At 73.1% G+C, this 56565-nt stretch carries 52 protein-coding genes and 1 pseudogene (1 of these 53 only partly in view); 30 read left to right on the top strand and 23 right to left on the bottom strand.

Going from position 1 to position 56565, the window contains the following annotated elements; all coding sequences use genetic code 11:
• The 3 genes in view from VM95_RS08085 to deoC are tightly spaced (at most 5 nt apart) and all read right to left on the bottom strand, a layout consistent with a single transcriptional unit that may run on beyond the window.
• On the bottom strand, positions 1-741 hold the 5' portion of the coding sequence (locus tag VM95_RS08085) for an aldehyde dehydrogenase family protein (protein ID WP_045693462.1). The gene continues 165 nt to the left of window position 1, outside the view; the window shows 741 of its 906 coding nt (coding positions 1-741); its start codon is at positions 739-741; its stop codon lies off the left edge, out of view.
• The gene (locus tag VM95_RS08080; RefSeq protein WP_045693461.1) at positions 734-2209 is read right to left on the bottom strand and encodes an aldehyde dehydrogenase family protein; all 1476 of its coding nucleotides are present in this window, start codon (positions 2207-2209) and stop codon (positions 734-736) included. The genes VM95_RS08085 and VM95_RS08080 overlap by 8 nt, the downstream gene beginning before the upstream one ends.
• Before the next feature lie 5 nt (positions 2210-2214).
• Positions 2215-3201, bottom strand: a complete 987-nt coding sequence (gene deoC / locus VM95_RS08075) for a deoxyribose-phosphate aldolase (protein ID WP_078859691.1) — start codon at positions 3199-3201, stop codon at positions 2215-2217.
• A 108-nt stretch (positions 3202-3309) separates the two neighbouring features.
• Between deoC and VM95_RS08070 the strand changes: the two genes are divergently transcribed.
• Positions 3310-3984 (top strand): PH domain-containing protein, encoded by a 675-nt coding sequence (locus tag VM95_RS08070; protein WP_045693457.1) that lies wholly within the window; start codon positions 3310-3312, stop codon positions 3982-3984.
• 73 nt (positions 3985-4057) lie between these two features.
• On the opposite strand, the gene VM95_RS08065 is transcribed toward VM95_RS08070, so the two are convergent.
• From VM95_RS08065 to VM95_RS08055, 3 genes are all read right to left on the bottom strand, one after another.
• Positions 4058-5776: a phospho-sugar mutase gene (locus VM95_RS08065; RefSeq protein WP_045693455.1), complete on the bottom strand. Its 1719-nt coding sequence runs from the start codon at positions 5774-5776 to the stop codon at positions 4058-4060.
• Between the two features lie 163 nt (positions 5777-5939).
• Positions 5940-6761, bottom strand: a complete 822-nt coding sequence (locus VM95_RS08060) for a purine-nucleoside phosphorylase (RefSeq protein WP_045693453.1) — start codon at positions 6759-6761, stop codon at positions 5940-5942.
• Between the two features lie 174 nt (positions 6762-6935).
• Positions 6936-7373, bottom strand: a complete 438-nt coding sequence (locus VM95_RS08055; RefSeq protein ID WP_045693451.1) for a gamma-glutamylcyclotransferase family protein — start codon at positions 7371-7373, stop codon at positions 6936-6938.
• Between the two features lie 106 nt (positions 7374-7479).
• Between VM95_RS08055 and VM95_RS08050 the strand changes: the two genes are divergently transcribed.
• Positions 7480-8925 carry an NAD(P)H-quinone dehydrogenase gene (locus tag VM95_RS08050; RefSeq protein WP_045693449.1) on the top strand — a complete coding sequence of 482 codons (1446 nt, stop codon included), beginning with the start codon at positions 7480-7482 and terminating at the stop codon, positions 8923-8925.
• Positions 8926-9162: 237 nt separating this feature from the next.
• The gene (locus VM95_RS08045; RefSeq protein ID WP_045693447.1) at positions 9163-10122 is read left to right on the top strand and encodes a DeoR/GlpR family DNA-binding transcription regulator; all 960 of its coding nucleotides are present in this window, start codon (positions 9163-9165) and stop codon (positions 10120-10122) included.
• A 121-nt stretch (positions 10123-10243) separates the two neighbouring features.
• On the opposite strand, the gene VM95_RS08040 is transcribed toward VM95_RS08045, so the two are convergent.
• From VM95_RS08040 to VM95_RS08020, 6 genes are all read right to left on the bottom strand, one after another.
• Positions 10244-12016, bottom strand: a complete 1773-nt coding sequence (locus VM95_RS08040; RefSeq protein WP_045693445.1) for an acetyl/propionyl/methylcrotonyl-CoA carboxylase subunit alpha — start codon at positions 12014-12016, stop codon at positions 10244-10246.
• Positions 12017-12250: 234 nt separating this feature from the next.
• Positions 12251-12985, bottom strand: a complete 735-nt coding sequence (locus VM95_RS08035; RefSeq protein WP_045693443.1) for a hypothetical protein — start codon at positions 12983-12985, stop codon at positions 12251-12253.
• A gap of 66 nt (positions 12986-13051) precedes the next feature.
• Complete coding sequence (locus VM95_RS08030) at positions 13052-13654, bottom strand: nucleoside triphosphate pyrophosphatase (protein ID WP_045693441.1); 603 nt, start codon at positions 13652-13654, stop codon at positions 13052-13054.
• Between the two features lie 34 nt (positions 13655-13688).
• Entirely contained in the window at positions 13689-13829 is a 141-nt protein-coding gene (mmpB, locus tag VM95_RS43165; protein ID WP_167352903.1) for a morphogenic membrane protein MmpB, read from the bottom strand.
• 176 nt (positions 13830-14005) lie between these two features.
• Complete coding sequence (locus VM95_RS08025) at positions 14006-14227, bottom strand: acyl-CoA carboxylase epsilon subunit (RefSeq protein WP_045693440.1); 222 nt, start codon at positions 14225-14227, stop codon at positions 14006-14008.
• 24 nt (positions 14228-14251) lie between these two features.
• Entirely contained in the window at positions 14252-15841 is a 1590-nt protein-coding gene (locus VM95_RS08020; RefSeq protein ID WP_045693438.1) for an acyl-CoA carboxylase subunit beta, read from the bottom strand.
• A 250-nt stretch (positions 15842-16091) separates the two neighbouring features.
• Here VM95_RS08020 and VM95_RS08015 point away from each other — a divergent pair, with 250 nt between their 5' ends.
• The 9 genes and pseudogenes from VM95_RS08015 (at position 16092) to VM95_RS38625 (ending at position 29081) form a co-directional block, all read left to right on the top strand.
• Complete coding sequence (locus tag VM95_RS08015) at positions 16092-16988, top strand: biotin--[acetyl-CoA-carboxylase] ligase (RefSeq protein WP_078859688.1); 897 nt, start codon at positions 16092-16094, stop codon at positions 16986-16988.
• 291 nt (positions 16989-17279) lie between these two features.
• Positions 17280-18404, top strand: coding sequence for an adenylate/guanylate cyclase domain-containing protein (locus VM95_RS08010; RefSeq protein ID WP_052706424.1), 1125 nt, complete (start codon positions 17280-17282; stop codon positions 18402-18404).
• A 308-nt stretch (positions 18405-18712) separates the two neighbouring features.
• A pseudogene (locus tag VM95_RS08005) lies at positions 18713-19846 on the top strand (GGDEF domain-containing protein); the annotation flags it as partial.
• 919 nt (positions 19847-20765) lie between these two features.
• Positions 20766-21524, top strand: coding sequence for a hypothetical protein (locus VM95_RS08000; protein ID WP_052707202.1), 759 nt, complete (start codon positions 20766-20768; stop codon positions 21522-21524).
• Positions 21525-21787: 263 nt separating this feature from the next.
• The gene (locus tag VM95_RS07995; RefSeq protein WP_045709529.1) at positions 21788-23830 is read left to right on the top strand and encodes a hypothetical protein; all 2043 of its coding nucleotides are present in this window, start codon (positions 21788-21790) and stop codon (positions 23828-23830) included.
• Positions 23827-25659, top strand: coding sequence for a vWA domain-containing protein (locus VM95_RS07990; protein WP_045693431.1), 1833 nt, complete (start codon positions 23827-23829; stop codon positions 25657-25659). Before VM95_RS07995 ends, VM95_RS07990 begins: the two co-directional genes overlap by 4 nt.
• Positions 25660-25738: 79 nt before the next feature.
• Entirely contained in the window at positions 25739-26419 is a 681-nt protein-coding gene (locus VM95_RS07985; protein ID WP_045693429.1) for a vWA domain-containing protein, read from the top strand.
• A gap of 2 nt (positions 26420-26421) precedes the next feature.
• Positions 26422-27483, top strand: coding sequence for a protein phosphatase 2C domain-containing protein (locus VM95_RS07980; RefSeq protein ID WP_157882009.1), 1062 nt, complete (start codon positions 26422-26424; stop codon positions 27481-27483).
• Positions 27480-29081, top strand: coding sequence for a hypothetical protein (locus tag VM95_RS38625; protein ID WP_157882008.1), 1602 nt, complete (start codon positions 27480-27482; stop codon positions 29079-29081). Before VM95_RS07980 ends, VM95_RS38625 begins: the two co-directional genes overlap by 4 nt.
• Before the next feature lie 10 nt (positions 29082-29091).
• On the opposite strand, the gene VM95_RS07970 is transcribed toward VM95_RS38625, so the two are convergent.
• The 3 genes from VM95_RS07970 to VM95_RS07960 all read right to left on the bottom strand — a co-directional run bounded on the left by VM95_RS07970 (position 29092) and on the right by VM95_RS07960 (position 31060).
• Positions 29092-29796: a Crp/Fnr family transcriptional regulator gene (locus VM95_RS07970; RefSeq protein ID WP_045693425.1), complete on the bottom strand. Its 705-nt coding sequence runs from the start codon at positions 29794-29796 to the stop codon at positions 29092-29094.
• Positions 29793-30284, bottom strand: a complete 492-nt coding sequence (locus tag VM95_RS07965) for a Pycsar system effector family protein (RefSeq protein ID WP_052707200.1) — start codon at positions 30282-30284, stop codon at positions 29793-29795. Before VM95_RS07965 ends, VM95_RS07970 begins: the two co-directional genes overlap by 4 nt.
• Positions 30285-30439: 155 nt before the next feature.
• Positions 30440-31060, bottom strand: coding sequence for a TetR/AcrR family transcriptional regulator (locus tag VM95_RS07960; protein ID WP_045693422.1), 621 nt, complete (start codon positions 31058-31060; stop codon positions 30440-30442).
• Positions 31061-31183: 123 nt separating this feature from the next.
• On the opposite strand from VM95_RS07960, the gene VM95_RS07955 reads away from it, so the two are divergent.
• Positions 31184-32350, top strand: a complete 1167-nt coding sequence (locus VM95_RS07955) for a macrolide family glycosyltransferase (protein ID WP_045693559.1) — start codon at positions 31184-31186, stop codon at positions 32348-32350.
• A gap of 114 nt (positions 32351-32464) precedes the next feature.
• Positions 32465-34042, top strand: a complete 1578-nt coding sequence (gene hutH, locus VM95_RS07950) for a histidine ammonia-lyase (RefSeq protein ID WP_107072879.1) — start codon at positions 32465-32467, stop codon at positions 34040-34042.
• A 27-nt stretch (positions 34043-34069) separates the two neighbouring features.
• Here the strand turns inward: hutH and VM95_RS07945 are convergent, their stop codons facing one another.
• A complete protein-coding gene (locus tag VM95_RS07945; RefSeq protein WP_045693418.1) occupies positions 34070-34492 on the bottom strand; it encodes a hypothetical protein in 423 nt (140 codons plus the stop codon).
• Between the two features lie 234 nt (positions 34493-34726).
• Here VM95_RS07945 and VM95_RS07940 point away from each other — a divergent pair, with 234 nt between their 5' ends.
• From VM95_RS07940 to hutI, 6 genes are all read left to right on the top strand, one after another.
• Positions 34727-35596 carry a MurR/RpiR family transcriptional regulator gene (locus tag VM95_RS07940; RefSeq protein WP_045693416.1) on the top strand — a complete coding sequence of 290 codons (870 nt, stop codon included), beginning with the start codon at positions 34727-34729 and terminating at the stop codon, positions 35594-35596.
• A gap of 91 nt (positions 35597-35687) precedes the next feature.
• Positions 35688-36008 carry a hypothetical protein gene (locus tag VM95_RS07935; RefSeq protein WP_045693414.1) on the top strand — a complete coding sequence of 107 codons (321 nt, stop codon included), beginning with the start codon at positions 35688-35690 and terminating at the stop codon, positions 36006-36008.
• A 193-nt stretch (positions 36009-36201) separates the two neighbouring features.
• Positions 36202-37872, top strand: coding sequence for a urocanate hydratase (gene hutU / locus VM95_RS07930; RefSeq protein ID WP_045693413.1), 1671 nt, complete (start codon positions 36202-36204; stop codon positions 37870-37872).
• Between the two features lie 17 nt (positions 37873-37889).
• Positions 37890-39071: an allantoate amidohydrolase gene (locus VM95_RS07925; protein ID WP_078859702.1), complete on the top strand. Its 1182-nt coding sequence runs from the start codon at positions 37890-37892 to the stop codon at positions 39069-39071.
• Between the two features lie 5 nt (positions 39072-39076).
• On the top strand, positions 39077-40441 hold the full coding sequence (locus VM95_RS07920; protein ID WP_045693410.1) for a formimidoylglutamate deiminase: 1365 nt from the start codon (positions 39077-39079) through the stop codon (positions 40439-40441).
• 32 nt (positions 40442-40473) lie between these two features.
• The gene (hutI, locus tag VM95_RS07915) at positions 40474-41649 is read left to right on the top strand and encodes an imidazolonepropionase (protein ID WP_045693408.1); all 1176 of its coding nucleotides are present in this window, start codon (positions 40474-40476) and stop codon (positions 41647-41649) included.
• A gap of 54 nt (positions 41650-41703) precedes the next feature.
• Here hutI and VM95_RS07910 read toward each other — a convergent pair whose 3' ends face one another.
• A complete protein-coding gene (locus VM95_RS07910; RefSeq protein ID WP_045693406.1) occupies positions 41704-41904 on the bottom strand; it encodes a DUF397 domain-containing protein in 201 nt (66 codons plus the stop codon).
• Positions 41897-42763, bottom strand: coding sequence for a helix-turn-helix domain-containing protein (locus tag VM95_RS07905; protein WP_045693404.1), 867 nt, complete (start codon positions 42761-42763; stop codon positions 41897-41899). The genes VM95_RS07910 and VM95_RS07905 overlap by 8 nt, the downstream gene beginning before the upstream one ends.
• Positions 42764-43023: 260 nt before the next feature.
• On the opposite strand from VM95_RS07905, the gene VM95_RS07900 reads away from it, so the two are divergent.
• From VM95_RS07900 to VM95_RS45105, 3 genes are read left to right on the top strand one after another with little or no spacing between them, the layout of a single operon-like run.
• Complete coding sequence (locus tag VM95_RS07900) at positions 43024-43386, top strand: ATP-binding protein (protein ID WP_052707198.1); 363 nt, start codon at positions 43024-43026, stop codon at positions 43384-43386.
• A complete protein-coding gene (locus VM95_RS07895) occupies positions 43383-43634 on the top strand; it encodes a hypothetical protein (RefSeq protein ID WP_045693402.1) in 252 nt (83 codons plus the stop codon). The genes VM95_RS07900 and VM95_RS07895 overlap by 4 nt, the downstream gene beginning before the upstream one ends.
• Positions 43622-43753 carry a hypothetical protein gene (locus tag VM95_RS45105; RefSeq protein ID WP_279616818.1) on the top strand — a complete coding sequence of 44 codons (132 nt, stop codon included), beginning with the start codon at positions 43622-43624 and terminating at the stop codon, positions 43751-43753. Before VM95_RS07895 ends, VM95_RS45105 begins: the two co-directional genes overlap by 13 nt.
• Before the next feature lie 66 nt (positions 43754-43819).
• Here the strand turns inward: VM95_RS45105 and VM95_RS07890 are convergent, their stop codons facing one another.
• Positions 43820-45127, bottom strand: coding sequence for a helix-turn-helix transcriptional regulator (locus VM95_RS07890; protein WP_045693400.1), 1308 nt, complete (start codon positions 45125-45127; stop codon positions 43820-43822).
• 205 nt (positions 45128-45332) lie between these two features.
• Between VM95_RS07890 and VM95_RS07885 the strand changes: the two genes are divergently transcribed.
• Entirely contained in the window at positions 45333-46463 is a 1131-nt protein-coding gene (locus VM95_RS07885) for a methyltransferase domain-containing protein (protein ID WP_045693398.1), read from the top strand.
• Between the two features lie 312 nt (positions 46464-46775).
• Here VM95_RS07885 and VM95_RS07875 read toward each other — a convergent pair whose 3' ends face one another.
• Complete coding sequence (locus VM95_RS07875) at positions 46776-48284, bottom strand: peptide MFS transporter (protein WP_045693393.1); 1509 nt, start codon at positions 48282-48284, stop codon at positions 46776-46778.
• A 327-nt stretch (positions 48285-48611) separates the two neighbouring features.
• On the opposite strand from VM95_RS07875, the gene VM95_RS07870 reads away from it, so the two are divergent.
• Complete coding sequence (locus VM95_RS07870) at positions 48612-49286, top strand: response regulator transcription factor (RefSeq protein ID WP_030290974.1); 675 nt, start codon at positions 48612-48614, stop codon at positions 49284-49286.
• A gap of 64 nt (positions 49287-49350) precedes the next feature.
• Entirely contained in the window at positions 49351-50598 is a 1248-nt protein-coding gene (locus tag VM95_RS07865; RefSeq protein WP_045693385.1) for an ATP-binding protein, read from the top strand.
• 97 nt (positions 50599-50695) lie between these two features.
• On the opposite strand, the gene VM95_RS07860 is transcribed toward VM95_RS07865, so the two are convergent.
• A complete protein-coding gene (locus tag VM95_RS07860) occupies positions 50696-51247 on the bottom strand; it encodes a GtrA family protein (RefSeq protein ID WP_052706420.1) in 552 nt (183 codons plus the stop codon).
• A gap of 259 nt (positions 51248-51506) precedes the next feature.
• Here VM95_RS07860 and VM95_RS07855 point away from each other — a divergent pair, with 259 nt between their 5' ends.
• From VM95_RS07855 to VM95_RS07845, 3 genes are read left to right on the top strand one after another with little or no spacing between them, the layout of a single operon-like run.
• Positions 51507-52646, top strand: a complete 1140-nt coding sequence (locus tag VM95_RS07855) for a 5-(carboxyamino)imidazole ribonucleotide synthase (RefSeq protein WP_045693383.1) — start codon at positions 51507-51509, stop codon at positions 52644-52646.
• Positions 52643-53167, top strand: coding sequence for a 5-(carboxyamino)imidazole ribonucleotide mutase (gene purE, locus VM95_RS07850; protein ID WP_045693380.1), 525 nt, complete (start codon positions 52643-52645; stop codon positions 53165-53167). The genes VM95_RS07855 and purE overlap by 4 nt, the downstream gene beginning before the upstream one ends.
• A gap of 33 nt (positions 53168-53200) precedes the next feature.
• The gene (locus VM95_RS07845) at positions 53201-54418 is read left to right on the top strand and encodes a dipeptidase (protein ID WP_045693379.1); all 1218 of its coding nucleotides are present in this window, start codon (positions 53201-53203) and stop codon (positions 54416-54418) included.
• On the opposite strand, the gene VM95_RS07840 is transcribed toward VM95_RS07845, so the two are convergent.
• Positions 54415-54828, bottom strand: coding sequence for a CoA-binding protein (locus tag VM95_RS07840; protein WP_045693377.1), 414 nt, complete (start codon positions 54826-54828; stop codon positions 54415-54417). The genes VM95_RS07845 and VM95_RS07840 overlap by 4 nt on opposite strands.
• Before the next feature lie 58 nt (positions 54829-54886).
• Entirely contained in the window at positions 54887-56224 is a 1338-nt protein-coding gene (locus VM95_RS07835) for a UDP-glucose dehydrogenase family protein (RefSeq protein ID WP_045693374.1), read from the bottom strand.
• A 209-nt stretch (positions 56225-56433) separates the two neighbouring features.
• Between VM95_RS07835 and VM95_RS40055 the strand changes: the two genes are divergently transcribed.
• A partial coding sequence (locus VM95_RS40055) for an acyl-CoA dehydrogenase family protein (RefSeq protein WP_167352902.1) occupies positions 56434-56565 on the top strand: 132 nt, incomplete at its 3' end.

The raw sequence follows: 56565 nt of genomic DNA, 5'->3' as shown, positions 1-56565 counted from the left end.
GCCGTCGGTGGCGATGGCACCGGTGAGGTCCAGCGCGTTGACGTCCTGGTGCGAGGCCAGGGTCGGGGCGATGTCCGCGGTCCGGCCCGAGATGATGTTGACCACGCCGCCGGGGACGTCCGAGGTGGCCAGCACCTCGCCCAGGGACAGCGCGGGCAGCGGGGCGTCCGCGGCGGCCGCGACGACCACGGTGTTGCCGGTGGCGATGGCGGGGGCGATCACCGAGACCAGGCCGAGCAGCGAGTGCCCGTACCCGGCCTGCGGGGCGACGATCCCGACCACGCCGGTCGGCTCCGGGGTCGACAGGTTGAAGTACGGCCCGGCGACGGGGTTGGCGCCGCCCGCGATCTGGGCGACCTTGTCCGTCCAGCCCGCGTACCAGACCCAGCGGTCGATCGCGGCGTCCACCAGCGCGGCGGCCTTCTTCGGGCCGATGCCCTCGGAGACGGCCACCTCGGCGGCGAACTGCTCGCGCCGGCCCTGCAGCATCTCGGCGACCCGGTACAGCACCTGGCCGCGGTTGTACGCGGTGGTGCCGGCCCAGCCCTTGACGGCCGCGCGGGCGGCCAGGACGGCGTCGCGGGCGTCCTTGCGGGTGCCCAGCGGGGCGTTGGCGAGCCACTCGCCCTTTGCGTCGGTCACCTCGTACACCCGCCCGCTCTCGGAGCGCGGGAACTTCCCGCCGACGTACAGCTTGTAGGTCTTGAAAACGTCAAGACGCGCGAAGGTCGTGTCAGACATCGAGGTAGGCCTCCAGACCGTGGCGGCCACCCTCGCGGCCGTAGCCCGACTCCTTGTAGCCGCCGAACGGCGAGGTCGGGTCGAACTTGTTGAAGGTGTTGGCCCAGACCACGCCGGCCTTGAGCTTGTTGGCCATCCAGAGGATGCGCGAGCCCTTCTCCGTCCAGATGCCCGCGGAGAGGCCGTACGGGGTGTTGTTGGCCTTCGCGACCGCCTCCTCGGGCGTGCGGAAGGTCAGCACCGACAGGACCGGGCCGAAGATCTCCTCCTGGGCGATCCGGTGGGCCTGGCTGACGCCGGTGAACAGGGTCGGCTTGAACCAGAAGCCGGTGCCCGGGAGTTCGCAGGCCGGCGACCAGCGCTCGGCGCCCTCGGCCTCGCCGGCGTCGGTGAGCGCGGTGATCCGGGCCAGCTGCTCGGCGGAGTTGATGGCGCCGATGTCGGTGTTCTTGTCCAGCGGGTCGCCGACCCGCAGGGTGGCCATCCGGCGCTTCAGGGCGTCCAGCAGCTCGTCCTGGACGGACTCCTGGACCAGCAGGCGCGAGCCCGCGCAGCAGACGTGGCCCTGGTTGAAGAAGATGCCGTTGACGATGCCCTCGACGGCCTGGTCGATCGGCGCGTCGTCGAAGACGATGTTCGCGGCCTTGCCGCCCAGCTCCAGCGACAGCTTCTTGCGGGTGCCGGCCAGCTGCTTGGCGATCGCCCGGCCGACCGGGGTGGAGCCGGTGAAGGCGACCTTGTTGACGTCCGGGTGCGCGGTGAGTGCGGCGCCGGTGCGGCCGTCGCCGGTGACGATGTTGACGACGCCCTTCGGCAGACCGGCCTGGCGGCAGATCTCGGCGAAGCGCAGCGCGGTCAGCGGGGTGGTCTCGGCCGGCTTCAGGACGACCGTGTTGCCGGTCGCCAGGGCGGGCGCGATCTTCCACGCCAGCATCAGCAGCGGGAAGTTCCACGGGATGACCTGGCCGGCCACGCCCAGCGGCTTCGGGTTCGGCCCGTAGCCGGCGTAGTCGAGCTTGTCGGCCCAGCCCGCGTAGTAGAAGAAGTGCGCGGCGACCAGCGGCAGGTCGACGTCACGGGTCTCGCGGATCGGCTTGCCGTTGTCGATCGACTCCAGCACGGCCAGCTCGCGGCTGCGCTCCTGGACGATCCGGGCGATCCGGAACAGGTACTTGGCGCGCTCGCTGCCCGGCAGCGCCGACCAGTCGACGAAGGCCTTGCGGGCGGCGGCGACGGCGCGGTCCACGTCCTCGTCGGTGCCCTGGGCGAACTCGGCGAGCACCTGCTCGGTGGCCGGGTTGACCGTCTTCAGGGCCTCGCTGCCGGAGGAGTCGACGAACTCGCCGCCGATGAAGTGGCCGTAGGAGGTGGCGATGTCACCCGCGGCGGCGGGGGACTCGGGGGCCGGGGCGTACTCGAAGAGGCCGGCCTTGCGCACGGGCTCCTCGATGGTCTTCTTCTTGGCCATGGTGATCAGTCCACCGTCACGTAGTCGGGGCCGGAGTAGCGTCCGGTGGTGAGCTTCTGGCGCTGCATCAGCAGGTCGTTGAGCAGGCTGGAGGCGCCGAAGCGGAACCAGTGCGGGGTCAGCCAGTCGTCACCGAGGGTCTCGTTGACCATCACCAGGTACTTCATGGCGTCCTTGGTGGTCTTGATGCCGCCGGCGGGCTTCACGCCGACCTGGACGCCGGTGGCCGCGCGGAAGTCGCGGACGGCCTCCAGCATCAGCAGGGTGACCGGCGGGGTCGCGTTGACGGCGACCTTGCCGGTGGAGGTCTTGATGAAGTCGGCGCCGGCCAGCATCGCCAGCCAGGAGACCCGGCGGACGTTGTCGTAGGTCTGCAGCTCGCCGGTCTCGAAGATCACCTTGAGGTGGGCGTAGCTGCCGTCGGCGCGCTTGCACGCCTCCTTGACGGCGACGATCTCCTGGAAGACGTCGAAGTAGCGGCCGGAGAGGAAGGCGCCGCGGTCGATCACCATGTCGATCTCGTCGGCGCCCGCGGCCACCGCGTCGGCGGTGTCGGCGAGCTTGACCCGCAGTGCGGCGCGCCCGGCCGGGAAGGCGGTGGCGACGGACGCGACCTGGATGTCGGTGCCCTTCAGGGCGTCCTTCGCGGTGGCGACCATGTCCGGGTAGACACAGATGGCGGCGACGCGCGGAGTGGTCGGATCGGTCGGGTCGGGGGTCCTGCCCTTGGCGCAGAGCGCGCGCACCTTGCCGACCGTGTCCGCGCCCTCCAGCGTGGTCAGGTCGATCATGGAGATCGCCAGGTCGATGGCGTACGCCTTCGCCGTGGTCTTGATCGAGCGGGTCCCGAGGCTGGCGGCACGCGCCTCCAGGCCGACCTGGTCGACGCCGGGCAGGCCGTGCAGGAAGCGGCGGAGCGAGGCCTCGGACGCCGCAACGTCCGCGAGGCCGCTGCCCGCAACACCGGGGGCATTGGCTGCAACAGTGGACATAGTCACCAGACCAGCATATCTACGCGCGTAGTAGTCCGCTAGGGAGCCCACCTTTCGTGGCCGGACCGAGACCTCCGCAGGTGGGGGGCATGGGGCAGAATCGACGCCATGACCGAATCCGACGGCAAGCCCCACCCGGGCGCGGCCGGCCCAGACGGGGAGCCCGAGTACGCGGACCGCGTGTACCGGTCCGTCCCCGGTGTGATCTCCGGCGTGTTCCTGCTGGCCGTCGCCGCCTGGCTGATCGGCGACGCGGTGGTGACCGGCACGGGCAGGACCCCGTGGGTCGCGCTCGCGGCCCTGCCGGTGTTCGCCTTCCCGGTGATCGCCTACACCCTGCGCCCGGTGGTCCGGGCGAACGCGAGCGAGCTGGTGGTGCGCAACCCGTGGCGGACCATCACCGCCCCCTGGGCCTCGGTGGACGCGCTGCGCGCCGGGTACTCGGTCGAGCTGCTGGCCGGCGAGAAGAAGTACCAGGTGTGGGCGGTGCCGGTGTCGCTGCGGCAGCGCAAGCGGGCGACCCGGGCCCAGCAGCTCGGCCCCGCGGAGCACGCCTCCCGGATGGGGATGGTCTTCGGGCGGCAGACCAACCCGGTCGTGCCGGGCTCGGCCGACCCCACCCGCGCCTGGTCCGACCAGGTGACGAACGTCCTGCAGGAGATGGCCGAGCGCTACGCCCGCCGTCCGGAGGCGGCCGGCCCGCTGGTCGTCCGGTGGTGCTGGTGGATCATCGCGCCCACCCTGGTCGGGCTGGTCGCCCTGATCACGGCCATCCTGGTCTGACGCACGTCCCCAGCCATGCCGAAGGGCCCGCCGGTCGGAACCGGCGGGCCCTTCCACGTCCACGGGCCGCGGGTCAGATGCCGGCGGCCGCGGCCAGGTCGCGCTTGATCGCGCCGAGGAGCTCGGCGGCGCGCTCGCGGGCGGCGGCGAGGTCGGCGGCGGTCGCCACCGGGAGGACGACCTCCAGGTAGCACTTGAGCTTGGGCTCGGTGCCGGAGGGGCGGACCACGATGCGGGCGGAGCGGACGGCCTCGCCGGCCAGGTAGTAGCGCAGGCCGTCGGTGGGCGGCAGCTCGGCGGAGCCCGCCGCGAGGTCGTCCGCGCGGGTGACGGCCAGGCCGGCCAGGGCGGTCGGCGGCTGCTCGCGCAGGCGGCGCATGGCGTCGGCGATCAGCGAGAGGTCCTGCACCCGGACGGACAGCTGGTCGGTGGCGTGCAGGCCGTGCTCCAGCGCCAGGTCGTCCAGCAGGTCGCTCAGGGTGCGGCCGGACTTCTTGAGGGTGGCGGCGAGCTCGGCGACCAGCAGGGCGGCGGTGATGCCGTCCTTGTCCCGGACGCCCTGCGGGTCGACGCAGTAGCCGAGCGCCTCCTCGTAGCCGTAGCGCAGGCCCTCGGCGCGGGAGATCCACTTGAAGCCGGTCAGCGTCTCGGCGTAGCCCAGGCCCGCGGCCTCGGCGATCCGGCCGAGCAGGGTGGCCGAGACGATGGTGGTGGCGAAGGTGCCCTCGGCCTTCTTGGCGACCAGGGCGGAGCCGAGCAGCGCGCCGACCTCGTCGCCGCGCAGCATCCGCCAGCCGGAGCCGCCGTTGCCGCTGCCGGCGGCGTTGCCGTGGACCGGGACGGCCACCGCGCAGCGGTCGGCGTCCGGGTCGTTGGCGATCACGATGTCCGGGCCCGCCGAGGCGGCGGTGCGGAAGGCGAGGTCCATCGCCCCCGGCTCCTCCGGGTTGGGGAAGGCGACGGTCGGGAAGTCCGGGTCGGGCTCGGCCTGTTCGGCGACCACGGTGGGCGCGGCGAAGCCGGCCCGGCGGAACGCGGCGACCAGGGTGTCGCGGCCGACGCCGTGCATCGGGGTGTAGACCACGTCGAGCTCGCGCGGGCTGTGCTCGTCGACGATCGACACGGCCCGGTCCAGGTAGGCCTCGATCACGTCCTCGCCGAGCACCTCCCAGCCCTCCTCGGCGCGCGGGACGTCGTCCAGCGAGTCGATCGCGTCGATCTCGGCGGCGATCCCGGCGTCGGCCGGCGGGACGATCTGCGAGCCGTCGCCCAGGTAGACCTTGTAGCCGTTGTCCTGCGGCGGGTTGTGGCTGGCCGTGACGGTGACGCCTGCGGCCGCGCCGAGGTGGCGCACGGCGAAGGCGAGCACCGGGGTCGGCAGCGGGCGGGGCAGCAGCGCGGCGCGCAGGCCGGCCGCGACCACCACGGCGGCGGTGTCGCGGGCGAAGTCGTAGGACTTGTACCGGGCGTCGTAGCCGATGACGACCAGGTCGCCCAGGCCCTCCTTCTTGACGTACGCGACCAGGCCGGCGGCGGCCCGGATCACCACGGCGCGGTTCATCCGCATCGGGCCGGCGCCGAGTTCGCCGCGCAGGCCGGCGGTGCCGAACTGGAGGCGGTCGGCGAAGCGCTCGGTGAGCTCGGCCCAGGCGCGGGTGCTGTCCTCCTCGGCCTCCGGGCCCTCGGCCCGGGCCAGCAGGGCGGTCAGCTCCTCGCGGGTCTGCGGGTCGGGGTCCTCGGCCAGCCAGGCCCGGGCCCGGGCGAGGAGGTCGGGGTTAAGTGCCTGCGTCATGTCGACAGCTCCATCGGGAAGTGCGTCGGGTGGGTCGGCCGGAGGGGTCCGCGCGGAGGAGGAGGAAGGGTGGGCGCATGCGGACGGGGCCCGCGGGAGGGCGTGATCAGCGGATCACGCCGCCCGAGGGCCCCGTCGCTCATGATTCTGCGCCCGGTGGGCGTCAGATCCGCTCAAGGACCTTCGCCAGCAGCTCGCCCATGCGCTCGGCCGAGGCCTTGCCGGCCTCCAGGACCTCTTCGTGGTTGAGCGGCTCGCCGGTCATGCCGGCGGCCAGGTTGGTGACCAGGGAGATGCCGAGCACCTCGGCGCCGGCCTCGCGGGCGGCGATGGCCTCCAGGGTGGTGGACATGCCGACCAGCTCGCCGCCGATCACCCGGGCCATGTTGACCTCGGCCGGGGTCTCGTAGTGCGGGCCGCGGAACTGGACGTAGACGGCCTCGTCCAGCGACGGGTCGACCTCGTGGCACAGCGTGCGCAGGCGCTTGGAGTACAGGTCGGTGAGGTCGACGAAGTTGGCGCCGACGATCGGGGAGTCCCCGGTCAGGTTGATGTGGTCGCTGATCAGGACCGGCTGGCCCGGGGTCCAGCCCTGGCGCAGGCCGCCGCAGCCGTTGGTCAGCACGATGACGCCGCAGCCGGCCGCGGCGGCGGTGCGCACGCCGTGGACGACCGTGGCGACGCCGTGGCCCTCGTAGTAGTGGTTGCGGCCGAGGAAGATCAGGGCGCGCTTGTCGCCGATCTTCACCGACCGGATCTTGCCGGCGTGGCCGGCGACGGCGGGCGCGGGGAAGCCGGGCAGGTCGGTGACCGGGAACTCGGCCACGGTCTCGCCCAGGGCGTCGGCGGCCGGCACCCAGCCGGAGCCCATCACCAGGGCGACGTCGTGCCGCTCGGCACCGGTCAGCTCGCGCAGGCGCTCGGCGGCGGCCTGGGCGGCGGCGTAGGGGTCGGTGGAGACGACCGACTGAGGAGTTGCGTTCACGCGTCAGAGGATAGACGGGATTTGGCTACGCGCGTAGAAAATCCGGGCGCGGCGTGCCGGATCGTTACCCGGATGACCCGAAAACACAGCTCGGTGGCGCTTTTCGGGTGACGGCGCTGTCGGGACGTACAGGAAGGTGCGTACGGGAAGGTGCGTGCCGGAAGTGCCGGGCGGCTAGCACGGCCGCCGGCGCAGGTCCAGGACGTAGTCGTCGGGGGCGCCCGCGCTCTCGGCGGCGTCGGCGATCAGGCCGAGGTAGCGGGCCGCGGGGAGGCCGCCCTCGTAGTCGTTGAGCACGTACGTCCAGACCGGGATGTCGCCGTCCAGGGTGTGCGCCCGCAGCTTGGTCTTGCGGTAGATGCCGAGCTGGACGCCCTCCCAGCGGTCCAGGCCCTCCTCGTCCATCGGCGCGATGTCGTACAGCGCGACGAAGACCTGGTGCTTCTCGTCCTCCACCACGGTGGCCAACGAGCCCTCCCAGCCGAGCTGTTCGCCGCCGAAGGTGAGCCGCCAGCCGTCCAGCCAGCCGGTGCCGCGCAGTGGGGAGTGCGGGGCTCGGCGGGTCATCTGCCGGGCATCGAGGTTGGTGGCATACGCGGCGTAGAGGGGCATGGGGGTCAGACTAGCCCGGCGGGCGGGCGGGGTGGAGGCCCGGCGAGCAGGTCCGCAGGCCGGACCCCGGCGTGGCGGCACTCCCGGCGTGCGGGACAATGGTGTCGTGACTCGGATCGTGATCATCGGTGGCGGACCCGGCGGCTACGAGGCGGCGCTGGTGGCCGCTCAGCTCGGCGCGGAGGTGACCGTCGTCGACCGCGACGGTCTGGGCGGATCGGCGGTGCTCACGGACTGCGTGCCGTCGAAGACCCTGATCGCGACCGCGGAGGTGATGACCACCTTCGACAGCTCGTACGAGGAGCTGGGCATCACCGTCGCCCCGGACGGGGCGGCCCGCGAGGGCGGCGAGAAGGTCGTCGGCGTGGACCTGGGCAAGGTCAACCGCCGTGTGAAGCGCCTGGCGATCGCGCAGTCCCACGACATCACCCAGTCCGTCACCCGCGCCGGTGTCACCGTGCTGCGCGGCCGCGGCCGGCTCGGCGCCGGCGGGCAGGCCGTGGACGGCTCCCGCGAGGTGCTGGTGGACGGGCCGGACGGCAGCGTGCAGTCGCTGCGTGCCGACGCCGTGCTGATCGCCACCGGCGCCCACCCGCGCGAGGTGCCGGACGCCAAGCCGGACGGCGAGCGGATCCTCACCTGGACCCAGGTGTACGACCTGGAGGAGCTGCCGCGCGAGCTGATCGTGGTCGGCTCCGGTGTGACCGGCGCCGAGTTCGCCGGCGCGTACCAGGCGCTCGGTTCGAAGGTCACCCTGGTCTCCAGCCGCGACCGGGTGCTGCCGGGCGAGGACCCGGACGCCGCCGAGGTGCTGGAGGACGTCTTCCGCCGCCGCGGCATGAACGTGATGAGCCGCTCGCGGGCCGAGAGCGCCAAGCGGATCGGCGACCGGGTCGAGGTGACCCTCTCGGACGGCAAGGTGATCGAGGGCACCCACTGCCTGATGGCGGTCGGCTCGATCCCCAACACCTCCGAGATGGGCCTGGAGGAGGCCGGGGTCAAGCTCAACGACTGGGGCCAGATCCAGGTCGACCGGGTCTCCCGCACCAGCGCTCCGGGCGTGTACGCGGCCGGCGACTGCACGGGCGTCTTCATGCTCGCCTCGGTCGCCGCCATGCAGGGCCGGATCGCGATGTACCACGCGCTGGGCGACGCGGTGCAGCCGCTGAACCTGAAGACCGTGGCCTCCAACGTCTTCACCGACCCGGAGATCGCCACCGTCGGCTACACCGCCGCCGACGTGCAGTGCGGCAAGATGGACGCCGTCGTGGTCAAGCTGCCGCTGCGCGGCAACCCGCGGGCGAAGATGCAGGGCATCCGGGACGGCTTCGTGAAGCTGTTCTGCCGCCCGGGCACCGGCATCGTGGTCGGCGGCGTGGTCGTCGCCCCGCGGGCCAGCGAGCTGATCCACCCGATCTCGCTCGCGGTGGACGCCAATCTGACGGTCGAACAGGTGGCCAGCGCCTTCACCGTCTACCCGTCCGTCTCCGGCTCGACCGCCGAGGCCGCCCGGCAGCTGCACATCCGCAAGCGGGCCGACGGCGAATCCTGAGCTCAGGCGCACACTCGAGGGGCGGCTGCCGATCGGCGGCCGCCCCTCGGGCATGCCGGAGCGTCACCCGGACGGCGGGCGCAGCCCCCGGATTGCTGACGGCGCGTATTGTACGGTCACGCGCCGCTCGTGCGTGAGCATTTCCCGCTACCAGCTGCAAACGCCTGAAAGCAGACGGTCACGCGGGTTACCGTCAGTTCTGTGTTTGCAGCAGAACGTCGCCAGTTGATCCTCGAAATGGTGCGCGCCAACGGAGCCGTCTCGCTCCGGGAGTTGGCCCGCGTCGTCCAGACCTCCGAAGTGACCGTGCGTCGTGACGTACGGGCGCTGGAGGCAGAAGGGCTCCTCGACCGCCGGCACGGCGGCGCGGTGCTCCCCGGCGGCTTCAGCCGCGAACCCGGCTACCCGCAGAAGACCCACCTGTCCGCGGCGGAGAAGAGCGCCATCGCGGACCTCGCCGCCTCCCTGGTGGAGGAGGGCGACGCGGTGGTGGTCGGCGCCGGCACCACCACCCAGGAGCTGGCCCGCCGGCTGGCCCGGGTGCCCGGGCTGACCGTCGTCACCAACTCGCTGCTGGTCGCCCAGGCGTTGGCGCACGCCAACCGCGTCGAGGTGGTGATGACCGGCGGCACCCTGCGCGGCTCCAACTACGCGCTGGTCGGCAGCGGCGCGGAACAGGCGCTGCAGGGGCTGCGGGTCGCCAAGGCCTTCATCTCCGGCAGCGGCCTGACCGCCGAACGCGGGCTGTCGACCGCCAACATGCTGTCCGCGAGCGTGGACCGGGCACTGGTGCAGTCGGCCGCCGAGGTCATCGTCCTCGCCGACCACACCAAGCTCGGCACGGACAGCATGTTCCCGACCGTCGAGTCCGAGGCCATCACCCGGCTGGTCACCGACGAGCAGGCCGGCGCGGACGACACCACCGCCCGCGAACTGGACGCGCTGGCCGACCGCGGCGTGCAGATCGACCTGGCGCCGATCGGCGGCTCCCCGGGCGGCAGCGACGCCCCGGTGCACGGCACCGGCAGCGGGCCCGTCCACCAGACCCAGCCCGGCCCGCTGGCCCGCCGCCCCTCGCCGCCGCCCGGTGGCGCCCCGCTGCCCGGGCAGCGCCGTCCGGGCGCCCACGGCGGTCCGGTCGGCCCCGGCGGAATGCCCGTCCGGCTGGCCGAGTTGGGGCTGCCGCGCGGCCGGTGACGGGACCCCCGAACCGGTGAAAAACCGCGACCGGTCCGCACCCCCCGAAGGGCGTACGGACCGGTCGTCGGATTGACGGGCGGGGCCTCGGCCCCGGATCCGGGTCAGTCCTCGATCTCGCTCAGTCCTTGATCTCGCAGAGCGCGGCGCCGCTGCTGACGCTGGCGCCCACCTCGGCCTTGAGGCCGACGACGGTGCCCGCCTTGTGGGCGTTCAGCGGCTGCTCCATCTTCATCGCCTCCAGGACCACGATCAGCTCGCCCTCGGCGACGACCTGGCCCTCCTCCACGGCGACCTTGACGATGGTGCCCTGCATCGGCGAGGCCAGGGTGTCGCCGCCGACGGCCGAGCCGGCCTTCTTGGCGCCCACCCGGCGCTTGGCCTTCGCGGCCCCCGCACCGGCCGCCGGGGCCGACGCGACGCCGAGCGAGGACGGCAGCGAGACCTCGATCCGCTTGCCGCCGACCTCGACCACCACGGTCTCCCGGGTCTCGGCCTCGTCGCCCTCGGCACCCGCGCCGACGAACGCCGGGATGGTGTTCTCGAACTCGGTCTCGATCCAGCGGGTGAAGACCTTGAACGGCCCGTCCTCGCCGTGCACCTCGGGCGCGAACGCCGGGTCCGTGACGACCGCCTGGTGGAACGGGATGGCGGTGGCCATGCCCTCGACCTTGAACTCGGCCAGCGCGCGCCTGGCCCGCTCCAGGGCCTGCTTGCGGTCCCGGCCGGTGATGACCAGCTTGGCCAGCAGGGAGTCCCAGGCCGGGCCGATGACCGAACCGGTCTCGACGCCCGAGTCCAGGCGCACGCCCGGGCCGGACGGCGGGGCGAACAGCGTGACGGTGCCGGGCGCGGGCAGGAAGTTGCGGCCCGGGTCCTCGCCGTTGATGCGGAACTCGAAGGAGTGGCCGCGGATCTCGGGGTCGCCGTAGCCCAGCTCCTCGCCGTCGGCGATCCGGAACATCTCGCGGACCAGGTCGAGGCCGGTGACCTCCTCGGTGACCGGGTGCTCCACCTGCAGACGGGTGTTGACCTCCAGGAAGGAGATCGTGCCGTCCAGCGCCACCAGGAACTCGCAGGTCCCGGCGCCGACGTAGCCGGCCTCCTTCAGGATGGCCTTGGACGCGCGGTACAGCTCGGCGTTCTGCTCGGCGGTCAGGAACGGCGCGGGCGCCTCCTCGACCAGCTTCTGGTGCCGGCGCTGCAGCGAGCAGTCACGGGTGGACACGACGACCACGTTGCCGTGCTGGTCGGCGAGGCACTGGGTCTCGACGTGGCGCGGGTTGTCCAGGTAGCGCTCGACGAAGCACTCGCCGCGGCCGAAGGCGGCGACCGCCTCGCGCACCGCGGACTCGAACAGCTCCGGGATCTCCTCCAGCGTGCGGGCGACCTTCAGGCCGCGGCCGCCGCCGCCGAACGCCGCCTTGATGGCGACCGGCAGGCCGTGCTCGCGGGCGAAGGCGACGACCTCGTCGGCGCCCGCGACCGGGTCCGGCGTGCCGGCGACCAGCGGGGCACCGGCGCGCTGCGCCACGTGCCGGGCGGTGACCTTGTCGCCGAGGTCGCGGATGGCCTGCGGCGGCGGGCCGATCCAGATCAGACCGGCGTCGAGGACGGCCTGGGCGAACTCGGCGTTCTCCGACAGGAACCCGTAACCGGGGTGGACGGCGTCGGCACCGGAGTCGGCGGCGGCCTTGAGGACCTTCGCGATGTCCAGGTAACTGGTGGCCGGGGTGTCACCGCCCAGCGCGTAAGCCTCGTCGGCCGCGCGGACGTGCAGCGCATCCCGGTCCGGCTCGGCGTAGACGGCGACGCTGGCGATACCGGCGTCCGAGCAGGCACGGGCGACGCGGACGGCGATTTCCCCGCGGTTGGCGATGAGCACCTTGCGCACTGTGGCTCCCTTCTTGAACCTCGTTGAGTTTATGGATTCCTGGGCGGTACCGGCGAGTAGCCCCAGGTTGTGAACTATCCCACACGCTCGGTGATGGAATTCGTCACGTTGTCTACGGTCCGTGAGATGACCGCGCAGGTCACCGCCGGTCCCGTCGCGGCGGCGCGGGCGTCGGCCCGCGGCCGGGCCGCGGCGTGGCGGCACGTGGCATGCGACACAGTTTCACGGACCCGGTCAGGAGGCCGCGGCGGGGGTGGTGGGCCGCCGCAGTGCCTCGGTCGTCACGTCGGCGGCCAGCTCCACCATGTCCGGCCCGTACGCCTCCGGGTTGACCACCCGCAGGACCAGCGCGAAGGTGCCGTTCCGGCCGTACCGGCGGGCGAGTTCGCGGTGGTGCGCGACCAGGTAGCGCACGCCGGCCTGGTTGGCGGTGCCGGTCTGGCCGGAGACCAGGAAGACCGGGCGGCCGCCGTCCGGGGTGGCGATCCGGGCGAGCAGGGTGTGCGCCCGCTCCTGGTCGGCGGTGAAGTCGCGGTCGCCCACCACGATGACGTTGCTGCCCGGGCCGGGGCCGGAGGTGACCAGGGCGCCCGGCAGGCCCCAGGCGAGGTGGGCGGCGGTCCGCTCGTTGCTGACCGGACCGCCCAGGCACAGCTCGGTCTTGGCGCCCAGCCCCCGGTGCGCGGAGTCGTGCGCGACCAGTTCGGACCGCGCCCCGCACTCCTCGACCAGCCCGGCCAGCCACATCAGGGCGTAGGCGTCCCGGCGGGTCACGGTGTGCGCGTGCGAGCCCTCACCGACGCTGCGGGGCACCACGATCAGGCACTCGCCGCCGGCCGGCAGCCCGAGGAACTCCCGCACCCGCTCGATCCTCCGGCGGCGGCGCAGGGCCTGGGCGAGCCAGCCGAGGCCGGCGCTGATGGCGCTGGCGACCAGGCCGAGCACCACGTTGAGCACGTTGTCGTTCATCGCCGAGCTTTTCCCCCCCGTCCGGACGCCGGCCAGCTTAGGGCCACAACTGCCCGGTGCGGCAGTTCACTTGGTCCACAGATCAGTGATGCGCAGGTCGAGGTCGGCGAGCAGGCGGCGCAGCAGGGGCAGCGAGAGGCCGATGACGTTGCCCGGGTCGCCGTCGATGCCGTCGACGAACGGCGCCGAGCGGCCGTCCAGGGTGAACGCGCCGGCCACGTGCAGGGGTTCGCCGGAGGCCACGTAGTCGGCGATCTCGGCGTCGTCCGGTGTGCCGAAGCGGACGGTGGTGGAAGCGGTGGCCGAGGCCCGGCGGCCGGTCGCGGTGTCGATCACGCAGTGGCCGGTGCGCAGCACCCCGGCGCGGCCGCGCATCGCGTGCCAGCGGGCGGTCGCCTCGGCGGCGTCGGCGGGCTTGCCGAGGGCCTGGCCGTCCAGTTCGAGGACGGAGTCGCAGCCGATCACCAGTTCGCCGCCGGTGAGTTCGGCGGCGACGGCCCCGGCCTTGGCCTCGGCCAGCACGAGGGCGAGCTCGGCGGGGGTGGCGGCGCTCAGCGCGTCCTCGTCGACGCCGCTGACCACCACGCGCGGGTCGAGGCCCGCCTGGCGCAGCAGGCCGAGGCGGGCGGGGGAGGCGGACGCGAGGACGAGGGTGCGCTGGTCGGTCATGGCCACCAGGGTAGGGGCTGCCGGTGCCCGCCGTTCAGGTGAACGGGCGGGTGAGCATGAACAGGACGGCACCCACCAGCACCAGGGCGGCGAGCACCTTGCCGGCCCGGTGCATCCGTTCCTGCATGCGGCGCGCCTCCTGGGAGGGCTCGTCGCGGGGGTCTGACCAGAGCACCCGTCCAGGGTGCGCCGCGCCGGGCGCCCGGCGCCTGAGTATCCGTACTCAGGTTCCGCGCCGACCGGTGGACCGGTCGGCCCGGGGAGCGGCCGGTGCGACGACGAACCGGCCGGAAACGCCGTACGGGAGCGGGAAGTCGGCCGGTCCGACTTCCCGCTCCCGTACGGGGTGGATCAGCGCGCCCAGCCGGCGGTGCGCCAGGCGTTCACGCCGGGGTGGAGCGTGGGGCGGAGCAGCCGGGCGCGGTCGTTCCAGGGGGAGGCCGGGCCGACACCGGCCAGGCGCGCCGCGTCGGCGGCGGCCTGTGCGGCGGCGGCCCGGGCCTGGACCACCGCCAGGACGGTGGCAAGCTCCTCGGGGGTCGGCTGCCCGTGCAGCACGTGGATCGGGGCCATGGTTCGATTCTCTCCCGTACGGGCCTACAGGGGGATGTTGCCGTGCTTCTTCGGCGGCAGCACCTCGCGCTTGCCGCGCAGAGCCCGCAGGCCCCGGACGATGTGCCGGCGGGTCTCGCTGGGCGCGATGACCGCGTCCACGTAGCCGCGCTCGGCCGCCAGGTACGGGTTCAGCAGGGTGTCCTCGTACGAGGCGATCAGCTCGGCGCGCTTCTCCTCGACGGTGCCGGCGGCCTCGGCCTCGGCGATCTCCCGGCGGTGCAGGATGTTGACCGCGCCCTGGGCGCCCATCACCGCGATCTGCGCGGTCGGCCAGGCCAGGTTGAGGTCGGCGCCCAGGTGCTTGGAGCCCATGACGTCGTACGCGCCGCCGAAGGCCTTGCGGGTGATCACGGTGATCAGCGGGACGGTGGCCTCGGCGTAGGCGTAGATCAGCTTGGCGCCGCGGCGGATGATGCCGTCCCACTCCTGCTCGGTGCCGGGCAGGAAGCCGGGCACGTCGACGAAGGTCAGCACCGGGATGTTGAAGGAGTCGCAGGTGCGGATGAAGCGGGCGGCCTTCTCGCTGGCGTTGATGTCCAGGCAGCCGGCCAGGTCCATCGGCTGGCTGCCGACGATGCCGACCGAGTGGCCCTCGACCCGGCCGAAGCCGGTGATGATGTTGCCCGCGAACAGCGGCTGGGTCTCCAGGAACTCGCCGTCGTCGACGATGTGCTCGATCACCGTGCGCATGTCGTACGGCTGGTTCGCCGAGTCCGGCACGACGGTGTCGAGTTCGAGGTCCTCGTCGGTGATGGAGAGGTCGGCCTGCTCGGGGTAGGTCGGCGGGTCCGAGAGGTTGTTGGAGGGCAGGTACGAGAGCAGGCTCTTGACGTACTCGATCGCCTCCTTCTCGTCCGCGGCCAGGTAGTGCGCGTTGCCGGACTTGGTGTTGTGGGTGCGCGCGCCGCCCAGCTCCTCCATGCCGACGTCCTCGCCGGTGACGGTCTTGATCACGTCCGGGCCGGTGATGAACATGTGCGAGGTCTGGTCGGCCATCACCACGAAGTCGGTGATCGCGGGGGAGTACACCGCGCCGCCGGCGCAGGGGCCCATGATCAGCGAGATCTGCGGGATGACGCCGGAGGCGTGCACGTTGCGGCGGAAGATCTCGCCGTACAGGCCGAGCGAGACCACGCCCTCCTGGATGCGGGCGCCGCCGGAGTCGTTGATGCCGATGACCGGGCAGCCGGTCTTCAGCGCGAAGTCCATGACCTTGACGATCTTCTCGCCGAACACCTCGCCCAGCGAACCGCCGAAGACGGTGAAGTCCTGGGCGAACACGGCGACCTGGCGGCCGTCCACGGTGCCGTAGCCGGTCACCACGCCGTCGCCGTACGGCCGGTTCTTCTCCTGGCCGAAGTTGGTCGAGCGGTGCCGGGCGAACTCGTCGAACTCGACGAAGGAGTCCTCGTCCAGCAGCTCCACGACGCGCTCGCGGGCCGTCAGCTTGCCCTTGGCGTGCTGCTTCTCGACGGCCTTGGCGGAGCCGGAGTGCACCGCCTCGTCGAGCCTGCGGCGCAGGTCGGCGAGCTTGCCGGCGGTGGTGTGGGGGTCGTACGGCGCCTCGGTCATTTCCGGTGGCTCTCCCTGATCATCGGCCGCCGCGACCTGTTCCGAGTGCGCGCGGACCGGAGTGGGGCCCGCGCAGGAGGGCAGGGCGGCGCTGCGAACTACCGTTAAGTAGCGTAGCCAGCGCGCGGCTCCCGACGTAACGTCCTGCGGTTATGGCCAGCGACACAGTGTGTCCGTCCGCGTTCTGAGGGACGATAGGGCGGCCTACGGCCGCAGGCCGTGCCCGGTGGCAAGGCCTAGTGTGCTTCTCATGACCGCACCCGACACCCCCCGCCGCAGCGGGCTGCGCGGCTTCGCCGCCTCCGCCGGACCGTCGCCCTGGACCGACCTGGACCGGCCGCCGCTCGACGCGGCGGCGCTGCGCCGCGACCTGGTCGCCCCGGGCGGGCTGTGGACCGCGCTGGACGTCGTCGCCGAGACCGGCTCCACCAACAGCGACCTCGCCGAGCGGGCCCGGGCCGGCGCCCCGCAGGGCGCGGTGCTGGTCGCCGAGGCGCAGCGCGCCGGGCGCGGCCGGCTGGAGCGGCAGTGGACGGCCCCGGCCCGCTCCGGGCTGTTCCTGTCCGTGCTGCTGCGCCCGGAGCAGGTGCCGGTCGAGCGGTACGGCTGGCTGCCGATCCTGGTCGGGGTGTCCGCGGCGAGCACGCTGGGCCGGATCGCCGGGGTCGAGGTCGGGCTGAAGTGGCCCAACGACCTGCAGGTGGAGATCGACGGCACGGAGCGCAAGGTCGGCGGCATCCTCACCGAGCTGGGCGGCGGTGCGGTGGTGGCCGGCCTCGGCCTGAACGTCTCGCTGCGCGCGGACGAGCTGCCCGTCCCCACCGCCGGTTCGCTGGCGCTGGCCGGCGCCGCCGTCACCGACCGGTCGATCCTGCTGCGCGCCCTGCTGCGCGAGTTCGCCGAGCTGTACGGCGAGTGGACGGAGGCGGCCGGCGACCCGCACGCGAGCGAGCTGCTGCGCGCCTACGTGGACCGCTGCACGACGCTCGGCCGGCAGGTGAAGGTCCACCTGCCCGGCGACCGCGAGCTGGTCGGCGAGGCGGTGGCGATCGACGGCGACGGCCGGCTGGTGGTCCGCACCGCGGACGGCGCGCGCCGGGCGGTCGGCGCCGGGGACGTGGTGCACGTGCGCCCGGAGCCCCGCTGACGCCACCGGGCCCTGCTGACGCCGTGCCCCCCTGGGCCCCGGTGACGCGCTGAGCCCCGCTGAGCGGTCGCCGGTGCCCCGGCCACCGGGCGTCCGGGTCGTCATGTCCCCGCTTACCTCCCCTTGACCCGGGCGGATGCCCCGGATGACGGGATTCCGTGCGAATATTCCACCTGGCAGCGGTGTGAGGCGCGCCACTGCCCCGAGGGGTGGCCAAACGCGCCCGGACAGGCAGCGCGCCCGGACAGGCAGGACACGAGGCAAGTGCGGCGACCGCACGGGGACGGACCGGTGGCAGAGGACGGCAGCAGCGACGCGGCGGCGGACGACCACGGCCAGACGGTCGCGCTCGAACTGGAACGGCTGATCCTGGACGCGCCGCGCCACTACACCCCGTACCAGGCCGCGCGCGCCGCCGACGTCCCGATGGAGCTGGCCACCCGCTTCTGGCGGGCGATGGGCTTCCCCGACATCGGCCAGTCCCGGGCGCTCACCGACGGTGACGTGATCGCGCTGCGCCGGCTCGCCGGCCTGGTGGAGTCCGGGCTGCTCAGCGAGTCGATGGCGATCCAGGTGGCCCGCTCCACCGGGCAGACCACCGCGCGGCTGGCCGGCTGGCAGATGGACACCTTCCTGGAGAACCTCACCCAGTCCGTCGAGCCCGGGCTGACCCGCGCCGAGGTCGCGTACCCGCTGGTCGAGCTGCTGCTGCCGGAGCTGGAGCAGTTCCTGGTGTACGTCTGGCGGCGCCAGCTGGCCGCGGTGACCGGCCGGGTGGTGCAGGCCGCCGAGGACCACGAGATCACCAGCGGCCGGCTCGCGGTGGGCTTCGCCGACCTGGTCGGCTTCACCCGGCTGTCGCGGCGGCTGGAGGAGGAGGACCTCGGCGAGCTGGTCGAGACCTTCGAGAACACCTGCTCCGACCTGATCGCCGGCCAGGGCGGCCGGGTGATCAAGACCCTCGGTGACGAGATCCTGTTCGTCTCCGAGGACCCGGCCACCGCCGCCGAGATCGCGCTCGGCCTGATCGAGGCGCTGGCCGGGGACGACACCATCCCGGCGCTGCGGGTCGGCATGGCCTTCGGCACGGTCACCTCGCGGATGGGCGACGTCTTCGGCACCACCGTCAACCTGGCCAGCCGGCTCACCTCGATCGCGCCCAAGGACGCGGTGCTGATCGACGGCGAGTTCGCCGCCGCGCTGGAGCAGAACGGCGCCGTCGCGCCGGCCGACGCGGAGGGCCCGGGCCTGGCCGAGGCGCTGTCCGTGGCGGCCGGGATGCCGGCCTCCGGGCTGCCCGTCCCGGCGCCGGAGCCCGGCGGGCGCTTCCACCTGCAGCCGATGTGGCGCCGGCCGGTGCGCGGGCTCGGGCTGGTCGAGCCGTGGCTGCTGTCGCGCTGGCTCAAGGCGGAGTAGCGGGCGGCGGCCCACGGGGCGCTCGGGCCGGGCGGGCCTACCCGGCTGCCGAACGGTTGAAGCTCGTACCGGTTTGTCGTCAGCCGACCGGGGCAAACGGGGCATAACCGAATGAAACCGCCATAGTCTTGGTGCAAGCGGCCGGACTGGCCTTGGAGGGGTCTGGCGCGACCGAGCACAGGGAGCGAGGCGAGCCGGTGAGCAGTGAGGCGATCATGACGGACCGCGGCTGCGACTGCGACGGTCCCCGGCGGCCGGACCCGCTGCCCGACCTGCGGCTGCAGTCCGTGGTCGAGCTGGCCCAGGACATGGCCGGCGCGCTCACTCCGCTGGAAGCCGTCCGGGCCGCCGCCGCCCGGGCCACCGAGGCGCTCGGCGCCACCATGGCCGCCGTCTCGGTGTGGGACCGCGAGTCCGGCCGGCTGCGCGTCCTGGTCAACCACGGCGAGCTCGCGCCCGGCGAGGAGGAGCTCCCCGAGGACGAGTCCTACCCCGTCGCCGACTTCCCCGAGATCGTCACGTACCTGGACGAGCGCTGGACCACCGGGCGGCTGCCGCGCGCCTGGGTGCAGACCGCCGAGAGCGTCGAACCGCACGCCGGGCACGCACACCCCACCGCCGGCGCGTACTGCCAGGAACGCGCCGCCGCACTGCGCCGGCGCGGGCGCGCCTGCTGCGTGGTCGCGCCGATCGTGCTGCACGGGCAGGCCTGGGGCGAGCTGTACCTCGCCCGCTCGCTCGGGATGCCCGGGTTCACCGACGCCGACGCCGACTACGCCACCCTGCTCGCCGCCCAGGTCTCGGCCGGCCTCGCGCAGACCGAACGCCTGGCCGACCTGCGCCGGCTCGCCTTCTCCGACCCGCTCACCGGCCTCGCCAACCGGCGCGCGGTGGACGAGCGGCTGGAGAGCGCGCTGGCCGCGCACAACCGGGACGACACCGTCGTCTCGCTGGTCGTCTGCGACGTCAACGGGCTGAAGCGGGTCAACGACCAGCTCGGCCACGAGATGGGCGACCGGCTGCTCGAACGCTTCGCCCACCAGCTCTCGCTGGCCGCCGCCAAACTCCCCGGCAGCCTCGCCGCCCGGCTCGGCGGCGACGAGTTCTGCCTGCTCGTGGAGGGGCAGAAGGCGGACGAGGTGGTCGCCGTCGCCGAGGAGCTGTGCGCCCGGGCGCTGGCGCTGGCCGAGGGCGAGGGCGTCGCCTGCGGGGTCGCCTCCACCGGGGACTCGATCGGGCCGGTCACCACGCCCGACCGGCTGTTCCGGCTCGCCGACGCCGCCCAGTACCGCGCCAAGGCCGCCCGCGCCGCGCACCCCGTCGTCGCCGGGCGCAGCCACGGCCCCGGCTTCTCGCCCGACCCGACCGTGCTGCTCGCCGACGCCGCCGACCCGCACCGCCGCGCGGACGGCCGGCGCGGGCCCACCGGGCGGGCCGGCGCGGGCGACCGGCGGCGCTTCCGCGGCGCCGCCCACAGCGCCGACCCGGGCCAGCTGCTCACCGCCGTCCTCTCCGCGCTCGACCGGGCCGCGGCCGCCAAGGCCGTCCACCCCGCCGACACCCTCGGCAAGCTCGTGGTCGTCGCCGAGACCTCCGCCCGGCTGCTGGACGCGGTCGGCTGGTGGGTCTCGTACGTGCCGCCCGGCTCGCAGCTGATGCGCACCGCGCAGCACGCCGTCTACCGGATGACCAGCGGGCCCAGCAGCTCGCGGGCCGAGACCGCGCGCGCCCAGATCGAGGCGCCGGACGCCGTCTTCGACCTGCGGCACTACCCGATGACCCGGCGGGCGGTGCGCGGTGGGGCCTTCGCGCTGCGCGCGGGCGCGGCGGGCAACGATCCGGCGGAGGAGGCCATGCTGGTGGTCTCCGGCTACCGGGGCATGGTCGCGGCGGGCGGGCGGAACCCGGCCGGCGGCTGGCTGGTCGAGCTGTTCGCCGACGACGCCACCCTGCCGCTCGGGCAGGCGGCGAGCGCGATGCGCGCGCTGGTCGCGGTCGGGTTGGCGGGCCCGGCCTCGCCGCCGGTGGTCTGACGGCGGTGCTCTGACGGCGGCGGGCCGGACGGCGGTGGGTCCGGCGGCGGTGGTCCGACGGCCGGGCCCCGGGGGCGCGCGGGTGGGGCGGTGTGCGCGGGGGCGTGCGCGCCGGGGTGGTGCGGGTCGGTCGCGGGGGGAGTGCGGTAACGATCCGGACAAGCGCGGTCGCACGCCCGGATCTGCTTCGTACCCTGGCCGGTGCCTGCAGGCCAGTCGCCCCTGAAGACGTGTCAGAAAGCGCGGTCAGTGCGCCATTTGGCGTAGAAGCGCGCTCCCGGGTGGCGTACCAATGGGGTACGGGCCGACGCCGATCCGGGAGGGCGGAATGACACTGGCGGCCGTGCACCACTGGATCGTGGTGCTCGACATCGAGGCGTTCAGCACGCGGCCGGACCCCGTCCAGCGGTCGCTGCGGGACGCGATGTACCAGGTGCTCAGGGAGGCCTTCGCGCAGGCCGGCCTGCCGGCCGACGCCGTCGCCACCGAGGACCGCGGGGACGGCGTGCTGATCCTCGTGCAGCCGCAGGTCCCGCCGGTGCTGCTGGCCGGCGCGCTGATCCGGGCGCTGGACGATGGCCTCGCCGAGAAGGCGCGGATGTTCAGTCCGGCGCACGCCCTGCGCCTGCGGGTCGCGCTGCACCAGGGGCTGGTCAGCCGGGACGCCGACGGCTGGTCGGGGGACGCGGTGAACTGGACCTTCCGGCTGGTCGACGCCGCGCCGCTGCGCGCGGTGCTGGCCCGGGCCCGGCGGGCCAACCTGGCGTTCATCGTCTCGGACGAGGTCTACCGGGGTGTCGTGCGGCACGAGTACCGCACTGTCGACCCGGCGGCGTACCTGCCCGCCGACTTCGAGGTCAAGCACGGGCTCCCCGCCCGCGGCTGGATCACCGTGCCCGGCTACCCGGCGCCGCCCGGGCTCGACGCCGGGCCGGAAAGCAGCCAGGCGGACGAGCCTGCCGGTGAGCCGCAGCCCGCCGCCCCGGCGGCGCGGGTGGTATTCGAGATCCACGGGGACGTGCGGGGCGACGCGGTGGCCGGCGACAAGAACGTCCACCAGGCACCGAACTCCCCGGGCCGTCGATGACGACGCCCGGGGACGCGGGGCCGGCGGTAACGGGGGTTCCGCCGGCCGAGGGGGGAGCGGGCCCGGCGCCCGGCCCGGCGGCACCGCCCGCCGCCGGGTCGGACGGGCCCGCCCCGGACGGCCCGCCCGCCGGCGACGGCGCCGGCGGCGGGTCGTCCGGCGACCCCGGTGGCTCCGGCAGCCCCGGCGGCGAGCGCGCAGCCGGGGACCCGGCTCACGATGCGGACCGGGATCGTGCCAGGGCCACCCGGTTCGCCCAGGGCATGCTGCGCCACGACACCGTGCGGCACGCTTTCGCCAGCATCGACGGCGACCTGGTCGCCGGGGACAAGAACGTCTTCCTGGTCGGTGGTGGCCGGGCCCCGCTGCGGCTGGTCTCCCCGCTCGTCCTGGAGCAGGTGCGCAAGGCCTTCGCGGAGCCGGCCGGCTGGCCCGAGGTGCGGGCCGCGTTCGGCCGGCGCCCGCTGGCGATCCTGCGCGGCCCGGCCGGCTCCGGCAAGACCACGGCCGCGCTGCGGCTGCTGCTCGGCTGCTCCGTCGACCGGACGTACCACCTGGACCGCACCACCGACCTCGGCGCGCTCGCCGCGCGGCTGGAGGCCGACGCCGAGGAGGGGCCCGGCGAGCCGGTCGGCTACCTGGTGGACCAACCGGAGGACCGCGCGACCCTGGACGGCCCGCTGGTCCGGGCGCTCGACGGCGCCCTGCACCGCGCCGGGGCCCGGCTGGTGTTGACCGTCGACCAGGAGAGCGGGCTGGTCGATCCCGAGCTCCTCGGCCACGTCATCGACCTGCCCGACCCGCCCGAGCCCGCCGCGATCGTCCGCAGGCACCTGGACTGGCGGCTCGGCGAGGCCGTCGCCACCCTGCTGCTCAGCCGCCGGGGCGTGGCGGAGCTGATCAACGAGCAGCTGGCCGCGGACGGTGCCTGCCGGGCGGCGGCCGAGCTCGCGGCCGCGCTGGCCGACGCCGCCGAGGCCACCGCTAGCGGCGCGCCCGACCTCGACCTGGTCCGCGAGAAGCTGGCCCGGCGCGGTGAGGAGGACTTCGAGATCTGGGTCGAGAACCTGGACGACCCCTTCCTGCGCTGCTACGCCGTCGCCCTCGCGGTGCTCAACGGCCTCCCGCAGGAGGACGTGGCCGCCGCCGCCCGCGGGCTGTACCGCAGGCTCGGCGTCGAGGACTATGCCGTGCTGGCCACCGCGGACGGCCACCTGCCGCGGGTGCGCGAGCCGTACCAGGTGCCGCGCCGCCGGCGGCTGGCCCGGCTGCGCGCCCAGGCGGTGCCGGTCCGGCTCTACAGCCCCCACGGGCGGGTGCCCGCAGAGGGCCTGCGGTTCAAGGACCCGGGCTATCCGCGCCGGCTGATCCAGCACGCGTGGACCGAGTTCCCGCTGCACAGCGTGCTGCTGGACTGGCTCGACGAGCTGGTCGAGAACCCCTCCGAGCATGTCCGCACGCACGCCGGGGTCGCGCTCGGGGTGCTGGCCGACCGGTCCTTCCAGTACCTGCTGGACCACAAGCTCTTCGGCTGGGCGGGCGCCCCCGAGGCGGTTCGCCGCACCGCCGTCGCGCACGCCCTGAAGGTGTGCGTCCAGAACCCCGAACTGCGGGGCCGGGTGCGGAACCTGGCGGCCGGCTGGCTCGCGGAGGCGTCCAACCCGCTGCGGCAGGCCACCGCGGCCCGGGTGTACGCGGTGAGCCTCGGCGGTGGCGAGCCGCTGGTCGCGATCGACGCGCTGGCCCGGCTCTGCGTGGTGGACGAGGACCTCGACATCGCCTTCGCGGTCGGCGACAGCCTGAGCGACATCCTCACCGAGGACGGCCGGCTCGCCGCCGTGGTGCTCGGTCGGCTGCACACCGCACTCGCCGACCACCGGGCCCGCTACGCCGTCCTGCTGGCGTTCATGTCGGTCAACGAGCAGTTCGTGGTCGAGACCGAAACTCTGGCCGAGGCGGCCGTGATGCCGAACTGGCCCGGCCTGCTGGTCCAAGCCGACCGGGAGCCGGCGTTGCGCGCCCCGTTCGTCGCACTCTGGCGAGCGGCGTTGAACGAGGCCCACCCCGTCCACCGTGCGGTCGCCGAGGTCGTGCTGCAGCTGTGGGCCCGGTTGACCGAGGTCGACCCGCCGCTGCGGGAGGTCTTCGTCCGGTTGGTCGGTGCGCTGGCGGACGGTGACCGGCGCACCGCGACCATCCTGCGCCGCCAGGCCGTCGACTGGTCCGGTCCGCACAGCATCACCCCGTTCAACCGGACCACCGCCGCCGTCACCGCCGAACTGGACCGACAGGAGAGCGCGAGATGACCCCCACCCTGCCGCTGATCCTCAGCGAGGAGCCGGTGCCCCGGGGCCTGTCCGGCCCGGTGAAGGCGCTGAAACCGAGCGCCGCCGCCGTGTACGCCTCCTACGACGGCCAGTTGGCGTGGTTCCAGGGCCGGCCGCTCAGCTGGTCGCAGCAGTTCATGAGCAAGTACCGGACCAGGTACGAGGTCGACCTCAGCGACCACCGGCGCAAGGCGCACCTGAAGAGCTGGCCGCTGCCCTCCCAGGACCAGGCGCACTGCTTCGACGCCGTGGTGGATGTCGGCTTCCGGGTGCACGACCCGGTGGAGGTGGTGCGGCGCAACGTCACCGACGCGCTGGTCGTGGTCTACGGGCACATCGCCGCCGTCCTGCGGGTGATCGCCCGCGGCTACTCGATCCACCAGGCCGACCTCGCCGAACTGCGGATGAACCACGAGTGCGCCCGCGAGATGATGCTGCCGGAGGGCATCACCATCTACCGCTGCGTGGTCGACCTGCGCCTGGACGAGGCCGCCCGCACGTACATCGAGAACCTGACCAAGGCCGACCGGGACCGGCAACTGGCCGAGGCGGCGCAGCGGCTCGCCGAGGGCGAGGCGCACGGCAAGCAGGTGATCGACGGGATCGAGCTGGAGGGCCGGCTCGCCCGCGAACGGCGTGAACAGGCCGTCCGGCTGGAGCTGCAGGAGGAGCGGCGCCGGCTGCTGGGCGAGGGCGACCTCGACGTCAACCGACTGATCACGCTGTTCATGCTGGAACACCCGGACCGGGCCGGTGAAGCCGTCGAGATGCGCACCAAGTGGGAGGCGGCGCTCACCGCGCGGCAGGAGCAGTTCGACGAACGGTCCGTCGAGGTCTTCCGGTTCATGGTCCAGAGCAAGCTGATCCAGCCGGCCGACGTCGAGGTGATCCGGCAGCAGGCGCTCAACCGGGTGCAGGGCGCGACGCTGCCGGGCGGGACGGGCTCGGCGCTGCCGCCCGTCCGGTGGGGCGGGCCGGCCGCGTCCTCGGGCCGGACCGCCGTGCCGCCGCCCGTCATCGGGCCCGCGCCCGGGGCCGTCCCGCCGGGCGCCGCGCAGTCGGGGGCGGGCGTCCACTCGCCGCTGGTGGGGACGGTGGTCACGAACGGGCCGGGCGACCTCGCGTCCGGCGGCGGCCCGGTCACCGGGGTGCTGCCGATCTACCTGCTGATCGACGAGTCGGCGGCCGTCGCCGGCTGCCTGCCCGGGCTCAACAACGCGCTGCGCGGCCTGCACTCGGCCCTGCTCACCCCGCCGGAGTCGGCCGCCGGGCTGCGGCTCGCGGTGCTCGGCGCGGCCGGGGAGACCGTGCTGCACCTGCCGCTGGCCGCAGTCGAGTGGACCACCGTGATGCCGGAGTTGACGGTGCGCGCCGGCGCCCGGCACGACCTCGCCCTCGAACGGCTGCGGGCCCTCGTCGCGCAGGACCTGGCCCGGTTGAAGACCGAGCACCCGGTGGTGCACCGCCCGGTGCTCTTCGTGCTGTTCGGCGGGCCCTGCGAGGAGGACCCCGCCCGGTGGCGCGAGGCGCTGCGGGCGCTGACCGATCCGGTGGCCAACCCGGGCCACCCGACGATCATCGCGGTGGGCATAGGGCGGGCCGACGAGACGGAGATCCGGACCGTCGCCCACCTGCCCGAGCTCGCCTTCCTCGCCGAGCCCGGGCTCGACCTGCCCACCGCCGCCGAACGGTTCGCCTCGCTGCTGCGCGACTCCGTGCTGTACCTGGGCCGCGGCCTGGCCGGCGGCCGCCTCGACCTGTTCATCGAGTGCCCGCCCGGCCTGCGCCGGCTCGGCGGCGCCCGCTGAGCCGTACCGACCCCCCGACCCCCCCGACCCATCCGAACGGGCGCCCCGGGCGCCCGGAACCGAGAGGCAGTCCCTGACCATGGCGGACAACCGCGGCAACCTGATCCCGATGTACGTGGTCGCCGACGAATCCGGATCGATGACACCCGTCCTCGGCGAACTCAACTCCGGCCTGGCCTCCCTGCACCGCGCGTTGATGGCCGAGCCGATGGCGGCGGCGAAGATCAGATTCTCCGTGCTCGGCTTCTCCAACGGGATCGAGGTGCGGATGAGCCTCGCCGACCTGCGGGAGGAGGACGAGCTGCCGGTGCTCTCCAGCTACGGCGGCGGCACCAGCTACCGGGCGGTGTTCGACGACCTGCTGACCCGGATCCCCCAGGACGTCCGGGAGTTGAAGCGGGCCGGGTACACCGTCTACCGGCCCGCGGTGTTCTTCCTGAGCGACGGCCAGCCCAACAGCAACGAGGACTGGGTGAGCGTGCACCGCAAGCTGACCGACCGGCGCAGCCTGCCCGAGTCGCCGAACATCGCCGCCTTCGGCATCGGCGCCGCGGACGCCGCCACCATCCTGAACGTCGCCACCGACCGCAACTACGCCTTCGTCCAGATCCCCGGCGCCGACATCGGCGCGGCCATCACCAAGTTCTGCGCGGCCCTGACCACCAGCATCGTCGCCTCCGGCATGTCGCTGGCCGCGGGCAGCGCGGAGCTGGTGGTGGACCGGCCGGAGGGCTTCCGCATGGCGATCGACGTGGTGTGACGGTGAGCCCGGATCCTCGTGCGGGCGGGCCGGAGCACCGGGCCGCGCCGCCACCGCCGTCCGTGCCGCAGTCGGCGGCGAACCCGGGCGGGCCGGACGCCGCCGGGTTCCTGCCCGTGCCCGTCCGGACGGTCCGGCCGCCGGCGGTCGCCCGGGCGGGCGGCGACTCGGTGTACCGGCCGTTCTGGGGGCCGATCGAACTCGACCGGCCGGTGGAGCGGTTCGAGCCCAGGCCGCCGTCCGGCTCCTCGTACCGGCCGGACACCGTCTTCGACGGCTGGTCCAGCGAGCACCTGCGGATCCGGCTGGCCTCCGTGCGCGGCTACGCGCACCGGGCCAACGGACGGCTCCGGGAGGACGACGCCGCGGTCGCGCTGCACGACTCCGGGGTGCTGGTCTTCGCCGTCGCGGACGGCGTCTCCGGCGCCGAGCAGTCGCACCTGGGCGCCACCCTGGCCTGCCGGACGGCGGTGGACACCGTCACCCGGCAGCTGGGCGACGGCCGTGGCCCGGAACGGCTGGACTGGGCCGAGGTGCTGCACCACGCCGCCTACCAGCTGGTCGCGCAGACCAGGAAGATCCTCGAACTGCCCCGGGACGACACGGCGGCCGCGCAGCGCCTGATGGCCACCACCCTGGTGACGGGCGTGGCGGTGCCCAGCCCGCTCGGGCTGGACATCCAGCTGGTGTGCGCCGGGGACTCCGGGGCCTGGGTGCTGTCGCAGGGCGGCCGGTTCCTCCGGATCACCCCCGGCCGGTGCGGGGGCGGCGGTCGCGGGGTGGCCTCCTCGGCGGTGGAGGCGCTGCCCCGGAAGGTGACCGACCCGCGGGTGCACCGCACCACGGTGCTCGGCGCCGACCGGCTGCTGGTCGGCACGGACGGCTTCGGCGACCCGCTCGGCGACGGCACCGGCCCGGTCGGCCGGCTCTTCGCCGAGCACCTGGCGCCCACGCTGGAACCGCGCGGACTCGCCCACCTGCTCGACTTCTCCCGGGAGACCTTCGACGACGACCGCACCCTGCTCGTGGTGTGGCCCGCCTCGGCCGTGGAGGCGGCGCCGTGACCGCGATCCGGGTCGAGCGGCTGACCAGGGGCGACAAGCTCGGCCAGGGCGGCCAGGGCACCGTCTGGGACCTGCCCGGCCGGCTGATCAACGGCGAGTGGCCGATGGCGTACAAGGAGTACTCCGCCGCCTGCCGGGGCGAGTTGGACGGCCCGGCGCTGGACGCGATGGTCGAGTTCGTGCCCGGGCTGGCCGACGCCGCCGGGCGCTGGCTGTGCGAGCGGCTGGCCTGGCCGGCCGCCGTGGTGCTGGACGACCGGGGCCGCTGCGGCATCCTGATGCGCCTCGTCCCGGACGACTTCTTCCTCACCTCGCCGCACACCGGCCGGACCCTCGCCGGCTTCCAGTTCCTGCTGAACAACGAGGGCTACCTGAACCGGGTGGGGATCGCGATCAGCGACGAGCAGCGGCTCCAGCTGCTGCTCGACCTCTCCCGGACCCTGGCCGGCCTGCACCGGCTCGGCGTCGTGGTGGGCGACCTCTCGCCGAAGAACGTGCTGTTCCGGCTCGGCGCGGAGCCCGGCTGCTTCCTGATCGACTGCGACGCGATGCGGGTGCGGGGCCGGGACGCGCTCAAGCAGGCGGAGACCCCGGACTGGAGCCTGCCCGAGGGCGAACCGCAGGCCACCGAGCGCGGGGACGCGTACAAGTTCGGTCTGCTGGTGGTCCGGCTGCTCGCCGGGGAGCAGGACGGCCGGGACACCGGGGTGGTCGCCGCGCTCTCGCCGGACCTCGGCCGGCTCGCCGACGCCGCGCTCGGGAGGGATCCCGCCGGGCGGCCCGAACCCGCGGCGTGGGAAGGGCCGTTGCTGCGGGCCATCACGGACCTTCGGACGCCTCCGGCCGGGCCGGACGGGCCGGACTGGACGATCGCGCCACCGAGTCCGCCGGGCGCGTCGGGACAGTCCGGCACGCCGGGGCCGTCGACGCCGGACAGCCCGCCGGGGCCGGGCAAGGTGCTGGCCGGGCTGCTGTTGGCCGTCGTGCTCGTCTGGGGTGGCGTCCAGGGGGTTTCGGCGCTCAAGGACCACGCCGACGCCGACCGCTCGACCCCCTCGTCCCGGACGCCCTACTCCACGCCCTACGCCACGCCGTACCGGCCTCCGACCGGCGGCACCGGCGGTGGCGGTACGACGGGCGGCGGCGTCGTTCCGCCCGACCCCGGGGCCCAGGCGAGGGCGCTCGACGTCCTGCTGGGCAGTAGCAGCAGCACCCGAACGGCCATCTCCGGCGCGGTCGACGACGTCGGCTCGTGCGGGAACGTCAGCTATGACGCGCAGGTGCTCCGCGGGGCGGCGGGGGACCGGAACGCCCTGGTCACCCGTCTGCAGAATCTCGACACCTCGGCCCTGCCGGCGGTGCTGTCCGCCCAGCTCCAGCAGGCCTGGAAGTCCTCGGCGCTGGCCGACCAGGCGTTCGCGCGCTGGGCGGACACCCAGGTCGGATGCACCGGAACGGCGAATCCCGACACTCCGGAACACGACGAGGCGTCCCGGCAGAGCGACGCGGCGACCGCCGCCAAGAAGGCCTTCGTCAACGCCTGGAACCCGATCGCGGCCCGGTACGGGCTGGCGCAGCGCGAGGAGACGGGCATCTGACGCACGGACCCTACGGTGCCCCCTCGCCGCGGGCCAGCCGCGCCAGCGCCTCCGGCCGGTGCAGCTCGATGACCAGGCGGCCGGTGCGCAGCCAGCCGGCCTCCCGCCACTCCTCCAGCAGCCGGTTGACGGTCCGCCGGGAGCTGAGCACGAGCCCGGCGAGGTCGTCCTGGGAGAGCGGCAGCGCGATCCGCACCTCGCCGGTGGGGGCCCGGGTGCCGTAGCGGTCGGCGAGTTCGAGCAGCAGCGCGGCCAGTCGGGGGCGGGCGACCGCCGAGCCGGTGGCCGCGCGCTGCTGGTCGGCCTCCCGCAGCCGGCCGGAGAGCACCTGCTGGAGGGCGTGCGCGACGGCCGGGTCGGCCTGTTTGACGGCGCCGAACCGGCTGAGCGGGATGTGCAGCGCGGTGACGTCGGTGAGGGCGTGCAGGGTGGCCGAGCGGGAGCCGCCGTCGAGGCCGGCCTGTTCGCCGAGCAGGTCGCCGGGGCCCCGGATGGCGAGGATCGCGCGGTAGCCGCCGCCGGATTCGACCAGGACCTTCACGCAGCCGCGCTCGATCACCAGCAGGTGGTCGGAGCGTTCGTGCTGCTGGAGGAGGGCGGCGCCCGCCGGGTAGTCGACCGGGCGGGCGGAGGCGCGCAGCCGTTGCCGGGCCCCGGCGTCGAGGAGCTGCCAGAACGGCGGACGGCCGCCCGGGGCCCGTCCGGCGGTGGTCATCCCAGCAGTCCGGCCAGGGCGACCAGGCCGCAGCCCACCACGGCGAGCAGCAGGGACTGCCGGACCCGGCGGTCCTTGACCCAGATGATCCGGCTCATCTCGACGAGTTGCCGGCTGAGCACGGGCAGCAGGTCGGTGTCCCGCAGTTCGTCGGCGAGCCGGTCGGGGGTCCAGTGCCGGAGCTGGCCGTAGTAGACGTAGTTCGGCGGGTCGCTCGGCCGTTTGCCCTCGCCGCGCGGCACGACGACCGAGACGGCGGCGACGGCGGCCAGGGCGAGGACGGCGACGCCGAGCCAGAAGGCCGTCGCGGGGAGTCCGCCGGAGGTACGGCCGAGGGTGGTGCCGGTGCCGGACAGGGCGACGATGGCGCCCAGTGCGGCGGACTCGATGGTGAGCGCGAAGGAGGCCTTGGAGTCGACCCTGCCGGTCACCTCGGTCAGCGCACCATGGATCTGCCAGGCGGTCTTGACCGCTTCTTCGTTCGACACGGGCCCCCCGGACGACCGTTGTGTTGGTTCCCCCGGGTTCTGCCGGGATCGGCACCCGGGCCCCACCGCTCCAGGATAGCCCCGGGCGGCCCGCCGGGCACGGGTCTCGCCGGGGTCGGGAGGTGAACTTCTCGCAGCGCCGGGGAGGTTGGCCGTCAGCGGCCCGAACGGTCGTTCGTGGCGGGTGGGTTGAGGGCGTGCAGGGCGGCGTCGACCAGCCGGTCCGCGTGCTCGTGGGTGAGCGGGCCGAGTTGGTGCAGCCAGCGGTAGTGGATCGGGCCGTAGACGAGTTCGACGGCGAGGTCGAGGTCGGTGTCGGGGGCGATCTGGCCGGCGTCGCGGGCGCTGCGGAGGCGGTCGCGGGTGACGGCGAGCAGCGGGTCGAGCAGCCGGGTGCGGTATTCGGCGCGCAGGGCGGGGTCGTTGAGGATCTCGGCGGTGATCGCGCGGTAGGTGAGGTCGGCGGCCGGGTCGGCGAGTTCGTCGCTGGTGGGGCGCAGGACGGCGCGCAGGTCGGCGGCGAGGTCGCCGGTGTCGGGGAGGGCGAGGCCGCCCCCGCTCTCGTTGGCGGCGAGGAAGGCGTCGAAGACGACGGCGCCCTTGGAGGGCCACCACCGGTAGATGGTCTGCTTGCCGACGCCGGCCCGGGCGGCGATCGCCTCGATGGTGAGCTTGCCGTAGCCGACTTCGGCGACGAGCTCGGTGGCGGCGGCGAGGACGGCGGCGCGGGCGCGTTCGCTGCGGCGGGCGGGGTCGGGGGCGGATCTGGTGGCCATGGGAAAAGTCTATGCGGATCGGTGAGACGAGACGTATCGTCTTGTCGTGACCCGGCGAGACGCAACGTCTCGTCTCATTCGCCGTCCCCGGAGGTGCCCGTGAACCGCCCCGCACACATCCTGATGGTCTCCGTCCCGGCCCACGGGCACGTCAACCCCAGCCTCGCGGTGATCGCCGAGCTGGTCGCCCGCGGCCACCGGGTCAGCTACGTCAACGACCCGTCCTTCCGGGAGGTCGTCGAGTCCACCGGCGCGGCCTTCGTCCCGTACCGGACCAGGCTGCCGCTCGCCGACGACCCGGCCGGCTGGCCGGAGGAGCCGGTGGCGATCCAGGACGTGTTCCTGGACGACACGCTGTCGATGTGGTCCGCCCTGCTGGCGGCCTTCGAGGACGACCGCCCCGACCTGGTGCTCTACGACATCGCGGGCTTCGCCGGCCGGGCGCTCGGCGAGCGGCTGGGCGTGCCGGTGGTGCAGCTGTCCTCCAGCTTCGTCGGCTGGGAGGGCATCGAGGAGGACCTGGCCGCGGTCTTCGAGGCGATCCGCAGCGGCCCCGGCGGCCCCGAGCACTACCGCCGGTTCGCCGACTGGCTGGCCCGGGCCGGCGCGGTGGAGCGCGACGTGGAGGCCTTCAAGAACCGGCCCGAGCGGTGCATCGCGCTCGTCCCGCGCGCCCTGCAGCCCCACGCCGACCGGGTCGACGGGCGGCGCGTCAGCTTCGTCGGGCCCTGCTTCGGCGACCGCGCCCACCAGGGCCGGTGGGAGCGCCCGGCGGACGCCGAGAAGGTGCTCCTGGTCTCGCTCGGCTCGGCCTTCACCCACCGGCCCGCCTTCTACCGGGCCTGCGTGGAGGCCTTCGGCGACCTGCCGGGCTGGCGCGTCGTGCTCCAGATCGGCAAGCACACCGACCCGGCCGAGCTCGGCGAGGTGCCGGGCAGCGTCGAGGTGCACCGGTGGGTGCCGCAGCTGTCGGTGCTCTCCCAGGCGGACGCCTTCGTCACCCACGCGGGCATGGGCGGCTCCAGCGAGGGGCTGTTCCACGCCGTGCCGATGATCGCGGTGCCGCAGGCGGCCGACCAGTTCGCCAACGCGGACGCCCTGGTGGGCCTCGGCGTCGCCCGCCGGCTGGACACCGAGCAGGCCACCGCGCAGGCGCTGCGCGCGGCGCTGCTGGAGCTGGTCGGCGACCCGGCGGTGCCCGGACGGCTGGCGGAGCTGTCCGCCGCGGGCCGGGCCGAGGGCGGCACCCGGCGGGCCGCGGACCTGATCGAGGCCGAGCTGAGGGGGTAGTCGGGGCCGGTGGCGGCGGCCGGGGGTGCGGCGCGGGCCGCGGGGTCGGAGAATCCGAATGACGAACACCTGTTGTCATATCTTCATTCACCTGATGTGATGATGCATATGGATATGCACAGTGCTGTGGCCCCCGACGCTCCGCTGGTCCTGGTCGGCAAGGCCGACGTCGCCGCGGAGGACGTGCTGGCCGTCGCCCGGGGCAACGCCCGGGTCGAGATCGGTCCCGACGCGCTCGCCGAGATGGCGGCCGCCCGCGCGCGGATCGACGCCCTCGCGGCCGAGCCGCGCCCCGTCTACGGCGTCTCCACCGGCTTCGGCGCGCTCGCCGTCCGGCACATCAGCCCCGAGCTGCGCGCCCAGCTGCAGCGCTCGCTGGTCCGCTCGCACGCGGCCGGGATGGGCCCGGCGGTCGAGCGCGAGGTGGTTCGCGCGCTCATGTTCCTGCGGATGAAGACGCTCGCCTCCGGCCGTACCGGCGTACGGCCGCTGGTCGCGCAGACCATGGCCGCCGTGCTCAACGCCGGCATCACCCCGGTCGTCCGCGAGTTCGGCTCCCTCGGCTGCTCCGGCGACCTGGCGCCGCTGTCGCACTGCGCGCTCGTCCTCATGGGCGAGGGCACCGCCACCGGCCCGGACGGCGTGGAGAAGCCCGTCGCCGAGCTGCTCGCCGCAGCGGGGATCGAGCCGGTCGAGCTGCTGGAGAAGGAGGGCCTGGCCCTCATCAACGGCACCGACGGCATGCTCGGCATGCTGGTGATGGCCATCGCCGACCTGCAGCGGCTGTTCACCACCGCCGACATCACCGCCGCGATGAGCCTGGAGGCGCTGCTCGGCACCGACAAGGTGCTCGCCCCCGAGCTGCACGCCCCGATCCGCCCGCACCCGGGCCAGGCGCTCAGCGCCGCCAACATGCTGGCCGTGCTCAAGGGCTCCGGCCTCACCGGCCACCACCAGGACGACGCGCCGCGCGTCCAGGACGCGTACTCGATCCGCTGCGCCCCGCAGGTCGCCGGCGCCGGCCGCGACACCCTGGCGCACGCCCAGCTGGTCGCCTCGCGCGAGCTGGCCGCCTCGGTGGACAACCCGGTGGTCCTGCCGGACGGCCGGGTGGAGTCCAACGGCAACTTCCACGGCGCCCCGGTCGCCTACGTGCTGGACTTCCTCGCCATCGCCGCCGCCGACCTCGGCTCGATCTCCGAGCGCCGCACCGACCGGCTGCTCGACAAGGCCCGCTCGCACGGCCTGCCGGCCTTCCTGGCCGACGACCCGGGCGTGGACTCCGGCCTGATGATCGCCCAGTACACCCAGGCCGCGCTGGTCAGCGAGAACAAGCGGCTCGCCGTCCCGGCCTCGGTCGACTCGATCCCCTCCTCGGCGATGCAGGAGGACCACGTGTCGATGGGCTGGTCGGCGGCCCGCAAGCTGCGCCAGGCGGTCGACAACCTGGCCCGCATCCTCGCCGTCGAGCTCACCGCCGCGGCCCGCGCGCTGGAGATCCGCCAGCAGGCGGACGGCACCGGCCGGCCGGCCCCGGCGACGGCGGCCGCGGTCGCCGCCGCCCGGGAGGCCGGGGTCGGCGGCGCCGGCCGCGACCGCTTCCTCTCGCCGGACCTGGAGGCCGCCGCGGCGCTGGTCGCCTCCGGCGCCTTGGTGCGCGCGGTGGAGCAGGTCACCGGCCCGCTGGCCTGACGGCGAGCCGGCCGCGGGGGACCGGGCTCAGTCCCAGTCGCTCCGCGGCCGGCGCTCCTCGCGGTTCAGCCGGTTGCCCAGCGCGGCGGCGAAGTTGACCCCGACGATGCCCGCCCAGCAGACCAGCAGCCCCGCGAAGCCACCGCTCTCGGGGCTGCCCGCGATCGCGCTCAGCGGGATGCCGAGGGCCAGCGAGACCACCGCGAGCCGGTTCCCGGACCGGCCCTGGCCCCAGCCGCCGCGGCGCGGGCGGTCGTGGTGGCGCCGGTACGAGGGGCCGATGTCGTCCATCCGGTCGGCGACCGCGTTCTCGACCCGGGCGTCCAGTCGGGAGTCGAGGCGCTTCATGAAGGAATCGACCAGCTCGTCCTCGTACTCCTTGCCCAGCTCCTTGCGGGCCTGGAGGGTGGCGTCGAGGTCGCGCCGCAGTTCGTCCTGGCGAGTGTCCATGCCCACCAGCGTGGCGCCGCCGCCGGGCCCGGTCCATCCGTTCGCGGGGGGAATCCGGGCGGGATCAGGGAGAAATCAGGGTCACCCCGAGAGGCGGTGCGGGAGCGTGCGGGCGTGTACGGTCCGGTCCTCGGGGCGTCCCGCCGGACGTCCCGTCGTACGAGACGTTTTTGCCACCGGGGACGTGCTGCTGCACAGTCGTCGTCCGAACCGCTGCATCCGGAGGTACCGCTGATGACCGCCACCGACGAGGCCGGCACCGTCGGCCCCTCCGCCCGGCTGCTCCAGCTGTTCGAGGGCCGTCGGCTGACGCCGACCCAGCGCCGGATCGCGCACTCGCTGGTCCGGCACGCCACCGAGGCGCCGTTCCTGTCCAGCGTCGAGGTCGCCGAGCTCGCCGGGGTGAGCCAGCCGTCCGTCACCCGCTTCGCGGTCGCGCTCGGGTACGACGGCTACCCGGCGCTGCGCCGGCAGCTGCGCGAACTCGGCGCGGGCGAGCCGGCCGCGCCGGAGACCCCGGTCGACGCGGTGCGCAACGAGCACCAGCAGGCCGTGCTCGCCGAGATCGAGCACCTGCGCCACCTCGCCGAGCTGCTCGCCGACCCCGAGCCGATCATCCGGGCCGCCCGGCTGCTGGCCGCCTCCCGCCCGCTGCCCGTGCTCGGCCTGCGGGCCGCCTCGGCGCAGGCGCGCGGCTTCGCGTACTTCGCCGCCAAGGTGCACCCGGACATCCGGCTGCTCGACGAGGGCGGCAGCATGCTCGCCGACCGGCTGGAACAGGCCGCTGCGGCCGGGGCGAGCGCGCTGCTCTGCTTCGCGCTGCCGCGCTACCCGCGGGAGTTGATGGACGCGCTGGCGGTGGCCCGGGAGTGCGGGCTGACCGTGCTGACCGTGGCCGACAGCGTCTTCTCGCCGGTCGCCAAGCTCTCCGACCTGATGCTGCCGGCCGCCGTGGGCACCGGCCTGGTCTTCGACACCGCCTGCGCGCCGATGATGCTCGGCCGGGTGCTGCTGCAGACCATGTGCGACGAACTCCCGGGGGCCGAGGCCCGGTTGGAGGCGATCGAGCAGTCGGCGGCGGCGCGCGGGCTCTTCCTGGAGTGAACGAAGCAGGGGTTAAACGCGGTTCACGCCGGTTCGGCCGGGAATAGCCGTCCCGCGCCCCGGGCATCCCCTACTGCAGGGGGTGCCGCCCATGCGCGTGATCCACGAGATGAAGTTCGTCGCCCGTCTGGTCTCGGGTGTCGACGAATGGTCCTGCCCCACCTGCGGACGCCGCGTCACCCTGCGGCGCCTGCCCGAGCCCGAACTGATCGTCCTCGACCCGGGCGACGAGTCCGCCGTGCACGTCGGCGTGATCGAGCCCGATTCCCGTGCCGCCGCGGCCGCCGAGAGGTACGGCCTCGGCCCCGTCCAGAACATCCCCCGCCCGCCGTCCCCGCCCGCGCCGGACGCCGCCGACCGCCGGTGGCTCGCCGAGATCGGCATCGACTGGGACGGCGACGCCGCCGCCTGAGCGGCGTCGACGGCCCGCCCGGGCCCGTTCAGCCCGCTCCGGCCCCCTCCGCCGGGCGGGCTCTCCGGCGTGCCTGGGCGCGGGTTCCGGCCAACGCTGATCCGATGGATTCCAGGTCTGGCCGAGGGCTGAATGTTTGGATATATTCAGCCGAGTCGAGCTTGAATGAATCCATCCGCAAGGAGGCCGGGACATGGCGCAGCAGCAGACGAGCGGTCCGCGAGAGGTACGGGCGGCCCGCGGGACTGGGCTCACGACGCAGGGCTGGCAGCAGGAGGCCGCCCTGCGGATGCTGATGAACAACCTCGACCCCGAGGTGGCCGAGCACCCGTCGAAGCTGGTCGTCTACGGCGGCACCGGCAAGGCGGCCCGCGACTGGCGCTCCTTCGACGCCATGGTGAAGACCCTGCAGGGCCTGAAGCAGGACGAGACCATGCTGGTCCAGTCCGGCCGCCCGGTCGGCGTCATGCAGACCCACGAGTGGGCGCCGCGCGTGCTCATCGCCAACTCGAACCTGGTCGGCGACTGGGCCAACTGGGAGGAGTTCCGCCGCCTGGAGAGCCTCGGGCTCACCATGTACGGCCAGATGACCGCCGGCTCCTGGATCTACATCGGCACCCAGGGCATCCTCCAGGGCACCTACGAGACCTTCGCGGCCGTCGCCAACAAGCGCTTCAACGGCACGCTGGAGGGCACCATCACCCTCACCGCCGGCCTCGGCGGGATGGGCGGCGCCCAGCCGCTGGCCGTCACCATGAACGGCGGCGTGGCGATCTGCATCGACTGCGACCCGTCCCGGATCGCCCGCCGGATCGAGCACCGCTACCTGGACGTCGAGGCCAAGGACCTCAGCCACGCGCTGGAGCTCGCCACCGCCGCCCGCGACAAGAAGCAGCCGCTGTCCATCGGCGTGCTGGGCAACGCCGCCGAGCTGGTTCCGCAGCTGCTCGCGATGGACGCGCCGATCGACATCGTCACCGACCAGACCAGCGCCCACGACCCGCTGGCCTACCTGCCGGTCGGTGTGGCCTTCGACGACATGGCGACCTACGCCGCCGAGAAGCCCGCCGAGTTCACCCAGCGCTCGCGCGAGTCGATGGCCAAGCACGTCGAGGCCATGGTCGGCTTCCAGGACCGCGGCGCCGAGGTCTTCGACTACGGCAACTCGATCCGCGGCGAGGCCCAGCTGGCCGGCTACGACCGCGCCTTCGCCTTCCCCGGCTTCGTCCCCGCCTACATCCGCCCGCTGTTCTGCGAGGGCAAGGGCCCGTTCCGCTGGGCCGCGCTGTCCGGCGACCCGCAGGACATCCACAAGACCGACAAGGCCGTCCTCGACCTCTTCCCGGAGAACGAGTCGCTGGCCCGCTGGATCAAGATGGCCCAGGAGAAGGTGCACTTCCAGGGCCTGCCCGCGCGCATCTGCTGGCTGGGCTACGGCGAGCGCGACAAGGCCGGCGAGCGCTTCAACGACATGGTCGCCTCCGGCGAGCTGTCCGCCCCGATCGTGATCGGCCGCGACCACCTGGACTGCGGTTCGGTCGCCTCCCCGTACCGCGAGACCGAGGCGATGCTGGACGGCTCGGACGCGATCGCCGACTGGCCGCTGCTCAACGCCATGGTCAACGTGGCCTCCGGCGCCTCCTGGGTGTCCATCCACCACGGCGGCGGCGTCGGCATCGGCCGCTCGATCCACGCCGGCCAGGTCACCGTCGCGGACGGCACCGCGCTGGCCGGGGAGAAGATCCGCCGGGTGCTCACCAACGACCCGGGCATGGGCGTCATCCGGCACGTGGACGCCGGCTACGACCGCGCCGACGAGGTCGCCGCCGAGCGTGGCGTCCGCGTCCCGATGGGTGAGCTGTGACCTCCGGCTTCGAAGAGATGTGGGCGGAGCTGCTCCCCGTGGGCCGCTCCGCCTCCTCCGGCGGCTACCGCCGCTTCGCCTGGAACTCCGCCGACGCCGAGTGCCGCGCCTGGTTCGAGCAGCAGGCCCGCGACCGCGGACTGGCGTACGAGCTGGACCGCAACGGCAACCAGTGGGCCTGGCTGGGCGACCCTCATGGTCAGGGCGCGATCGTCACCGGCTCGCACCTGGACTCCGTCCCGGACGGCGGCGCCTTCGACGGCCCGCTCGGCGTCGTCTCCTCCTTCGCCGCGCTGGACGAACTGCGCGACCGGGGAGCCGAGTTCGGCCGTCCGCTGGCGATCGTCAACTTCGGCGACGAGGAGGGCGCCCGGTTCGGCGTGGCCTGCATCGGCTCCCGGCTCAGCGCCGGGGTGCTCTCCCAGGAGGCCGCGTACGAGCTGCGCGACGCGGACGGCGTGCGGCTGCCCGACGCGATGGAGCGGGCCGGCTACGACCCGACCGCGATCGGCGCGGACGACGACCGGCTGTCCCGGATCGGCGCCTTCGTCGAGCTCCACGTCGAGCAGGGCCGCTACCTCACCGAGGAGCGGCCGGTCGGCGTGGCCAGCGCGATCTGGCCGCACGGCCGCTGGCGGTTCGACTTCCACGGCGAGGCCAACCACGCCGGCACCACCCGGATCGAGGACCGCCGCGACCCGATGCTGACCTACGCCAACACCGTGCTCGCCGCCCGCAAGAAGGCCAAGCAGGCGGGCGCGCTGGCCACCTTCGGCAAGGTCGCCGTCGAGCCGAACGGCACCAACGCGATCGCCTCGCTGGTGCGCGGCTGGCTGGACTCCCGGGCCGCCGACGAGCGCACCCTCACCGCGCTGGTCGCCGAGATCGAGCAGGCCGCCGCCGAGCGCGGCGGGCGCGACGGCGTCCGGGTCGAGCTGACCCGCGAGTCCTACACCCCGGTGGTGGACTTCGACGGGCCGCTGCGCGACCGGCTGGCCAAGCTGCTGGACGCGCCGGTGCTGCCCACCGGCGCGGGACACGACGCCGGCATCCTGGCGTCGGCCGTCCCGACCGCCATGCTGTTCGTGCGCAACCCCACCGGCGTCTCGCACTCCCCGGCCGAGCACGCCGAACGGGCGGACTGCCTGGCCGGGGTGAGCGCCCTCGCCGACGTACTGGAGGACCTGGCGTGTCAGTGAGCCCAATGACCTCGGGGGCCGAGCCCGCCACGTACTGGGCGCAGTACGCCTGGCTGCCGCACCCCAACGGGCCGGTGGTCGAGCGCGACGTGCTGATCGCCACCGGCAACGGTGGCCGGATCGTCGCCGTCACACCGGACAGCGGGCCCTGCCCGCCCGGGGCCGTCCGGCTGGAGGGTCTGGCGGTGCCCGGCCAGGCGAACGCCCACTCGCACGCCTTCCACCGGGCGCTGCGCGGGCACGTCCAGGTCGGCTCCGGCACCTTCTGGACCTGGCGCGACACCATGTACCGGTTCGCCGGCGCGCTCGACCCGGACAGCTACCTGGAGCTCGCCACCGCCGTCTACGCCGAGATGGCGCTCGCCGGGATCACCGCGGTCGGCGAGTTCCACTACCTGCACCACGCGCCCGGCGGCGCCCGCTACACCGACCCGAACGCGATGGGCGAGGCGCTGATCGAGGCCGCCGCCCGGGCCGGCATCCGGACCACCCTGCTGGACACCTGCTACCTGTCCTCCGGCTTCGGCGCCGAGCCGACCAAGCCGCAGCAGCGGTTCAGCGACGGCGACGCCGAGGCCTGGGCGGTACGGGCGGAGGCGCTCAAGCCGCGCGAGCACGCCCGGATCGGCGCCGCCATCCACTCCGTCCGGGCCGTCCCGGCCGAGCAGCTGGGCACCGTCGCGCACTGGGCGGCGATGCGCAAGGCGCCGCTGCACGTCCACCTGTCCGAGCAGACCGCCGAGAACGACGCCTGCCTCGCCGCGCACGGCGTCACCCCGACCCGGCTGCTCGCCGACCACGGCGCGCTCGGCCCGCGCACCTCGGCCGTGCACGCCACCCACCTCACCGACGAGGACGTGCGGCTGCTCTCGGACAGCTCCACCACCGTCTGCATGTGCCCCACCACCGAGCGGGACCTCGCGGACGGCATCGGCCCGGCCCGCGCGCTCGCCTCGGCGGGCTGCCCGGTCACCCTGGGCAGCGACAGCCACGCGGTGATCGACCCGTTCGAGGAGGCCCGCGCGCTGGAGCTGGACGAGCGGCTGCGGACCAGGACCCGGGGCCACTGGACGGCCAACGCGCTGCTGCGGGCCGGCACCGAGGACGGGCACGCCTCGCTCGGCTGGCCCGAGGCCGGGCGGATCGAGACCGGGGCGCTCGCCGACTTCACGGTGATCGCGCTGGATTCGGTGCGTACGGCCGGCCCGCCGCCCCGGCTCGGCGCCGAGATCGCGGTCTTCGCGGCCTCGGCGGCGGACGTCCGGCACGTGGTGGTCGGCGGCCGGCAGGTCGTCCGGGACGGCGTGCACCGGCTGGTGGCCGACGTGCCGGGGGCGCTGCGCTCGGCGATCGCCGCGCTGGACTACTGACCCCTCTACGACTCTCTTCGGAAGGCGTTGTCTTGAGCACCAGGACCACCTTGATCACGGGCATCGGCAGCCTGGTCACCAACGACCCCGGGCAGGGCGCCGGGCCGCTCGGCCTGCTGACCGACGCGGCCGTGGTGCTCGACGGCGACACCGTCGCGTGGGTCGGCCCGGCGGCCCAGGCCCCGGCGGCGGACGAGCGCTTCGACGCCGAGGGCCGGGCGCTGCTGCCCGGCTTCGTCGACTCGCACGCGCACCTGGTGTTCGCGGGCGACCGCACCGCCGAGTTCAACGCCCGGATGTCCGGGCAGTCGTACTCGGCGGGCGGGATCCGGACGACGGTGGCGGCGACCCGGGCGGCGAGTGATGCCGAACTGGAGGCGAACCTGGCGGGGTTCGTCCGGGAGGCGCTCCGGCAGGGCACCACCACGATCGAGTGCAAGTCCGGCTACGGACTGACGGTCGAGGACGAGGCGCGGGCGCTGCGGATCGCGGCTCAGTACACGCCGGAGACGACGTACCTGGGCGCGCACATCGTGGCCCCGGAGTACGCCGAGGACCCGGCGGGGTACGTGGATCTGGTGACCGGCGAGATGCTGGACGCCTGCGCGCCGCACGCCCGGTGGGTGGACGTGTTCTGCGAGAAGGGCGCCTTCGACGGCGACCAGGCGCGGGCTGTTTTGACGGCGGGCATCGAGCGCGGCCTCACCCCCCGGGTGCACGCCAACCAGCTCACGTACGGGCCGGGCGTGCAGCTCGCGGTGGAGCTGGGAGCTGCGTCGGCGGACCACTGCACGCACCTGACGGACGAGGACGTGGCAGCGCTGGCGGGATCGGCGACGGTCGCGACGCTGCTGCCGGGCGCGGAGTTCTCCACCCGGGCCGAGTACCCGAGCGGGCGCCGGCTGCTGGACGCGGGCGCGGTGGTGGCGCTCTCGACGGACTGCAACCCCGGCTCCAGCTTCACCAGCTCGATGGCGTTCTGCATCGCGGTGGCCGTACGGGAAATGGGCATGACCCCGGACGAGGCCGTCTGGGCCGCGACGGCGGGCGGCGCCCACGCCCTGCGGCGCACCGACGTCGGCACGATCGCGGTCGGCGCCCGCGCCGACCTGCTCCTGCTCGACGCCCCCTCCCACGTCCACCTGGCCTACCGCCCGGGTGTCCCGCTGACGGCGGCGGTCTGGCGCGCAGGCGTCCGCGAGGTCTGAGCCCTTGATCAACGTCGCCCCGTCGAGCCGGTGCTCGACGGGGCGACGTGCTGTTCAGGCGTTGGCCGTGAGGTGGTCGAACTCGCCGGCCTTGGCGCCCTGGAGGAAGTCGGCGAGGTTGGGGCGGGTGGTCCGGACGATGACGTCGCGCTCGTCGGACTCGCGGAGTTCGATCAACCCGTCGGCGGTCCGCACCTCGACACAGTCGGAGTTAGAGCCGGAGTAACTGGACTTCTGCCAGGCAGAGTTAGACATGTGTGCTTTCCATATCCTTCTTGATGGATCGAATGAACTCTCGGGAGTCGTCTTCGGATAGAGCCGCTGAATCGAGCCGGGCGAGCATGGCGCGAAACCTGGCGATGTGAGCCGGCGCATCGAAGAGCACGTTGCCGACAGCGGAGTCCACCTGCACGGTGTCGAGCTCCTGAACCGGGCCTGCAACATACGTGAAGTTCTCGTAGTTGAGCGGAAGCGTATCTACATCGAACATCACGACTCGGATCGAAACCTTTGGGCGCCCGGAGTCTTCGATGAGGCTGCAGAGCTGTTCGGCTTGGACCTGCGGTCCGCTGAACTGCATCCGCAAGGCAGCCTCATGGATATAGGCGGAGTACGGTGTCGCACCGGATAGAAGAAGCTCTCGTCGTCGGACGCGGAATGTAGTTCTCAGGTCGACCTCGTGGCGCGGAAGAGGCGTCAAGGCTCGATCGAAGACGGCAGACGTGTATCCACTGGTCTGGAGCAGCCCGGGGATGAAGGCCATCGTGTAGGTCGAGAGCCCGCTTGCATGGCCTTCGATCTCGGCGACCTCAAGGAAGTCGCTCGAGAGGGTCCCGCGGTAGTCCTCCCACCAGCCGCCCTTCTCGCGATCCGTGATGATAGCTGCCAACGCCTCGATCAGAGGCTCGTTGACGCACATGCACAATGCCGCAATCGTGCGCAGGCGTTCGACGCTGATGCCGGTCCTGCCATTCTCCATCTGCGTCACATGGGCAGGGTTGATGCCCAACGCGCGGGCGAGTTGGCTCCCGCCGAGGCCCGCCTGCTCCCGCATCCGGCGTAGCTCGGCACCCAGGCGCAGTTGACGGAAAGTTGGATTCGAGCGAAGCGCCATGGAGTCCTCCCTGCAAGTCGTGGGACCAGTCTGCCCGAGAGGGGCTGCCACGTTAGAGGGAACTTCTTCTGCTTCGCCACAAATCTGTGGCGCTCCGCGCTATCGTCATCCTCAGCTCGATCCAACGGATCGTCAGTAATGCCTGCATCCAAGGCAGTAGGCGCCTGCTGCCCGCGCACCGAAGAGCATCCGTATCCCGGCCTGGCTCACGGCGACGACCGTCATCACCTCTCCCACACCACAGCCTCACGGAGGTTCCCGTGTGCATCCGTAACACCCCCTCGCTCACCCTCTCCAAGCAGGCCCTGCGCGACGCCATGATCCGCAGCGGCTGGGACGCCGAGACCATCTTCAACGCCGAACTCGCCCTGATGGAGCTGATCACCAACGCCTGGCGCCACGGCGACACCCCCGCGCCCGTCGTCTGGTTCTCCATCCTCGACCGCACCCTCCGGGTCACCGTCTCCGACGAGAGTGACGCCCTCCCGCAGCCGCGCACCCCCACCGACCTCGCCGAGACCGGCCGGGGCCTCCAGCTCGTCGCCGGCCTCACCCACCGCTGGGGCGTCGACCCGCAGAAGCGCGGCAAGACCACCTGGTACGAGCTGGACCTCCTCGCGTGACCCGGGACCCCGTCGCGCCGGACGACCCCCGGATGCGCGACTACACCGAGGCCCACATCACGTCGCTCCTCGGCGAGTTGAACCGGCGCGGCATGCCGTACGGACTCCTCTGGGGCTCCGCCTCGCCCGGCGAGACGACCCTCGACGGCCGCATCCTGGTCGACTTCGGCAACGCGCCGATCAGCACGCTCCTCAACCTCCTCCACCTGCTCCGCGACCTGGAGCGGAACGAGGCGTGGCACCGGTGAACTTCTTCGTCGGCGCGGCCCTCGTCGCCCTGCTCGCCCTCGCGATCGCCACCGTGGCCCTCGGCGTCCTCGCGACCCTCCGGATGCCCCGCCCCGAGGACCGCGACGAGCAGCACTGAAACACGCGAAGGCCCTCGCCCACCCAGGGCGAGGGCCTCGCGGGATTCCCCAACTGGTGTGCTCAGCTACTTCAACCGCTCCAGGAGCTCCGGGACGCCGTCGACCTGGTGGTAGGGCTTGAAGGCCGGAGCTAGGCCGCGGACCAGGGCAACGCACCTCGGGGCGCCGATGCGGGTGGCCAGGTCGAGCGACTCGCTGCTGACGGCGAGCGCTTGCTCGACGTCGTTGGCCTGGAGGTAGCCCTTGGCTTGGTAGGTCAGGAAGATGCCGCGTGTCTTGTCCCTGGAGCGGGGCAGCAGGGTCATGCCCTCGGCGATCCGGGCGTGGGCCTCGTCGGTTCGGCCAAGGTCTAGGAGGCACTGGCCGGAGTCCACGGCGAGGTCGGCCGGGCTCATCCACGCGCACCAGCTGGGTGCGGGGTCGACGGCCTCGACGGCGAGAGCGGATTCGGCCTCGGACAGGTCGCGGTAGCAGGCGGAGCGATCGCCAAGCGCGGCATGGGCCCTGGCCCGGCGGAGGAACAGCAGGGACCGAGCGGCGGGGTGTTCGATGCCGGACAGGGCGTATCCGAGCTGGTCCACGGAGACCTTCGGTTCGCCGAGCCAGTTCGACTGGTAGGCGAAGTCCGAGAGCACCCCGGCGCCGTGGTCGCGGTCGCCGGCGGCGTGCGCGGACTGCAGCGCCGCACCCCACAGCTTCCCGGCCGCCCAGTGCTGACCGTGGTCGAAGCGGTGCCATCCGCAGGTGGTGGCGAGCGAGGCCGCCAGCAGGTGCAGCCTGCGGCCGGTGTTCTCGCTGTAGCGGCCGTCCCCGATCAGCTCGGTCACCGTGGCAAGGTGGGCGTCCATCAGACGGATCGTGTGCTGGCGCTGTTCGGTGGGCAGGGCCGTCAGCTTCGTGCTGGTGTCCTCCAGCCAGTCCACGAGTTCGGTGTCCACCTGCTTGCCCCCGAAGGGTGAGGTGAGGCGTTCGGGTTCGATCGTGGCCCACTGGGCGGCGAGGCCAGCCAGCGAGATGGCGCTGTAGGTCATGAAGCTGCGTCGGTCCATGGAAGCTCTCTGTGCATCGTGGAGTGCTTGAACGGTGTAGCCGGACCCCAGCGGCAGCGGTTCGTCGCGTCCGGGCAGCCAGTAGGGCCAGCCGTACGCCTCCATCTCTGAAGCCTGGACGCCGAAAGCTTCGGCGATCAGGAGCTGGGAGTCGAGGTTCGGCGTCTTGCGCCAGTTCTCCCACCGGCTGACGGCCGCCTTGTCAGCACCGGAGAGGAGCCCGTGGCGGCGGGCAGCGCGGTCGAGGTGGGCGACAAGGTCGCCCTGGGACCAGCCGCGCAGCACGCGTGCGTGGGCGAGGGGGTGCCGGATCGGGTCGTCCACGGGCCAATCCCATCATCGACAGTGACCGCGAGCCTACTGCCAGCGAAGACGGGACAACCCCGGGACTACAGACAATGCCTGTTCGGTGACGGCGAGTTGGGCTGTACTCGACGCACACCGAAGGAGAAGCAGTCCCCGAAGGAGTCGGACGGCCAGTGGACCAAGCCCGTCACCAACCCGCCGAAGAAGAAGTGAGCCCGAACTGATGGACCAGTACGCGCAGTTGCTCGCGGACCTCACCGAGGCCGGCGCGCTGGGCGAGGAGTGGCGGGGCGCGTTCGAGCGCGCCCCACGCTCTGCCTTCATTCCGGACACCGTGTGGACCCCGGACGAGGACGCTCCGACCGGCTACCGGCGGATCACCAAGGCCGACGAACCGGACGCCTGGTGGGCGTTGGTGAACGCAGACGGCGTGGTCGTCACGCAGGTCGACGACGGAGACGAGGACGGGCCCGGCGTCGCCACGTCGTCCGCGTCCATGCCGTCCCTGGTCGCGTCCATGCTCCGCCACCTGGACGTGGCCGACGGAAACGCGGTGCTCGACATCGGCACCGGAACCGGCTGGACAAGTGCCCTGCTGTGCAATCGACTTGGCGACGGGGCCGTGACGACGATCGAGGTCGACCCGGAGGTGGCCGCCGCAGCCGGGGAGCGCTTGGCAGAGATCGGGTTGAAGCCCGGCCGGATCGTCGGCGACGGCCTTCTCGGCTACCCGGCCGGTGGCCCGTACGACCGCATCCACTCGACTGCGGCCGTTCAGCGAGTGCCCCTCGCGTGGATCGAGCAGACCCGCCCCGGCGGCATCATCGTGACCCCCTGGGGCACCCCGTACGCGAACGCCGGGTTGCTCCGGCTGGAGGTCGGTGAGTCGGGCAAGCCGACTCACGGCCGCTTCGTCGATGACGTCTCGTTCATGTGGATGCGGGCACAACGCCCGCACGCCGTGAGCGAACCGGCTGGCGTGCCGGAGCATCGGGGCCCTTCCGCGATGGACCCGGAGTTGGCGCTGGAGGACGTGAACGCCGCATTCGCCATCGGCCTGCGGGTGCCGGGCGTCCGGTACGAACACGTCTGGGACGAGGCCGACCCGAGTGCCACCTTTCGCATGCGGCTCTCGGACGGCGCGGGCTCCCGGGCGTCCGTCCGCTACGCCGGGTGGGACGCCGAGGATGCCGTTCACCAGTCCGGGGCTCGTCGGCTGTGGGACGAGGTGGCCGGCGCCCGCCTGTGGTGGCTGGAGGAGGGCAAGCCGGACCTTCGCCGGTTCGGCGTGACCATCGCCCCGGACGGCGCACAGTCCGTCTGGCTGGACGCCCCCGGCAAAGTCCTGCCCTGACCCCAGACCCGCGAGACCTCGGGCCCTTCGACTACGAGAACAGCCGCGGCGGCACCACCCGCCAGTTCAACTTCGCCGTCACCGTGGAGAAGACCGAGCCGATCGTCCTGACCGAGCACGACGCCCACCAGGGGGCCCGGCCCAGCGCCCCGCCCGACGTCAGCGACGCGGTCCGCAACCTGATCACCTCCTGAATCAGAACGGCCCGCTCCTCGAACATCGAGGAGCGGGCCGGGTCCACCCGGGAAAACGACCGGGGCCGCCGCGGATCTCAGGAATCCGCGGCGGCCCCGGGGCCGTGTCAGGCCGACGTCAGTGCACGTCGCCCATCAGCGCGACCACGCGCTTGCGGTACAGCCACAGGGCGACACCGGCGACCACGGCCAGGGCGCCCTGGACCGCGAAGTACCCGGTGCTGCCGACCACGTCGTCGCCGAGGACGAGCTGCAGGATCGCCGAGACGCAGTTGCCCGCGGTGACGGCGAGGAACCAGACACCCATCATCTGGCTGGCGTACTTCGCCGGGGCCAGCTTGGTGGTGACCGAGAGGCCGACCGGGGAGACGGTGAGCTCGCCGACGGTCTGGATCAGGTAGACCATGGCCAGCCACAGCGGGGTGACCTTGGCGCCGCCGTGGGCGGCGGCCATCGCCATCATCATCACCAGGAAGGAGGCGCCGACCATGACCAGGCCGAAGGCGAACTTCACGGTGGTGCTGGGGTTCTTGGCCCGGCGGGACAGCGCGACCCACAGCCAGGCGAAGACCGGGGCCAGCGCCATGATGTAGAGCGGGTTCAGCGACTGGAACCAGCTGGACGGGAAGTCGAAGCCGAACAGCGTGGACGCGGTGTTCTTCTTGGCGAAGAGGCTCAGCGTCGAGCCGGACTGCTCGTAGATCATCCAGAAGATGGCGGCGGCGACGAAGAACCAGATGTAGCCGCTCATCTTGGAGCGCTCGGCGGCGGTGAGGTCCTTGTCGCGCTTCACCTTGGTGAAGACGAAGGCCGGCAGCAGGATGCCCAGGATGGACAGCGGCCAGACGGCCCAGTCGACGGTGAAGTGGCCGGTGCCGGCGACGACGCCGTAGAAGAGGACCGCGGCGGCCAGCCAGAGGCCGGCCAGCTTGAAGACCTTGCTCTTCTCCTCGGCGCTGATCGGCGAGGTGACCACGTCGCTCTTCGGGCTCAGGTGGCGGGTGCCGAGCAGGAACTGGGCGAGGCCGAGGGCCATGCCGACGCCGGCCAGGGCGAAGCCCAGGTGCCAGCTGACGTCCTGGCCGATGGTGCCGATGACCAGCGGGGCCAGGAAGGCACCGAGGTTCACGCCCATGTAGAAGATGGTGAAGCCACCGTCACGGCGCGGGTCGTTCGGGCCGTCGTAGAGGTGGCCGACCATCGTCGAGATGTTGGCCTTGAGCAGGCCCGAGCCGATCGCGACGAAGGCGAGGCCGGCGAAGAACGACGCCTTGAACGGCACCGCCAGCAGGAAGTGGCCGATCATGATGATCGACCCGCCGAGCGCGACGGTCTTGCGGGCGCCCAGGAAGCGGTCGGCGATCCAGCCGCCGGGGAGGGCCAGCAGGTAGACCATGGCGGTGTACACGCTGTAGATGGCTGCCGCCACGGCCATCTTCATGCCCAGGCCGCCGTCCGTGATGGCGGTGGACATGTAGAGCACCAGCAGGGCGCGCATGCCGTAGTAGCTGAAGCGCTCCCACATCTCGCTCATGAAGAGCGTGGCGAGCCCCCGGGGGTGCCCGAGGAAGGTCTTGCCGACGGGAGAGGCCGACGTGGTGCCGGCTTCAAGGGTCGTAGACGCCATGAGTAGTGGTTCCTTGCCTGACAGCGTCCGCCTAGGGGGGTGCGGCGGACGAACTCAAACCACTCTACGTGGCGACATTTGGCGTTATCAGATGACAAACACCACGAATCAGGTGCGTGAATAACGAAGTTGGAAGCGGATCCTTCCGATCGATCCATGGTAAGTGGGCGTGTCTTCCTTCGGATTCAAGATCCAGGGGGCGATTCTTCGCCGAACGGCCGGTCGGCAACGCCGCGTTGACCCGCGCAGAGCCCCTGTATAACGATCACGCTCTGTGAACTACCTCACAGGGCGTACGGGCATACCCCGGCGGACTACCATCACCACATGACCTGTGTGCTGCTCGCCGAGGACGATCCGGCGATCTCCGAACCCCTCGCCCGGGCCCTGCGACGCGAGGGCTATGAGGTGCTCGTCCGCGAGGACGGTCCGACCGCACTGGCCGCCGGCCTCACCGAGGAGGTCGACCTCGTCGTCCTCGACCTCGGCCTGCCCGAGATGGACGGCCTGGAGGTCTGCCGCCGCCTGCGCGCGGACGGCAAGAGCTGCCCGGTGCTGGTGCTGACCGCGCGCGCGGACGAGGTCGACACGGTGGTCGGCCTGGACGCCGGCGCCGACGACTACGTCACCAAGCCCTTCCGCCTGGCCGAACTGCTCGCCCGCGTCCGGGCCCTGCTCCGGCGCGGCAACGTCGACCAGCTGACCACCGGCGCGCACGGCGTGAAGATCGACATCGAGTCGCACCGCGCCTGGCTCGGCGAGGAGGAGCTGACGCTCTCCGCCAAGGAGTTCGAGCTGCTGCGCGTGCTCGTCCGGGACGCCGGCCGGGTGGTCACCCGCGAGGAGATCATGCGGCAGGTCTGGGACACCACCTGGTGGACCTCCACCAAGACCCTCGACATGCACATCTCCTGGCTCCGCAAGAAGCTCGGCGACGACGCGGCGAACCCGCGCTACATCGCCACCGTGCGCGGGGTGGGCTTCCGGTTCGAGAAGAATTAGCCCCCGAGCGGGACACCACGGCCGGGCACCGGCCGACACAGCGGAACACTCGGGGAGCGGCAGCGTGAAACGCCGGATGATCAACTCGCTGCTGGGCGTCGTCCTGGTGGTGGTCGTGGTGTTCTGCGTACCGCTCGCCCTGGTCGAGAAGCGCACCATCGTCAACGCCGCCCGGGACCGGGTCGACGCGACCGCCGTCCGGGTGCTCGACCTGGTCGAGGGCCGGATCGGCGCCAAGGAGCCGGTGAACAGCCGCTCCTTCGAGAGCCAGGTGACCGGGGGCAGCTACGTCGAGGTGCAGCTCCCGGGCCTGGACGTGGTCTCGGCCGGGGAGCGCCCGGCCGGGGACCACCTGCTGAAGGCCGTCGAGCGCGGCAGCAGCAGCGGCGTGATCGTCACCGTCGAGCAGTCCCGCGAGGACGTCGACCACGAGATCGCCAACATGCTGCTGCTGCTCGGCGTGGTCGCCCTGCTGGCCGTCCAGGCCGCCGTGGCGCTCGCCGTCTGGCAGGCCAAGCGGCTCGCCCGCCCGCTCACCGACCTCGCCGAGATCGCCGAACGGCTCGGCTCCGGCGACCCCCGCCCGCGCGACCGCCGCTACGGCGTGCCCGAACTCGACCGGGTCGCCGAGGTGCTGGACACCAGCGCCGAGCGGATCGCCCGGATGCTCACCGCCGAGCGCCGGCTCGCCGCCGACGCCTCGCACCAGCTGCGCACCCCGCTCACCGCGCTCTCCATGCGGTTGGAGGAGATCACCGCGCTCGCCGAGGACCCGGAGACCGTCCGGGAGGAGGCGACCATCGCCCTCCAGCAGGTCGAGCGGCTCACCGACGTCGTCCAGCGGCTGCTCACCACCCAGCGCGACCCGCGCAGCCCCACCGCCGTCGCCTTCGACCTGGACGACGTCATCAAGCAGCAGGTGGAGGAGTGGGGCCCGACGCTGCGCGAGCGCGGCCGGGTGCTCTCGCTGGAGGGCCTGCGCGGGATCACCGCGGTCGGCACCCCGGGGACGGTTGCCCAGGTGCTGGCGACCCTGATCGAGAACTCGCTGATGCACGGCGCCGGGACGATCACCGTGCGGGTCCGGCCCTCCGGCACCTCGGCGGTCGTCGAGGTGCAGGACCAGGGCCCGGGCGTGCCGGCCGACCTCGGCAACCGGGTGTTCGAGCGCGCGGTCAGCGGCCGCAACTCCACCGGGATCGGCCTGGCCGTCGCCCGCGACCTCGCGGAGGCGGACGGCGGCCGGCTGGAACTGCTCTCGCTGCGGCCGCCGGTCTTCGCGCTCTTCCTCGGCCGCAGCCACGAGGACTGAGCCGCGGCCACGCGGACTGACCCGCGGCCATGAGGACTGAGCGGCGGCCACGAGGACCGAGCCGAGGTCATACGGACCGAACAGGCGCCCGGGGCCGTCACTCGGCCTTGGCGTACCGGATCTGCTCGGCGGCCAGCATCAGCTCGGCCTGGGCGGCCAGCTCGTGGCCGGTTCCGGCGGCCTGCGCGGGCACCTCGACGGGTTCGGGCAGCGCCTTGAAGACCCAGGTGCGGTAGGAGAAGAAGCGGAACAGGGTGCCGAGGCCGGTGCCGAACGCCTTGGAGACGTTGTAGGCGAGCGTGCCGTGCAGGCCGAGGGTGTAGGTCGCGAACCAGACGGTGCCGTTCTCGATGAGCATCCCGACACCACTGAAGATCAGGAAGAGCGTGATCTCACGTCGGCGCGAGGCCGCGTCGCTGTCGCGGTAGACCCAGTAGCGGTACCCGAGGTAGTTGGCGGCGATGGCCACGGCCGTCCCGATCACCGAGCAGCGCACGGGCGCCCAGCCGGTCAGGTGCAGGACGGCGTTGGACACGCCGAAGTTCACGAAGACGCCGACCAGGCCGACGATGCCGAACTTCACCACCTCGCCCGACAGCCCGCGCAGCTTCTGCACGAGCGTGGGCTTCGAAGCTTCGGTCGTCGCCATACCGGGCTGCCTCCATGTACCTGCGGGACGAAAGGGTGTCCCATCGGGCCGGAGCCACCCCTTGAGTCCTGCGTGCACGCACATGATCAGATCGCGGTGACGAGGACCTAGCCGTCCAGGCTACCCGCTTCCATCGAACAGCTCAGCCGTCCGGAGCGGGGGTTGACATCTACGCGCGTCCAGTACTCACGGCCCGCAGGCGGCTCCACCACCTCCCACCGGCCCGGATATCCTGGGCCGCGTGACTTCCCCGGGCAATGTGAATTTTCCAGTGGTGGGCATGATCGGCGGCGGGCAGTTGGCCCGCATGGCACACCAGGCGGGCATCCCGCTGGGGGTCAGGTTCAAACTCCTCGCCGACACTCCCCAGGACTCCGCCGCGCAGGTCGTCTCCGAGGTCGTCCTCGGTGACTACCGCGACCTCGACACCCTGCGCGCCTTCGCCGCCGGCTGCGACGTGATCACCTTCGACCACGAGCACGTGCCGACCGAGCACCTGCGCGCCCTGGAGGCGGACGGCATCGCCGTGCGCCCCGGCCCGGAGGCCCTGGTCAACGCCCAGGACAAGGGCGTGATGCGGGCCAAGCTGGACTCCATCGACGTGCCCTGCCCCCGGCACCGGCTGGTCGCCGACCCCGCCGACGTGACCGCTTTCGCGAACGAGGGCGCCGGCTACCCCGTCGTCCTGAAGACCGTCCGCGGCGGCTACGACGGCAAGGGCGTCTGGGTCGTCGACGACGAGCAGCAGGCGCACGCGCCGTTCCTCGCCGGCGTCCCGGTGCTGGCCGAGGAGAAGGTCGACTTCGTCCGCGAGCTCGCCGCCAACGTCGTCCGCTCGCCCAGCGGCCAGGCCGTCGCCTACCCGGTCGTCGAGAGCGTCCAGGAGAACGGCGTCTGCGCCGAGGTCACCGCCCCCGCGCCGGACCTCGACCCGGCCCTCTCCGACGAGGCCCAGCAGCTCGCCCTGCGGATCGCCGGCGAGCTCGGCATCGTCGGCCACCTCGCCGTCGAGCTGTTCCAGACCCGGGACGGCCGCATCCTCGTCAACGAGCTCGCCATGCGCCCGCACAACTCCGGGCACTGGACCCAGGACGGCGCGGTCACCTCGCAGTTCGAGAACCACCTGCGGGCCGTCCTCGACCTCCCGCTCGGCGACCCCCGGCCGCGCGCCAAGTGGACCGTCATGGTCAACGTCCTCGGCGGCGACTACCCGGACATGTACCACGCCTTCCTGCACTGCATGGCCCGCGACCCGGGCCTGCGCATCCACATGTACGGGAAGGACGTGAAGCCCGGCCGCAAGGTCGGCCACGTCAACGTCTTCGGGGACGACCTCGACGACGTCCGCGAGCGCGCCCGCCATGCGGCCGCCTACCTGCGAGGAACGATCACCGAATGACTTCCCCTGTCGTTGGCATCGTGATGGGCTCGGACTCCGACTGGCCCGTCATGGAGGCCGCCGCCCAGGCCCTCGACGAGTTCGAGATCCCCTACGAGGTGGACGTCGTCTCCGCGCACCGGATGCCGCGCGAGATGGTCGAGTACGGCGAGAACGCCCACCGGCGCGGCCTGAAGGCGATCATCGCCGGCGCCGGCGGCGCCGCCCACCTGCCGGGCATGCTGGCCTCCGTCACTCCGCTGCCGGTCATCGGCGTGCCGGTGCCGCTGCGCTACCTGGACGGCATGGACAGCCTGCTCTCGATCGTCCAGATGCCGGCCGGCGTCCCGGTGGCGACCGTCTCGGTGGCCGGCGCGCGCAACGCGGGCCTGCTCGCGGTGCGCATGCTCGCCGCGTTCGACCCCGAGCTCACCGAGCGGATGACCGACTTCCAGGCCGAGCTGAACAGCCAGGCCATCGAGAAGGGCAAGAAGCTGCGCGCCAAGGTGGCCGGTTCCGGCTCCTTCGGCTTCGGCAAGTAACCCCGCGGGCGGGGTTGGGGTAGAACAGCTCGCATGACCTCTGAGCTGGACTCCCCGACCCCGCTGGACCGGGCCCGCGCCCTGCTGCGCACCGCCCCCGTGGTGGACGGCCACAACGACCTCCCGTGGGCGATGCGCGAGCACGCCGGGTACGACCTCGGCGCGGTCGACCTCGCCGCCGACCAGAGCGACCGCCTGCACACCGACCTCGCCCGCCTCGCGGAGGGCGGGGTCGGCGCGCAGTTCTGGTCCGTCTACGTGCCCGCCTCGCTGGCCGGCGACCACGCCGTCAGCGCCACCCTGGAGCAGGTCGACTTCGTCCACGCCCTGGTCGAGCGCTACCCCGACCGCCTCCGCCTGGCCCGTACCGCCGCGGACGTCGAGGCCGCCCGCGCCGAGGGCCGGATCGCCTCGCTGATGGGCGCCGAGGGCGGCCACTCCATCGACTGCTCGCTCGCCACCCTGCGGGCCCTGTACGAGCTCGGCGTGCGCTACCTGACGCTCACCCACAACGACAACGTGCCGTGGGCCGACTCCGCGACCGACAAGCCGGCGGCCGGCGGCCTGACCCGGTTCGGCGAGGAGGTCGTCCGGGAGATGAACCGGCTCGGCATGCTGGTCGACCTCTCGCACGTCTCCGCCGACACCATGCGCGACGCCCTGCGGGTCACCGAGGCGCCCGTGGTCTTCTCGCACTCCTCCGCCCGCGCCGTCTGCGACCACCCGCGCAACATCCCGGACGACGTGCTCGCCCAGCTGCCGGCCAACGGCGGCGTGGCGATGGCCACCTTCGTGCCGAAGTTCATCCTGCCCGCCGCCATCGAGTGGACGCTGGCCGCCGACGAGAACATGCGCGCCCACGGCTTCCACCCGCTGGACACCACCCCGCCCGCCATGGCGTGCCAGCGCGCCTTCGAGGCCGCCCACCCGCGCCCGATCGCCACCCCGGCCACCGTCGCCGACCACCTCGACCACATGCGCGAGGTCGCCGGCATCGACCACATCGGCATCGGCGGCGACTTCGACGGCACCGCCTTCCTGCCGGACGGCCTCGACTCGGTGGCCGGCTACCCCAACCTGGTCGCCGAACTCCTCGGCCGGCACTGGTCGGAGGCCGACCTGGCCAAGCTCACCTGGCACAACGCCGTCCGCGTCCTGCGCGACGCCGAGTCGGTGGCGGCTTCCCTGCGCGCCACCCGCCGTCCGTCCATCGCCACCATCGGCCGGCTGGACGGCGGCGCCGACTCCTAGTCCAGCAGCGGGATCTCGATGGCCGGGCACTTGTCCATCACCATGGCGAGCCCGGCCGCCCGCGTCCGCCCGTACGCGGCCTCGTCCACCACGCCCAGCTGGAACCAGACCGCCTTCGCCCCCACCGCCACCGCCTGGTCGGCCACCTCGCCGGCCAGCGCGCTGTTCACGAAGACGTCCACCACGTCGACCGGGAACGGGATCTCGGCGAGCGAGGCGTACCCCTGCTCCCCGAGGACCGTCTCGGCCTTCGGGTGCACCGGCACGATCCGCTTGCCGTACTTCTGCAGCACCCGCGCCACCCCGTACGCGGCCCGGGCCGTGTTGGTGGACAGGCCCACCACCGCCCAGGTGTCGCCACTGCCGGTCAGGATCTCGCGGACCGCCGCCTCGTCGCCGTAGCTCGTCATACCGGTGACAACGGCATACCCCCGAGGGGGATTCCCGCCCCCGGAGGGCCGGTGGGGGTCAGCTGGGGCGGCCGAGGGCGCGGTAGGTCCAGCCGGCGGCGCGCCAGGCGTCGGCGTCGAGGACGTTGCGGCCGTCGAGGAGGCGGCGTTCGGCGACGACGGCGCCGAGCTCGGCCGGGTCCAGCTCGCGGAACTCGGCCCACTCGGTGAGGTGGAGGACGACGTGGGCGCCCTCGGCGGCTTCCAGGGCGGAGTCCGCGTAGGTGAGCGAGGGGAACATCTTGCGCGCGTTGTCCACGGCCTTCGGGTCGTAGACGGTGACCTGGGCGCCCTGGAGCTGGATCTGGGCGGCCACGTTGAGCGCGGGGGAGTCCCGGATGTCGTCCGAGTTGGGCTTGAACGCGGCGCCGAGCACGGCGACCCGGCGGCCCAGGAAGCCGCCGCCGCACTGCTCGCGGGCCAGCTCGACCATCCGGGAGCGGCGCCGCATGTTGATCGAGTCGACCTCGCGCAGGAAGGTCAGCGCCTGGTCGGCCCCCAGTTCGCCGGCCCGGGCCATGAACGCCCGGATGTCCTTGGGCAGGCAGCCGCCGCCGAAGCCGAGGCCGGAGTTGAGGAACTTGCGGCCGATCCGCTCGTCGTGCCCGAGGGCGGTGGAGAGCATCGTGACGTCGGCGCCGGCCGCCTCGCAGACCTCGGCCATCGCGTTGATGAAGGAGATCTTGGTGGCCAGGAAGGAGTTCGCGGCGGCCTTCACCAGCTCGGAGGTCGCGTAGTCGGTGACCAGGAACGGCACCCCGGCGGCGATCGGCTCGGCGTACACCTCGCGCAGCAGCTGCTCGGCCCGCTCGCTCCGCGCGCCGACCACGATCCGGTCCGGCCGCAGGGTGTCCTGGACGGCGAACCCCTCGCGCAGGAACTCCGGGTTCCAGGCCAGCTCGGCGCCCTCGCCGACCGGCGCCAGCGCGGCCAGCCGCTCGGCCAGCCGGGCCGCCGAACCGACCGGCACGGTGGACTTGCCGACCACCAGGACGGGCCGGGTCAGGTGCGGCGCCAGGCCCTCGATCGCGGCGTCCACGTAGGACATGTCGGCCGCGAACTCGCCCTTGCGCTGCGGGGTGTTGACGCAGACGAAGTGCACGTCGGCGAACTCCGCGACCTCCTCGACGGAGGTGGTGAAGCGCAGCCGCCCGGTCGAACCCCGGTGCCCGGCCACGTGCTTGACCAGCAGCTCGGACAGCCCCGGCTCGTACATCGGGACGCGGCCGGCGGTCAGTGTGGCGATCTTGTCCGGGTCGATGTCCAGGCCCAGCACCTCGAAGCCGAACTCGGCCATCGCGGCGGCATGCGTGGCGCCGAGGTAGCCGGTGCCGATCACGGAGATGCGGAGGGTCACGGGGTCCCCTTTGGTACGGGTTCGACCAGGACAGGTGCCCCCAGATGCTATCCGCCCCGGCGGCCGCTTCCGGGGGCCGCCCGCTCGCCCGGACCTCCTAGGCAGCCGCAGGTCGGAGCCCTAGGATCGGTACTGAACGGTAGTTAACCGCAGAATCGACGCCGGTCGGGCTCCGACCGGCACGGTCACTGGACGACGAGGCAGGCATCATGGCGGGCAGCGCGGGCGCGGCGGACTTCGACCTCTTCCGGATCTCCGAGGAGCACCAGATGCTTCGCGAGGCGGTGCGTTCGCTGGCCGAGGCGAAGATCGCTCCGTATGCGGCGGAGGTGGACGAGCAG

Origin of the sequence: Streptomyces rubellomurinus (genome assembly GCF_000961885.1) — a bacterium.
In the GTDB taxonomy this organism is placed as follows: Bacteria; Actinomycetota; Actinomycetes; order Streptomycetales; family Streptomycetaceae; genus Kitasatospora; species Kitasatospora rubellomurina.
This window is presented reverse-complemented; position numbering and strand designations above follow the sequence as displayed.

Excerpts from the sequence above, each read along its gene's own strand:
- VM95_RS07840 (WP_045693377.1), bottom strand. The coding sequence starts at position 54,828 with ATGACGAGCTACGGCGACGAGGCGGCGGTCCGCGAGATCCTGACCGGC.
- VM95_RS07870 (WP_030290974.1), top strand. The coding sequence starts at position 48,612 with ATGACCTGTGTGCTGCTCGCCGAGGACGATCCGGCGATCTCCGAACCC.
- VM95_RS07910 (WP_045693406.1), bottom strand. The coding sequence starts at position 41,904 with ATGTCTAACTCTGCCTGGCAGAAGTCCAGTTACTCCGGCTCTAACTCC.
- VM95_RS08000 (WP_052707202.1), top strand. The coding sequence starts at position 20,766 with ATGACACTGGCGGCCGTGCACCACTGGATCGTGGTGCTCGACATCGAG.
- VM95_RS07875 (WP_045693393.1), bottom strand. The coding sequence starts at position 48,284 with ATGGCGTCTACGACCCTTGAAGCCGGCACCACGTCGGCCTCTCCCGTC.
- VM95_RS08030 (WP_045693441.1), bottom strand. The coding sequence starts at position 13,654 with ATGACCGACCAGCGCACCCTCGTCCTCGCGTCCGCCTCCCCCGCCCGC.
- VM95_RS07960 (WP_045693422.1), bottom strand. The coding sequence starts at position 31,060 with ATGGCCACCAGATCCGCCCCCGACCCCGCCCGCCGCAGCGAACGCGCC.
- VM95_RS07940 (WP_045693416.1), top strand. The coding sequence starts at position 34,727 with ATGACCGCCACCGACGAGGCCGGCACCGTCGGCCCCTCCGCCCGGCTG.
- VM95_RS08045 (WP_045693447.1), top strand. The coding sequence starts at position 9,163 with ATGGTGCGCGCCAACGGAGCCGTCTCGCTCCGGGAGTTGGCCCGCGTC.
- VM95_RS07945 (WP_045693418.1), bottom strand. The coding sequence starts at position 34,492 with ATGGACACTCGCCAGGACGAACTGCGGCGCGACCTCGACGCCACCCTC.
- VM95_RS07905 (WP_045693404.1), bottom strand. The coding sequence starts at position 42,763 with ATGGCGCTTCGCTCGAATCCAACTTTCCGTCAACTGCGCCTGGGTGCC.
- VM95_RS07885 (WP_045693398.1), top strand. The coding sequence starts at position 45,333 with ATGGACCAGTACGCGCAGTTGCTCGCGGACCTCACCGAGGCCGGCGCG.
- hutH (WP_107072879.1), top strand. The coding sequence starts at position 32,465 with ATGCACAGTGCTGTGGCCCCCGACGCTCCGCTGGTCCTGGTCGGCAAG.
- VM95_RS08020 (WP_045693438.1), bottom strand. The coding sequence starts at position 15,841 with ATGACCGAGGCGCCGTACGACCCCCACACCACCGCCGGCAAGCTCGCC.
- VM95_RS08070 (WP_045693457.1), top strand. The coding sequence starts at position 3,310 with ATGACCGAATCCGACGGCAAGCCCCACCCGGGCGCGGCCGGCCCAGAC.
- VM95_RS08055 (WP_045693451.1), bottom strand. The coding sequence starts at position 7,373 with ATGCCCCTCTACGCCGCGTATGCCACCAACCTCGATGCCCGGCAGATG.
- deoC (WP_078859691.1), bottom strand. The coding sequence starts at position 3,201 with ATGTCCACTGTTGCAGCCAATGCCCCCGGTGTTGCGGGCAGCGGCCTC.
- VM95_RS08080 (WP_045693461.1), bottom strand. The coding sequence starts at position 2,209 with ATGGCCAAGAAGAAGACCATCGAGGAGCCCGTGCGCAAGGCCGGCCTC.
- VM95_RS07920 (WP_045693410.1), top strand. The coding sequence starts at position 39,077 with ATGACCTCGGGGGCCGAGCCCGCCACGTACTGGGCGCAGTACGCCTGG.
- VM95_RS07860 (WP_052706420.1), bottom strand. The coding sequence starts at position 51,247 with ATGGCGACGACCGAAGCTTCGAAGCCCACGCTCGTGCAGAAGCTGCGC.
- VM95_RS07970 (WP_045693425.1), bottom strand. The coding sequence starts at position 29,796 with ATGACCACCGCCGGACGGGCCCCGGGCGGCCGTCCGCCGTTCTGGCAG.
- VM95_RS08025 (WP_045693440.1), bottom strand. The coding sequence starts at position 14,227 with ATGGCCCCGATCCACGTGCTGCACGGGCAGCCGACCCCCGAGGAGCTT.
- VM95_RS07990 (WP_045693431.1), top strand. The coding sequence starts at position 23,827 with ATGACCCCCACCCTGCCGCTGATCCTCAGCGAGGAGCCGGTGCCCCGG.
- VM95_RS08035 (WP_045693443.1), bottom strand. The coding sequence starts at position 12,985 with ATGAACGACAACGTGCTCAACGTGGTGCTCGGCCTGGTCGCCAGCGCC.
- VM95_RS07935 (WP_045693414.1), top strand. The coding sequence starts at position 35,688 with ATGCGCGTGATCCACGAGATGAAGTTCGTCGCCCGTCTGGTCTCGGGT.
- VM95_RS07845 (WP_045693379.1), top strand. The coding sequence starts at position 53,201 with ATGACCTCTGAGCTGGACTCCCCGACCCCGCTGGACCGGGCCCGCGCC.
- VM95_RS07925 (WP_078859702.1), top strand. The coding sequence starts at position 37,890 with ATGTGGGCGGAGCTGCTCCCCGTGGGCCGCTCCGCCTCCTCCGGCGGC.
- VM95_RS08065 (WP_045693455.1), bottom strand. The coding sequence starts at position 5,776 with ATGACGCAGGCACTTAACCCCGACCTCCTCGCCCGGGCCCGGGCCTGG.
- VM95_RS07955 (WP_045693559.1), top strand. The coding sequence starts at position 31,184 with ATGGTCTCCGTCCCGGCCCACGGGCACGTCAACCCCAGCCTCGCGGTG.
- VM95_RS07985 (WP_045693429.1), top strand. The coding sequence starts at position 25,739 with ATGGCGGACAACCGCGGCAACCTGATCCCGATGTACGTGGTCGCCGAC.
- VM95_RS07995 (WP_045709529.1), top strand. The coding sequence starts at position 21,788 with ATGCTGCGCCACGACACCGTGCGGCACGCTTTCGCCAGCATCGACGGC.
- purE (WP_045693380.1), top strand. The coding sequence starts at position 52,643 with ATGACTTCCCCTGTCGTTGGCATCGTGATGGGCTCGGACTCCGACTGG.
- hutU (WP_045693413.1), top strand. The coding sequence starts at position 36,202 with ATGGCGCAGCAGCAGACGAGCGGTCCGCGAGAGGTACGGGCGGCCCGC.
- VM95_RS08015 (WP_078859688.1), top strand. The coding sequence starts at position 16,092 with ATGACCGCACCCGACACCCCCCGCCGCAGCGGGCTGCGCGGCTTCGCC.